General features: G+C 38.8%; 34 protein-coding genes and 2 pseudogenes (2 of these 36 cut by a window edge). 28 read left to right on the plus strand and 8 right to left on the minus strand.

From position 1 onward, the window contains the following. The 3 genes from CLV62_RS06925 to CLV62_RS06930 all read left to right on the plus strand — a co-directional run. Window positions 1-1,636 carry the 3' portion of a hypothetical protein gene (locus tag CLV62_RS06925; protein WP_110310058.1) on the plus strand. 551 nt of this gene lie to the left of the window's left edge, so 1,636 of the gene's 2,187 nt are visible here — the last part of the coding sequence; its start codon lies beyond the left edge, outside the window; it ends in the stop codon at window positions 1,634-1,636. Between the two features lie 448 nt (window positions 1,637-2,084). After that, window positions 2,085-2,339: a hypothetical protein gene (locus CLV62_RS21485; protein ID WP_146212711.1), complete on the plus strand. Its 255-nt coding sequence runs from the start codon at window positions 2,085-2,087 to the stop codon at window positions 2,337-2,339. A 98-nt stretch (window positions 2,340-2,437) separates the two neighbouring features. Continuing rightward, on the plus strand, window positions 2,438-4,939 hold the full coding sequence (locus tag CLV62_RS06930) for a glutaminase family protein (protein ID WP_110310059.1): 2,502 nt from the start codon (window positions 2,438-2,440) through the stop codon (window positions 4,937-4,939). Window positions 4,940-5,044: 105 nt separating this feature from the next. Here CLV62_RS06930 and CLV62_RS06935 read toward each other — a convergent pair whose 3' ends face one another. From CLV62_RS06935 to CLV62_RS06945, 5 genes are all read right to left on the minus strand, one after another. Further along, complete coding sequence (locus tag CLV62_RS06935; RefSeq protein WP_110310060.1) at window positions 5,045-6,244, minus strand: BamA/TamA family outer membrane protein; 1,200 nt, start codon at window positions 6,242-6,244, stop codon at window positions 5,045-5,047. A 72-nt stretch (window positions 6,245-6,316) separates the two neighbouring features. Then, the gene (locus CLV62_RS22230) at window positions 6,317-6,583 is read right to left on the minus strand and encodes a hypothetical protein (protein WP_317048077.1); all 267 of its coding nucleotides are present in this window, start codon (window positions 6,581-6,583) and stop codon (window positions 6,317-6,319) included. Beyond that, a complete protein-coding gene (locus tag CLV62_RS22235) occupies window positions 6,478-7,740 on the minus strand; it encodes a nucleoside recognition domain-containing protein (protein ID WP_317048075.1) in 1,263 nt (420 codons plus the stop codon). Before CLV62_RS22235 ends, CLV62_RS22230 begins: the two co-directional genes overlap by 106 nt. Then, complete coding sequence (locus tag CLV62_RS22240) at window positions 7,740-8,492, minus strand: FeoB small GTPase domain-containing protein (RefSeq protein ID WP_317048076.1); 753 nt, start codon at window positions 8,490-8,492, stop codon at window positions 7,740-7,742. Before CLV62_RS22240 ends, CLV62_RS22235 begins: the two co-directional genes overlap by 1 nt. Then, complete coding sequence (locus CLV62_RS06945) at window positions 8,476-8,754, minus strand: FeoA family protein (RefSeq protein WP_110310061.1); 279 nt, start codon at window positions 8,752-8,754, stop codon at window positions 8,476-8,478. The genes CLV62_RS22240 and CLV62_RS06945 overlap by 17 nt, the downstream gene beginning before the upstream one ends. 182 nt (window positions 8,755-8,936) lie before the next feature. Between CLV62_RS06945 and CLV62_RS06950 the strand changes: the two genes are divergently transcribed. The 5 genes from CLV62_RS06950 (at window position 8,937) to CLV62_RS06970 (ending at window position 17,196) form a co-directional block, all read left to right on the plus strand. Next, window positions 8,937-9,590, plus strand: a complete 654-nt coding sequence (locus CLV62_RS06950) for a metal-dependent transcriptional regulator (RefSeq protein ID WP_110310062.1) — start codon at window positions 8,937-8,939, stop codon at window positions 9,588-9,590. 355 nt (window positions 9,591-9,945) lie between these two features. Further along, window positions 9,946-12,834: an exo-beta-1,4-galactosidase gene (locus CLV62_RS06955; protein ID WP_110310063.1), complete on the plus strand. Its 2,889-nt coding sequence runs from the start codon at window positions 9,946-9,948 to the stop codon at window positions 12,832-12,834. A gap of 62 nt (window positions 12,835-12,896) precedes the next feature. Continuing rightward, window positions 12,897-14,975 (plus strand): beta-galactosidase, encoded by a 2,079-nt coding sequence (locus tag CLV62_RS06960; RefSeq protein ID WP_110310064.1) that lies wholly within the window; start codon window positions 12,897-12,899, stop codon window positions 14,973-14,975. Window positions 14,976-15,052: 77 nt separating this feature from the next. Then, window positions 15,053-15,805, plus strand: a complete 753-nt coding sequence (locus CLV62_RS06965; protein ID WP_110310065.1) for a rhamnogalacturonan acetylesterase — start codon at window positions 15,053-15,055, stop codon at window positions 15,803-15,805. Window positions 15,806-15,933: 128 nt separating this feature from the next. Beyond that, window positions 15,934-17,196 (plus strand): BACON domain-containing protein, encoded by a 1,263-nt coding sequence (locus CLV62_RS06970; protein ID WP_110310066.1) that lies wholly within the window; start codon window positions 15,934-15,936, stop codon window positions 17,194-17,196. Window positions 17,197-17,212: 16 nt separating this feature from the next. On the opposite strand, the gene CLV62_RS06975 is transcribed toward CLV62_RS06970, so the two are convergent. Beyond that, window positions 17,213-21,535, minus strand: coding sequence for a two-component regulator propeller domain-containing protein (locus CLV62_RS06975; RefSeq protein WP_110310067.1), 4,323 nt, complete (start codon window positions 21,533-21,535; stop codon window positions 17,213-17,215). Between the two features lie 161 nt (window positions 21,536-21,696). Here CLV62_RS06975 and CLV62_RS06980 point away from each other — a divergent pair, with 161 nt between their 5' ends. From CLV62_RS06980 to CLV62_RS07065, 19 genes and pseudogenes are all read left to right on the plus strand, one after another. Continuing rightward, complete coding sequence (locus CLV62_RS06980; protein WP_110310068.1) at window positions 21,697-24,693, plus strand: glycoside hydrolase family 2 protein; 2,997 nt, start codon at window positions 21,697-21,699, stop codon at window positions 24,691-24,693. Window positions 24,694-24,882: 189 nt separating this feature from the next. Next, entirely contained in the window at window positions 24,883-28,068 is a 3,186-nt protein-coding gene (locus tag CLV62_RS06985) for a SusC/RagA family TonB-linked outer membrane protein (protein ID WP_110310069.1), read from the plus strand. A gap of 101 nt (window positions 28,069-28,169) precedes the next feature. Further along, window positions 28,170-29,678 carry a RagB/SusD family nutrient uptake outer membrane protein gene (locus CLV62_RS06990; RefSeq protein ID WP_110310070.1) on the plus strand — a complete coding sequence of 503 codons (1,509 nt, stop codon included), beginning with the start codon at window positions 28,170-28,172 and terminating at the stop codon, window positions 29,676-29,678. 465 nt (window positions 29,679-30,143) lie between these two features. Then, entirely contained in the window at window positions 30,144-33,254 is a 3,111-nt protein-coding gene (locus CLV62_RS06995) for a SusC/RagA family TonB-linked outer membrane protein (RefSeq protein WP_110310071.1), read from the plus strand. 127 nt (window positions 33,255-33,381) lie between these two features. Further along, window positions 33,382-35,349, plus strand: coding sequence for a RagB/SusD family nutrient uptake outer membrane protein (locus CLV62_RS07000; protein ID WP_110310072.1), 1,968 nt, complete (start codon window positions 33,382-33,384; stop codon window positions 35,347-35,349). A gap of 87 nt (window positions 35,350-35,436) precedes the next feature. Beyond that, window positions 35,437-36,822: a sulfatase-like hydrolase/transferase gene (locus tag CLV62_RS07005; protein WP_110310073.1), complete on the plus strand. Its 1,386-nt coding sequence runs from the start codon at window positions 35,437-35,439 to the stop codon at window positions 36,820-36,822. Between the two features lie 114 nt (window positions 36,823-36,936). Continuing rightward, window positions 36,937-39,747: a glycosyl hydrolase 115 family protein gene (locus tag CLV62_RS07010; protein ID WP_110310074.1), complete on the plus strand. Its 2,811-nt coding sequence runs from the start codon at window positions 36,937-36,939 to the stop codon at window positions 39,745-39,747. Between the two features lie 101 nt (window positions 39,748-39,848). Continuing rightward, window positions 39,849-41,918, plus strand: coding sequence for a rhamnogalacturonan lyase (locus CLV62_RS07015; RefSeq protein ID WP_170120029.1), 2,070 nt, complete (start codon window positions 39,849-39,851; stop codon window positions 41,916-41,918). 76 nt (window positions 41,919-41,994) lie between these two features. Continuing rightward, a pseudogene (locus tag CLV62_RS07020) lies at window positions 41,995-43,389 on the plus strand (glycoside hydrolase family 88/105 protein); the annotation flags it as partial. After that, a complete protein-coding gene (locus CLV62_RS22015; RefSeq protein WP_245904040.1) occupies window positions 43,381-44,139 on the plus strand; it encodes a rhamnogalacturonan acetylesterase in 759 nt (252 codons plus the stop codon). The pseudogene CLV62_RS07020 and the gene CLV62_RS22015, both read left to right, overlap by 9 nt. A 21-nt stretch (window positions 44,140-44,160) precedes the next feature. After that, window positions 44,161-45,540: an alpha-d-galacturonidase gene (locus CLV62_RS07025; RefSeq protein WP_170120030.1), complete on the plus strand. Its 1,380-nt coding sequence runs from the start codon at window positions 44,161-44,163 to the stop codon at window positions 45,538-45,540. Then, the gene (locus tag CLV62_RS07030; protein WP_110310077.1) at window positions 45,537-46,514 is read left to right on the plus strand and encodes a glycoside hydrolase family protein; all 978 of its coding nucleotides are present in this window, start codon (window positions 45,537-45,539) and stop codon (window positions 46,512-46,514) included. Before CLV62_RS07025 ends, CLV62_RS07030 begins: the two co-directional genes overlap by 4 nt. Window positions 46,515-46,535: 21 nt before the next feature. Further along, entirely contained in the window at window positions 46,536-46,847 is a 312-nt protein-coding gene (rhaM, locus tag CLV62_RS07035) for an L-rhamnose mutarotase (protein ID WP_110310078.1), read from the plus strand. A gap of 119 nt (window positions 46,848-46,966) precedes the next feature. After that, window positions 46,967-48,232, plus strand: coding sequence for a rhamnogalacturonan acetylesterase (locus tag CLV62_RS07040; protein WP_110310079.1), 1,266 nt, complete (start codon window positions 46,967-46,969; stop codon window positions 48,230-48,232). Window positions 48,233-48,294: 62 nt separating this feature from the next. Further along, on the plus strand, window positions 48,295-49,542 hold the full coding sequence (locus tag CLV62_RS07045) for a glycoside hydrolase family 88/105 protein (RefSeq protein WP_110310080.1): 1,248 nt from the start codon (window positions 48,295-48,297) through the stop codon (window positions 49,540-49,542). Window positions 49,543-49,544: 2 nt separating this feature from the next. Further along, window positions 49,545-51,683, plus strand: coding sequence for a DUF4450 domain-containing protein (locus tag CLV62_RS07050; RefSeq protein ID WP_110310081.1), 2,139 nt, complete (start codon window positions 49,545-49,547; stop codon window positions 51,681-51,683). Between the two features lie 6 nt (window positions 51,684-51,689). Further along, window positions 51,690-52,541 carry a hypothetical protein gene (locus tag CLV62_RS07055; protein ID WP_110310082.1) on the plus strand — a complete coding sequence of 284 codons (852 nt, stop codon included), beginning with the start codon at window positions 51,690-51,692 and terminating at the stop codon, window positions 52,539-52,541. Window positions 52,542-53,022: 481 nt separating this feature from the next. Continuing rightward, window positions 53,023-54,507: a rhamnogalacturonidase gene (locus CLV62_RS07060; RefSeq protein ID WP_110310083.1), complete on the plus strand. Its 1,485-nt coding sequence runs from the start codon at window positions 53,023-53,025 to the stop codon at window positions 54,505-54,507. Between the two features lie 97 nt (window positions 54,508-54,604). Further along, a pseudogene (locus CLV62_RS07065) lies at window positions 54,605-55,537 on the plus strand (glycoside hydrolase family 43 protein); the annotation flags it as partial. 17 nt (window positions 55,538-55,554) lie between these two features. On the opposite strand, the gene CLV62_RS07070 reads toward CLV62_RS07065, so the two are convergent. Together CLV62_RS07070 and CLV62_RS07075 are read right to left on the minus strand one after the other, a co-directional pair. Further along, window positions 55,555-56,040, minus strand: coding sequence for a GNAT family N-acetyltransferase (locus CLV62_RS07070; RefSeq protein WP_110310085.1), 486 nt, complete (start codon window positions 56,038-56,040; stop codon window positions 55,555-55,557). Window positions 56,041-56,194: 154 nt separating this feature from the next. Continuing rightward, window positions 56,195-57,091 carry a LysR family transcriptional regulator gene (locus tag CLV62_RS07075; protein WP_110310086.1) on the minus strand — a complete coding sequence of 299 codons (897 nt, stop codon included), beginning with the start codon at window positions 57,089-57,091 and terminating at the stop codon, window positions 56,195-56,197. Window positions 57,092-57,201: 110 nt separating this feature from the next. Between CLV62_RS07075 and CLV62_RS07080 the strand changes: the two genes are divergently transcribed. After that, a protein-coding gene (locus tag CLV62_RS07080) for an NAD(P)H-dependent oxidoreductase (RefSeq protein ID WP_110310087.1) crosses the window boundary here: on the plus strand, window positions 57,202-57,671 show its 5' portion. The gene runs 124 nt beyond the window's last position; only the first 470 of its 594 coding nucleotides appear in the window; its start codon is at window positions 57,202-57,204; its stop codon lies beyond the right edge, outside the window.

A 57,671-nucleotide genomic window follows, 5' to 3' on the forward strand; every position in this document is an offset into this window, starting at 1 on the left:
ATCGCCCGAAAACACCTATTTAGCCAATAAATTAAAATATCAGTTATACTACAACGCCCTCAATGAAGTATTTACGTATGCTAAAGAATATGGAAAAAGCAAGGGGATGAATGTTCGTTGTTATGTGCCTACTCACTCGCTGGTGAATTATTCGCAATGGCAAATTATTAGTCCCGAAGCAAGTTTAGCTTCGCTTCCTTGTGTGGATGGATATATTGCACAGGTATGGACGGGGACATCCCGCGAGCCAAACTATTTTAACGGTAAAGTAAAAGAGCGTGTTTTCGAAACCGCTTTTCTGGAGTATGGTTCTATGGAGTCTATGACAGCTCCGACAGGGCGTAAAATGTTTTTCCTGACCGATCCTATTGAAGATTTACCTCGCGATTGGGTAGATTACAAGAAGAATTACGAGGCTACATTTACAGCTCAATTATTGTATCCTAAGATAGCCGATTATGAGGTGATGCCTTGGCCGGAACGTATTTACGAAGGACTGTACCGAAAAAGCGCCAACAGCGAGGAGAGGGCAACTATTCCCCGCCATTACTCAACACAAATGCAGGTGATGATAAACGCTTTGAATTCGATGCCATTGTCGGATAATAAGGTGACAGGTTCAACAGGTATCAGTGTTCTGATGGCTAATTCGTTGATGTTTCAGCGTTACCCTACCCATGCAGGATATGAAGACCCTCAATTGTCGAACTTTTATGGTCAGGCACTTCCTTTCCTGAAACGTGGAGTACCTGTTAAGACCGTTCATATCGAAAATTTATCGTATGCCGAAACTCTGAAGGATACTAAAGTTTTGTTGATGTCTTATTCGAATATGAAACCACAGACAGCCGAAGCTCATAAACTTCTTGCCGAGTGGGTGAAAAAAGGAGGTATTATTGTATATAGCGGACAGGATAACGATCCGTTCCAATCCGTTCAGGAATGGTGGAACCAAGGAGATATGAAATACAATGTGGCTTCGGATCACTTGTTCGAAATAATGAATATTGGTATCAATCCTAAGGAGGGGGAATATGCTTATGGTAAAGGTATAGTGTATGTTTTGCGTAACGATCCTAAAGAGTTTGCAATGGAAACAGGGCAAGATACTAAATTGGTGGATGTTGTAAAACGAATGTATGAGCAAAAAGCGAAAGCAGGTATATTAGAATTCAAAAACAGCTTTTATCTGGCAAGAGGTCAATACGATTTAGTGGCAGTATTAGACGAAAACAGCAATACAAACCCTTATACTGTTAAAGGTATATTGATCGATTTATTCGATCCGCAGCTGCCTGTATTAAAAGAAAAGGTGGTATTACCCGGCGAACAGGCCTTTTTATATAATGTAGGACGTGTGAAAGATAAATCGAAACCTCAGGTATTGGCTTCCGCATCTCGTGTGTATGACGAAAAGATAAGTAAATCAACCTATTCTTTCATAGCTAAAAGTCCTGTAAATACAACAAATTCGATGCGAGTTTTACTGCCTGCCAAACCGAGTAAATATGTGATAACAGCACCTGACGGATCTGAATTAAAAGATGCTCAATGGTTGTGGGATGAATATAGTAAAACCGCTTTCCTTACTTTCGAAAATAATCCGGATGGTGTAAAAGTCTCTCTTACGTGGTAATAAGTAGCTATTGAAACCACTTAAGTAGTTGGGGTATTTTATCTATAATCAGACATAAAGTAACAAGAATCAATAAGAGAAAATAAAACCCATGAGAGAAGTGTTACTTTTGTTACCTTTTGTGTTCTTTGTTTTTGAAATACAGATGTTTAGTTGATTCTCGAAAATGACACTTTTTAGTTGTTGATCGGTTACTTTTGTTACTTAATTTGTTACCTTTTTGTAACTAATGCGAAGCAGTAGTCGGATTATAATAAACGCTCTTTTAAGTTATTAATTACCTACGCGCAATCAGAGATTGCTTGTGTTCCTTTTGCCCAAAGCCGCAAAAGGAACCAAAAAGTCTTTTGCCGACCACTTACGGTGGTGATCCGTTAACAACTTGCCGTCGGAATAAAATAAGTCGTCCTGTCGGACTCTTTGTATTTTATTCTTATCGACTGCTTCGTTGAACGGATGCCTCACCTCCGAAGTAAATGTCGGCTTTGCTTGCGCCCGTCAGGCTCTCCGACCTTGGCGGTTGCACGGGGTACCCGATGTGAGAGGAAAGCGTAAAAAACAAAAAGAAATCAAAGTCGAAAGTAATTTTTTGTTTTCGCTTTCAAACACTTATCGGGTCGGGCAAGGAGACACAGTCTTGATCTTTTGTTTCGTTTTGCATCAAGGCAAAATGAAAGACAAACCCGATAGGGTGCGTCAGTAAAAAAAAGAACGTTTATTACAGACAATTCAACTACTGATTGGTATAACTAATGAATATTTAAATAATAAAAAGGTCTGTGACCTTAAAATATAATTTATATGAAAAAAAATCTTTTACTAGCCTTTTTGGTAACTGCAACTATGTTGGGTTGTTCGCAAAGCAACAGTCCTGCTTTTAATGTTATAAAGAATGATATACGCCCACCGGCTTATCCTCTTATAACTATCGATCCGTATACAAGCGGATGGTCGTTCACCGACAATCTTTATGATAGTTCCGTAAAACACTGGACAGGCAAAGACTTTCCGTTGATTGGAGCCATAAAGGTCGATAATGAAGTGTATCGCTTTATGGGAACCGAAGATTTAGAATTGAACGCAATCGCTAAAACTTCGGAATATGGTAATTGGACAGGTAAGTATACCACCGATAAGCCCGTTGATACGTGGATGAAAAATGATTTTGACGATTCGAAATGGAAAGAAGGTCCTGCCGCATTTGGCACACAGGAAAATGAGGTTACTGCCAAAACTCACTGGGGTAGTGAATACATCTGGACAAGACGGGTTGTGAATATTGAAGAAGATCTGAAAGGTAAAAACGTTTATCTTGAATATTCACACGACGATGATGCTATCATTTACGTGAATGGTATCGAAGTTGTAAATACGGGAAATGCCGCTAAGAAAAATGTATTGATCAAGCTGCCCGAAAATGTAGTAAATTCTCTGGCAAAAGGCACAAATGTAATAGCCGGATACTGTTATAACAGAGTGGGTAACGGGTTATTGGATTATGGTTTGTTTGTAGAAAAAGAAAATACAACTTTCTTTAATAAAACAGCTATTCAGAAATCGGTTGACGTACAAGCCACCCAAACTCACTATGTATTTAGTTGTGGCAATGTAGATTTGAAACTGACATTTACAGCACCTTTGTTTATGGATGATTTGAAGCTAATGTCTCGTCCGATCAATTACATTTCGTATGAAATTGTATCGGCAGATAATAAATCGCATGATGTACAATTATATCTCGAAGCATCTTCAAATTGGGCATTGGATAGGGCTTATCAGGAGTCGGAAAGTGAAGGTTTCGATAATGGAGATCTGTCATTCTTAAAAACGGGAAGTTCTACACAGAAGATTCTGGCTAAGCAGGGTGATGATGTTCGTATCGATTGGGGATATTTCTACTTGGCTACTGAAAAAGACAAAGGTACTACATCGAGCATTGGTGACGGAAAAGAGCTTAGAGCTAATTTTACCAATAACGGACAAAAAGGATCTGTCGAAAAGAGAATCGGAACGAATGAAAAACTGGCTTTCACCCGTTCTTTGGGTTCAGTAAATAAAGCATCGGGTAAATTCCTTATCGGATACGATGATTTGTATTCCGTTCAATATTTCGGTGAAAACTTAAGAGCTTATTGGAATGCAGACGGAAAGAAAAATATTCTGGATGAGTTTCATAAAGCCAAAGAAGAGTACAGCCAACTGTTGGCTAAGTGCTATAAATTTGACGAAAGCCTGATGACTGATGCAATGGCAGCAGGAGGTAAGAAGTATGCAGAACTATGTGCGATAGCTTATCGTCAGGCAATAAGTGCACATAAATTAGTTCAGGCTCCTAACGGTGATTTGTTATTTTTGTCGAAAGAAAACTTTAGTAATGGTTCTATAGGTACTGTGGATATAACATATCCTTCGTCGCCTTTATTCTTATACTATAATGTGGAATTGGCGAAAGGATTATTAAATCATATCTTCTATTACAGTGAAAGCGGAAAGTGGGCAAAACCATTTGCTGCCCACGACATAGGTACTTACCCGTTGGGTAACGGACAAACTTATGGCGGTGATATGCCGATAGAAGAATCGGGTAATATGATTATTGTGACAGGAGCGATAGCTACTGTAGAGGGTAATGCCGATTATGCGAAAAAACACTGGGATGTATTGACCGTCTGGACTGATTATCTGGTAGAAAACGGACTTGATCCCGAAAACCAATTGTGTACGGATGATTTTGCAGGACACTTTGCTCATAATACCAATCTTTCGATTAAAGCTATAGTAGCTATTGCTTCTTACGGCAGATTAGCTGATATGTTGGGTAAAAAAGATGTTGCCGAAAAGTATTCCAACATTGCAAAAGGAATGGCTGCCGAATGGGTTAAAATGGCTGATGACGGAGATCATTACCGTTTGACATTCGACCAATCGGGAACGTGGAGCCAAAAATACAATATGGTTTGGGATAAATTATTGAAACTGGGTATATTCCCACCTGAAGTAGCTAAAAAAGAATTAGCATATTATTTGACTAAACAAAATAAGTATGGTTTACCTCTTGATAACCGTGAACCTTATACAAAAACCGATTGGATTATATGGACTGCCACATTGGCTGATGATCAAGCTACTTTTGAGAAGTTTATTGCTCCTGTACATTTGTTTATGAACGAAACAACGGACCGTATACCGATGTCCGACTGGGTATTTACAGACAGACCCAATCAACGAGGCTTTCAAGCCCGATCGGTAGTGGGAGGATACTTTATCAAAATGTTGGAAACGAAATTGAATCAGAAAAAATAAATCCGGTTAAAGATTTAGTGTGGTAAGTTTTTGATATTTAGTTTGTTGCCCCTCGGATGCTAAGCGTTGTCCGAGGGGCAATTAATTTTGAGGATGGTAATCTTTTCAGAATACCTCATTTAGTGATATGAATAATCCTTGTGAGCCATTGGTTGCCCATCCGTAATCGAGATTGACATTAGAACGGCTCTTCTTGTTAATCATGACACGTAACCCCAAACCGTAAGCAAGGTTTACATTCTGGAAAAGATCTACATTCTCGGTACGGCTGCTTGCTGTGGTTGTGTTGGCAAAAATAACACCACCCAAAAGGTCGCTGTTTGCTTGTAAGGGAAAACGATATTCAACTTCGGTATATATTAAATCTTCGCCTCTGAAACGTCCCGAAGTATAAGCTCTTCCCGACCTGCTGAACATATCCCAACCAATAGCAGGCAGGTTCATATACGGTAAATTGCCGCTTGTAACAAACCATCCGTATGTCCATATACCGATGAGGTGACGGGGACGTTCTTTTGAGAGATTAAAGTAATCGCGGTATTCCAGCCAAAGTGTACTTGAGTTCTGTGTACTGCCAATCAATTTAGGATTCACCCTCCAACTGGCAAAGGCATAACGTCCCGAATAGGGATTGGCAACGTTATCTCTGCTGTCGTACATCAGATTGAGTGATACACCTGATACTGTATTGCCTTTTGCACTGAAATTTTTGAGTTTATTATATCGGTAGTGTTGAGTTACTTGTTGAGGTATTGTATCCAGATTAAGTAAATTATCGTCTATGTTGTATATTACATCCAGATGGTATCCTAAGCCATAAAAGAAACGGGTATCTTCATGTTTTCTCAGTGTGGTTATGTAAGCTCTTATGAGGTCATATTCCATCATCTGATGTTTTCTCAGATAATGTCTTTCCGAATAGCCATAATCGTTATTTACCAAAGGATGTATTGAGCCGCTTCCTGTACCTAATCCGTAGGTAGGCTGCGAAGTTATCTGATACCTGAGGTCTGCCATGATATTCCATTTATCACCTTCTAAAAAAGTATTTCCTCTGGCACTGAATAAAAATTGCTGATTAGTAGTATAGACCAGTGATGCAACAACAGACGACATACTGGTGTTTTGCAGATCGCCCATGTGCCATGTAAATCCGGGAGAGACACCGAATGCGAAACCTACGGTTGGGTTGGTCGCAAGAACGGGAAATGGAATGATATTTACTTTTTTTTCTTGAGCCTTTATCGAAAATACACCCAAGATAAATACTATTGTCAGTTGAATCGTTATAAACGCTTTTTTCATTAGGTTCATTAGATAAGATACTATCTAATGAACCGTATTATGGAGAAATAGTTCATTATTGTAAAAACTATTTTAGGAGAATAGTCGCCAGATTTGAGCTACCATAAAGCAAACAAAAATACCTAGTAGAAGAGGCAATAGCGAAGCAACAGCAGTCCATTTAATGCTGCGTGTTTCTTTGTAGATAGTGTATATGGTGGTACTGCACGGATTGTGCAGCAAGCTGAATAGCATTAAATTGATACCGGTGAGTAATGTCCACCCTCCGGCATGCAGAATATTAGCCACCTCATTTTCCGAACCATCGAAAAGTACACCTGCACCATTGCCAACTCCCATGCTGCTGAACGTAAGCGTGGTAAGCATAGTATAGTGGGTATAACAATTTCATTGGCAGGAATAGCCAGGATGTATGCCAATAGGATAACACCATTTAAACCGAGGATGATTCCAAAAGGAGACAACCCCTCTATCAACCAAAGGGCAATGCTTTGATCTTCAATGTTAATATTGCTGATTAGCCAGATGATTGCTCCTGCGGGTGCGGCAAATACAATAGCTCGCCCCAGAACTATCAATGTTCTGTCGATTAGGGATGTGTATATTGTTTGCCATATTCTTGGCGGACGATATGGCGGTAATTCTAAGATAAAGAACGAAGCTTCACCTTTTAGCATCGTCTTGGATAAGAACCAAGAGACCAGAAATGTAAAACCAATACCTAATACGGCAATGGCTATAACTGATCCCGTAGATACCAATTGAGATAAACCGGTGGGAACAACTGCTCCGATAAAGATGGTAGCTATTAGAATTTGAGTAGGCCATCGTCCGTTACACAGCGAAAAGTTATTGGTGATAATGGCAATGAGTCTTTCTCTGGGGCTGTCTATGATGCGTGTTGCAACTACTCCTGCTGCGTTACAGCCAAAGCCCATGCTCATGGTTAAGGCTTGCTTACCATGTGCCCCTGCTTTGCGAAATATATTGTCTAAGTTGAAAGCTATACGTGGTAAATATCCAAAATCTTCCATTAATGTAAATAACGGAAAGAATATTGCCATTGGTGGAAGCATTACAGCTACAACCCAAGCAGTAGAAAGATAAACCCCGTCAATAAGTAATCCACTAATCCATGAGGGAATACTTAAACTCTCTGCTCCACTTTTTAACAATGGGTAAATTGTTTCCAAAAACAGAGACGATAATAGTTGAGACGGATAATTTGCACCTATTATAGTCAGCCAAAGTACCACGCCTAATAATAGCAACATAATAGGAAAACCCCATATTTTGCTGGTAACAATATTATCGATAGCTCTATCAACCCTAAATGTACGGTGTTGATCGTCAGATTTAACCGAGTTCTTTACAATTTTAGAAGCATCGGCATAAAAACTCTCGGTTAGATTATCATGGTAGTTATCTCCCACATCTTTCCGTAAATCTTCTGCTAGTTTGAGTAACTTATCTAGTTTGTTTCTATCCTCTGTCATCAATGCAACCTCCCTTCTTTAAGAGCCTTTATTATACTCTCGTCACCTTCCAGTAAACGCATGGCAATCCATCGGCTATTTGCTAATTGAGGGTATAACTTTAGCAATTCATCATTTAATTTTTCAATTGCTTTATTGGTTGTTCTCGGTATATCTTGGAAGTGATACGGTTTTGTAACTATTTCGCCTATTGCTAAATCGTGTACCGCATGCAATAATTCAGTAATACCTTCATTCGATCTTGCGCTTGTCATTACAACGGGTATCCCCAAATCTCGCGCAAGAGTTCTGTCGTCTATTTCGATGTTGTGTCTTTTTGCTTCATCCATTAGGTTGACGCATAAAACAACTTTGTTGGTAATTTCCAGAATCTGTAATGCCAGATTCAAGTTTCGTTCCAATCTGCTGGCATCTACCACGACAATAGTAACGTCAGGTTTTCCGAAAAGAATAAAGTCGCGAGCAACCTCTTCATCCTCTGAGGTAGATAATAGAGAATAAGTTCCCGGAAGATCGACCAATTTAAACTTCTTATCTAAAAAGGAAAAACTCCCTTGAGCTGTGGTGACTGTTTTTCCCGGCCAATTTCCTGTATGCTGTCTAAGCCCCGTAAGGGTATTAAAGACAGTACTCTTTCCTGTATTAGGGTTTCCGGCAAGAGCTATCGTATAGTCAAAAGAAGCGGTTTGCTCTCCCATCTTTTTCAGATCGGAGGCAGTATTATATTTGCATGTACTACAAGCGTTTGTCATTGTCAGAAAGTTTCTTTATTAATATAAGTTCTGCTTGTTCGTTTCGTAAAGCAATCAAAGTATTGCGTAAACTATAAGCAACGGGATTACTTAATGGACTTATGTTCTGAACCGTAATTCGGGTGCCTCTCACAAATCCCAAATCGAGCAAGCGTCTTCTTATTTCGCCTTTGCAATTATCGGAAATACCGAGTATCTCTGCCTCTTCCCCGTAGGTGAGTTCCGATAATTTGGTTTCTATTTGCAGAGCTTCATTTTCCATCGTTTCTGTTTTTGAGGTCGCAGACCTTTTATTACTTTTAGTAACTATGAAACAAAAAAATATTCTTCTTGTTCTCTTATATTGTAATTAGAATTGTAAAATTATAAAGTTAGATTAATAAAACAAATTTATTTGATCCTTATTTTTATTATTCTTTTGTTTTTATATATATTTGTAGTACAATGTCTCCAACCGAAGAAAATTATCTCAAAAATCTGTTTTATCTGGAAAATAAACTGGGTGAAGCTACTGTTAATGAATTAAGCAAGTCATTAGACATAAAGATGTCTACCGTAAACAGCATGATGAAAAAGTTTGCGGAAAAAGGCTTGGTTCATTATGAAAGCTATAAGCCTTTAAAACTGACAGAAAAGGGCAGACAAGAGGCAGCTCTAATTCTTCGTAAACACCGTCTTACTGAAATGTTCCTGTATGAAAAGATGGGTTTGGGTTGGGAAGAAGTTCATTCAATAGCTGAACAGATAGAGCATATCAATTCAGTTGTATTCTTTGATCGAATGGACGAATTATTAAATCATCCGCATATAGACCCTCACGGTTCTCCTATTCCTGATAAAAAAGGAAATATTCCCCAAATAGATTATCATAGATTGAGCGATTGTAAGATTGGCGAAGTAGTTACTTTTTCGGCAGTAATCGATTCATCCGAAGATTTTCTGAATTATTTAAGTAAACGTAGTCTAATACTGGGCACTCAGTTAAATATTAATTCTGTGGAAAATTTTGATGGAAGTATGACTATCAGCTATCAAGATACCAAAGCAGATGTGTTGAGTAAGTTTGTCTGCGACAGGCTACTTGTTGTAAAAGTATAAAACACCCTCTAAATAAAATAAAAGAGTCCGAAATCACTTCGGACTCTTTTGCTATCATGATAAAAGTGCATTCCCTTTTTATCGGGAAAAGATGTGATTAATTATTTTCCTTCTTAAATAAAACTATCGAAACAAAAATAAGATGTTTAATCTGTCGGTGAAATGTAAAATAATTCAAATAGATGTAATATCATCTTTTAGATTGTATTATGATATACTAATGTGTCTAAACCTTTATTTAAAATGTCAAAATGTATAGGCTTTTGAATGAATTTACATAGTAAGCTCAACGTGTGATTGATATATTTGTATTGTAGTTTTTACCTGAATCTGTAAAATTAAACGATACAATATTATGAGGCACTCGGCTAGTCCCCTTTTTAGAATTTGTTTTACGAGTTTATTCTTTTTGCTAAGCTTATCACTCCTTTCACAGGAGAAGAAAATCGATCTGCAAGGAACTTGGCGATTCGATATAGATGCGCAAGATAATGGTCTCAAAGAACGTTGGTATTCCCGAATGTTGAAAGACGAAATAGTATTGCCCGGCTCTATGACCGAAAATCGAAAAGGAGACGAAGTTACACTTCATACCGATTGGACTGCAAGTATCTATGACAGTTCGTTTTTCTACAATCCAAGATTAGAAAAATTCAGAAAGCAGGATAATTTAAAACTGCCTTTCTGGCTGACTCCTCTCAAGTATTATGTTGGTGCGGCATGGTATCAGCGAGATGTGGTTATTCCAAGTTCGTGGAACGGTGAACGTATTACATTGTTTTTGGAACGTCCGCATACTGAAACTATGCTTTGGATTAATGACAAGGAAGTCGGTATGCAAAACTCATTATCTGTACCACATGTTTTTGATGTAACACCTTATCTTAAAACAGGAAAGAACACTATCAGTTTGCGGATTGATAACCGAACCAAGGAAATAAATGTAGGAAAAGACTCTCATAGTATTACTGATCAAACACAAGGAAACTGGAATGGGGTAGTGGGGCGCTTGGAATTACAAGCAACACCACAAACATATATCGATAATATTCAGATCTTCCCTGATCTGAAAGCTAAAAAGGCGGTTGTTACTATTTCTGTTGAAGGAAATACTTCAGGTGAAATTTTACTTGAAGCTGAAAGTTTTAACGGAGATAAACACCATATTGTAGTACCTGTCAAGCAAAGTTTCAGACCTGAGGGTAAGACTACCTCTCTATCCATTGATTTACCGATGGGTAACGATCTGCAATTGTGGGACGAATTTCATCCTAATCTATACAAACTGACTGCTACTTTACAAACAAAGTCGGGTAAAGATGTACGGCAAGTACAATTCGGAATGCGTGAGTTTACCATTCAAGATAAATATTTCTATATCAACGGTCGTAAAACCATGTTGAGAGGAACAGTCGAAAACTGTGTTTTTCCATTAACAGGTTATGCCCCTATGGATGTCGCATCGTGGGAAAGGGTGTTTCGTATCTGTCGCCAATATGGACTGAATCATATGCGGTTCCATTCATTTTGTCCTCCCGAAGCGGCTATGATTGCTGCCGATTTAGTAGGTTTTTATTTGCAACCCGAAGGACCCACATGGCCTAATCACGGCTCGTCTTTGGGAGACGGTCGCCCCGTTGATGATTACCTGTGGGAAGAAGCCAAACGCATTGTTAAACAATATGGTAACTATCCGTCTTTTGCTATGTTCGCTATTGGTAACGAACCTCGTGGACGTTGGGTAGCATGGGTAAGTAAATTTGTGGACTACTGGAAAGAAACCGATTCGCGACGCGTTTATACAGGTGCCTCTGTAGGTAATGGTTGGGCATGGCAGCCTCGCAATCAGTTTCATGTAAAAGCAGGAGCTAGAGGTTTAACATGGTCAGACGAACGACCCGAATCTAACTCTGATTATAAAGCTCGTATCGATACCGTTAGACAGCCCTATGTGTCACACGAAACAGGTCAATGGTGTGTATTCCCTGATTTTACCGAGATCGACAGATATACAGGTGTGATGCGTGCCCGTAATTTCGAATTGTTCCGTCAGGATTTGAAAGACCGTAATATGGGAGATTTATCGGCCGCATTTCTCAGAGCATCGGGAAAACTACAAGCTTTAGCATATAAATATGAAATAGAAAAAACATTGCGTACCCCTAATTATGCAGGGTTTCAATTACTCAGTCTGAATGATTACTCGGGACAAGGAACTGCTCTGGTGGGGGTTCTCAATGCTTTCTGGGAAGATAAAGGATACATCAATGGTCGAGAATTCCGTGAGTTTTGTGCCCCTACCGTTTTACTTTCCCGAATGGATAAGTTTGTATACGAGAATAACGAAACTATGCAGGCTCATATCGAGGTTTCCCATTTCGGTGAAAAAGCATTAAAACAAACCTCTGTTGATTGGAATATCAAAGATAATTACGGAAAAGTTATTCAAAAAGGACAGTTATCAGCCAAAGATATAGCAATCGGAAACTGTCAAGCTTTAGGCACTGTTTCTTTTCCCTTAAATGCTATTGATAAGGCTACTAAATTAAATCTTGAAGTTAGTATTCCATGTTCAGATATTACTAATAATTGGGATTTCTGGGTATATCCTGCTACTTTACCCGAAGTGAATACTTCGGACGTTTATGTAACTTCGGCAATAGATGGCAAAGCAAAGGATATATTGAGCAATGGTGGAAAAGTATTGCTCTTACTCGCCGGAAAAGTGGAACAGGGCAAAGATGTAATACAATATATGACACCTGCTTTTTGGAATACCTCGTGGTTTAAAATGCGTCCGCCGCATACTGTTGGAACATTGATACGTGATAATCATCCTATATTTAAGAACTTCCCGACTGATTTTTATACAGGTCTGCAATGGTGGGAGCTGATAAATAAAGCTCAGGCAATGGAAATGAATAGTTTTCCTGCCGATTTTCAACCTATCGTACAACCTATTGATACTTGGTTTATCAACCGTAAACTGGGTATGCTATTCGAAGCAAATGTAGGTAAAGGCAAAATAATTGTTTGCAGTGCCGATATTCAAACGGATTTGGATAAACGTGCCGTTGCCCGTCAACTATATTATGCGATAATTAAATACATGACTTCTGGATTTTTCTATCCTGAGTCAGATGTGAAATTATCAGTTATAGAGGACTTGACAAAATTGGAAGGGGAACGTATCAATACACATACACAAGATGCTCCGGATGAGTTGAAAAATATAATACAATAGAACGTAGGGGCGAATAATTATTCGCCTCTGTAAAAATATACCATGACCTTAAAATAAAGAACATGAGAAAAAGACTTCTTGCAGGACTACTATTAACAGCCGTAGCCTTGGGACTTAATGCCCAGAAAGCCGATCGGTTTTTCAATCCGAAAGATTTGACAATTGTCGGTACATATTATTATCCTGAGCATTGGGACGAAAGCCAATGGGAGAGGGACTTAAAACAAATAAAGGCTCTCGGATTCGATTTTGTACATTATGCAGAATTTGCATGGGCGCAACTTGAGCCACAAGAGGGTGTTTATGATTTTGCTTGGTTAGATAGAGCGGTTGATTTAGCCGATAAAAATGGATTGAAAGTAATCATGTGTACTTCAACGGCTACACCGCCTGTATGGTTGGTTCGAAAATATCCCGATGTATTGATTACACGTGAAGATGGTACGAAAATGGATCATGGAGCACGTCAGCACCCATCGCCGTCGAATACATTTTACCGTGAATATTCGTTGAAAATGATCGATAAGCTGGCTCAACATTACGGCAACGATAAGCGTATTATGGGTTGGCAGTTGGATAACGAACCCCGTCCCGTTGCTGATTATGGAGAGGACGCTCATAAAAGATTCCGCGCGTGGCTGAAAAACAGATATTCTACTATCGCTGCTTTGAATAAGGCTTGGGGAACTAACTTCTGGAGTCAGGTATATTCTGATTTTTCGGAGATAAATATTCCTCAGACTTCTCAAATGTTTATGAATACGCATCAGATTTTAGACTATAATAGATTCACAACAGAGGAAATGGCTACATTTTTGGATGATCAGACAAAAACAATCCGAAAATACAGTATTCCTACTCAATGGGTGACAACGAATTATATCCCTTTATATGAAGACGGTCATTTACGCAAAAGTAATGAGTTGGATTTTCATTCTTATACCCGTTATATGGTATTTGGAGAAAACTACGGAATCGGTCGCAAAGGCTATCGTTTAGGGCCTGTGGAGCGTATTGCCAAAGCCAATGATTTTTTCCGCCCGATTGATGGGGTTTATGGTATAATGGAACTTCAACCGGGGCAGGTCAACTGGGGTAAAATAAATTCACAGCCACTTCCGGGAGCTGTTCGTTTGTGGCTATGGCATGTGTTTGCAGGAGGTAGTAAGTTTGCTTGCACCTACCGGTATCGCCAACCCATTTATGGCACAGAGTTGTATCATTACGGTATTGTGGGTTCTGATGGCGTAACACCAACTCCGAGTGGGCTGGAATATTCTGTGTTTATCAAAGAAATAGCAAGCCTTCGGAAAGAATACAGGGCGGATGCTAAGAATCCCGAAGCTTACGAAAAAAGAAGAACAGCAATACTCTATAATCATGAGAATACATGGGAGATGGAACGCAACAAACAAACAACGGAATGGGATACCGAAAAACATATAGATAAGTATTACGATGCTTTGAAAAACTTTGGTGCACCTGTCGATTTTATTGACGAAAGAGCCGATTTGTCTAAATACAATGTGATTGTTGCCCCTGCTTACGAAATGATTGATCCCGAATTAGTACAACGATGGAAAACGTATGCGGAGCAAGGTGGAAACCTTATTCTTACCGCCCGATCGGGACATAAAACTCGCAACGGACAACTTTTTGAAGCTAAGTTTGGAGAACTTATATATCCGTTGATTGGCGGTCAGATAGAATTCTATGATCTTTTACAACCCACTACGCCCGATAATGTAATCTTTGGCGGAAAACCGTATAGCTGGACGAGTTGGGGAGAAATCTTAAAACCTGATGCCGGAACCGAAACATGGGCTACTTATCAGGGCGATTTTTACGAGGGTAGTTCTTCTATCATACACCATCGTTTGGGAAAAGGTACAGTAACCTATGTTGGTGTAGATTCTCAGAAAGGAGAATTGGAAAAGGATGTATTGAAAAAACTATATTTACAATTGAATATTCCGATTCTTGATTTGCCTGCGGGGTTGCATATCGAATATCGCGATGGTTTTGGTATAGCCGTTAACTATGCAGATAAAACATTGAGTTTGCCTCTTGCCGGGAATGTACAATATATTATAGGAGGAAAAGAAATACCAACGGCTGGCGTATCTGTTTGGAAAGAATAAAGATCTCAGACCTTTTTGTGAACCTAGCTCACTCGTAGGGCATAGACAGATAGGGCTGTATCTACAAAAATATAAATATGAAAAATAAATTAGCCTTAGTTGCTCTTTTCATTTTGCTATGCAGTTTCACATCCTCAGAACCTAAAATAAGAATTTTTATTGCAGGAGATTCTACGGCTCAAAGCTATAAAGAGGAAAAAGACGGACTGATAAAAGGATGGGGGCAGATGCTCGAAAAATACTTGACAGATGATGTGCAGGTAATCAATCATGCGATGGGAGGAAGAAGCACAAAGACTTTTATCAGCGAAGGGCGTTGGGATCGACTACTGTCGGAAGTAAAAGCTGGGGATTATGTATTTATCCAATTCGGGCATAATGACGCCTCGACTCGTCCCGAAAGACATGCTTCATATGAAGATTACGAAAATAACCTGTTGAAATTTATTCATGATGTGAGGGTTAAAGATGCCTATCCCGTATTATTAACCTCGGTTGTTATGCGCACTTTTAAAGATGGTAATTTGGTCGATGACCGTCTGAAAGGTTACCCCGCTATTACGCGAAAAGTGGCTGGAGAGCAAGCCGTTCCCCTGATTGATATCAACTTAAAGACTCGTGATTTTATAACTATGCTAGGCGATTCTGCTTCTACTCCTTATTATCGTTGGGTAGAAGCAGGTGTAGATCATGCGAAACCCGATGGGCTGAAAGATGATACCCACATGATGGAGAAAGGTGCGATGCAGGTAGCTTCTTTTGTAGCTGACGGAATCAGAGATATAAATTTATATGGATTGAGTAAATATCTTAAAGCGGATAAAAAGTAAGATTATCTTATTCTTTATAGGGTAAGCTAATAGCTTTATAGTATTTCATTACTTTTTTTATCTTTGAATAATCTATTGCAATTAATGGGTTTATTCTTAGTTGCAAACCACTATCTATCTGTGAAAATATGAAAAACAACTTCTTGATTTTTTCTTTGCTTCTCTTTTTATTGTCCTCTTGTGACGGAAAAGAAGATAGTATACAGTCCGAGTTTATACAACTATCTCAAAAGGAAATCAGTTTCGACCATAAGGAAGGAAAAGACACGATAGGGCTAAGAACAAATACTTCTTGGGAAATTGAGAATGTTCCGGAGTGGTTGACTGTCAGTAAACAAAAAGGAACACAAGAAGATACGGATGTTATTATTGTTACTCAGGCAAATAATCAAAGTGAGACCCGTGAGTTTGAATTAATCTTTCAGACAAAATATGAAAAAATAGCAATACATATCTATCAGGAAGCTAAGCCTAAGCCCGAATACACCTTGCCCTGGTTGGGATTTGCTGATGGAAAACTCGTAAGTGGAACTTATTCTGAGACTGAACCTTTTGATTTGGAATTCGAAACAGATGAACTATTTATTAATGCTTCAAATAAAGAATTGATATTTCCGGGAAGCCTATTTGCCGGCAATCTGACTAATTATCCTAAATTAGATGCAATAAAGGGATATATATATAATCCGATGACGATAACTATAGGAAGTATTACAAACTTTACGATAGAAGAAAATTATATGCCTACCTATGAAACTTATCAAAAAATAGAAAAAGAAGGTATAGATAAATTTTCTTCTAATGCTAATTTATCTATGCCAGATTCATATGGAGAATATTATTATTCTCGTCGCCATTTACATTGCATCGGTCTTTCAAGGCTTGGAATTTCGTTGGAAGAGTTATTAAACGGAAAAACCTATAAAGAAGAATCGATGAAACATGAATATGGATTAATATATCGGATATCCAATATTAAATTCAATACAATTATGGATTTTCCATACCCTTCTCTACTAAAAAACGAATTGAACAAAGACGAATTTACACCTCTAAATCCGAATTATATTTCGGAAATTAATTATACAAACAATACATTACTATTGGTGGAGTCGGATTTTGATAGAGAAACAGTGAACTCTATAAAATTGAAACTAAATAAGAATGAACAATTAAATAATGATGAGATAACAAAAGCAAAACAAATGGATGCTTATTACCTTTATTTGGTTTCAGTTGGAGAATTTAAAGTAATAAAAGGAAATTTGATAGAAGTTGCTAACCAATTAAAAAATCAAGCAGTAAAGGCTGTTATTGTTCCTACGTCTTTCACCTTCACCGATTACTATAATGGAGCAGGAGTTGTAAATTATAAGATACATGTAGAATAGATACTGACAATAGTATCTAGTCTACTGATTTAGGCTCTTCTTTTGGTTGACCGTATTTCGATGGTGAACAATTGTATTGAGCCTTGAAACATTTACTAAAATAAAACGGATCTTCGAATCCTACTTTATACGATATTTCCGACACAGTAAATTCTCCTGTTAGTAACATCTCAGCAGCTCTTTTCAGCCTTTTTATTTTTATCAGTTCATTGGGTGAGAATCCCGTAATACCTTTAACTTTCTTGTAGAAAATAGTTCTCCGAAGTTTAGATAGTTCTGCAAAACGATCCACAGAAAACTCACTATTCGAGATGTTTTGCTCTAAAATACGGTCGATAAGTTCGAAAAATTCTTTGTCCTTATCTGTTGCCGTAATCAGATTACCATCCAGTACATATTCGTTTGAGAATCTTTTCTTTAACTGTTCGCGTTGTTCTATCAGTTTAAAAACTCTGGTTGTGAGGTATTTAATGCTGAACGGTTTCATTATATAGGCATCTGCACCGCTTTCGATACCCTCCAATTGATGCTCGATAGAAGAATGAGCTGTTAATAATATAATAGGGATATGACAAGTCTGAAACTCGTGCTTTAGTAGGCGTGTAACTTCAAAGCCATCCATTTCGGGCATCATAACATCACAAATAATCAAATCGGGATTTGTTTCAATTGCTTTTTGAAGTCCTTGTTTTCCATTCTCAGCCGAATCTACCATGAAATACCTGCTAAACTCATCAATCAGAAAGTCACGTATATCATCATTATCATCAATGATCAGCATTTTGTAATTGGCAAGAGTCGATTCACTTATTTCGGGTAAAATATGGGTTATTTGCTCTATGGGCGAAATTGTGCTGATATTCTCATTAATAATATCGGGTAAGGACATATTTATAAAATTCTCTCCTTCGTATACCTCTTTAGATGCTGATAATTCAACATGAAAGATTGATCCTCCGTTCGTGTTATTCTCGTACCATATTTTTCCTTTATGTGATTCCACAAATTCTTTTACAAGAGATAATCCTATTCCTGTACCGGACGAAGAAAAATTGATTTGCATGAATCTACTGAACAAGAGATGCTGTTTTTCTTTATCAATGCCTATACCATTGTCTTTAACTGAAATAATGCAAGTTTCGTTTTTAGGATTGATGTTTATAGTTATTTCTATTTCTCCATCTTTGGGTGTAAATTTGAAAGCATTGGATAGTAGATTATATATTATTTTATCGACCTTACGGCGATCTATATACATCCTCAAAGAATCCGGTTGGCTAGTAAAAGTATAGGTAATGTTTTTCCGTTCGGCAATCTCTTGGAAGCCCGAATATATTTCCTGAATGAATTCTATCATGTCTATCTCTTCCAGATCGAGAGTTAAAACATTGTTTTGAAGTTTTCTAAACTCAAGTAACTGATCTATAAGTCTACTTAATGTATTTGAGTTTCTACCCAGAATATTAAGTTGTTTCTTTATATTATCGGGAATATTTGATTGTTCGTTCATGTTTTCCATAGCTCCTTGAATAAGAGTGAGCGGAGTTCTGAACTCATGCGATATATTAGTAAAGAAACGCAATTTGTGATTGGTAAGTTGCTTTTCTACTTGAACTGCATTATTCAGTTTCCCGAATTTATAGATTAAGCGGAAAGCAAAATACAAGGCACAGATCAGCAATAAACTGTATAGGATGTATGCGTATGTCGATTTCCAGAAAGGAGGGGTAACCTCTATTTCTATCTGAGTAATTTTATCACTCCATACCCCGTCGCTATTTGCTCCTCTTACCTTGAATATATATTTTCCCGCAGGTAGGTTTTTATAAGTTGCACTATTGTCGTGTTTGGGTGTACTCCATTTTTTGTCGTAGTTTTCGAGCATATAAGAATATAAATTCTTCTCGGGAGAACCTAGCGTGAGTGACGCAAATTGTATTGTAAATGTATTTTGCTTGTAGCTCAAATCTATTTTATCTGAGAATGAAATTGACTTTTGAAGAGGCGAACCAGAGCTTCCGATTTCTGCTTTCTGATCATATAAAAAGAAGTTTGTGAAAGTAACGGGTGGAGTGTTCTGCTCTGCCACAAAGCTTCTCGGATTAAATATAAGTAGCCCGTCGAGGCTTCCCCAAAGCATATTTCCGTCTAAACATTTAAGATTGGCATTTTCGTTGAAATGATTTCCGTATGTGTTTTCTGAAAAATGATAATTGGTAAATGAATTATATTGCTTGTCGAATTTTGAGATTCCGTTTTCGCTGCTGATCCATAATTGATTATTGTTATCCTCCAGAATACCTGAAACTATATCACCCGACAAACCGTTGATGGTTGTAAATGCCTCAAAGCTTCCCCCCTGATCCGTATCTCCCAGATATTTATTGAGTCCACCACCGGCAGTACCTATCCATATCTGTCCGTTTTCATCTTCATATATTGTTTTTACGTCATTACTGCTTAATGTATTTGCCTTTTGCAGATTCAATTTATAGGCTGTAAATTCAAGAGGATTATTTATAATCTTCTCCGGCTCGAATTTAATGATACCATCGCTGGTTCCAACCCATATCAATCCTTTACTATCCTGATATATACAACGTATATAACGTCTGTTTCCTTCCTGATTAAATAATTGGATAAAAGGCGATGCATCTGTGTTTTCTTGAAGCAGATTGATTCCTCCGCCGAATGATCCTACCCAAAGACGATCATCGTTATCGAGTAATAAACTGAATATCGAATTGTTACTCAGACTATTCGGGTTAGCTGCATCGTTCTTGTAATGCGCTATTTGCTTGAATGTTTTAGTATCAAATAGATATAAGCCATTGCCCTTTGTTCCTACCCACATTCTACCCTTTTTGTCTTCCGTCATTGTATACGGATTCAAATCTTCGTAAATCTGCTTGATCGATTTTATGCTGTGATCGTAAACATAAAGACTCCCGTTCTTAGTTCCTACCCAGATATTGTTATTTGAGTCTTCAAAGATCGTTTTTACACTGTTGTTCTTGCCAATGGATATTTTATTCTCGGGTCTTATGTATTGTATATCGTAATTGGGTTTTACGGCTTTTATAATACCTGCATATTCGCTACCTAACCATAGGTTGCCAAATTTGTCTTCGGTGATAGATAGAAGGTAATCGGAGCTTAAACTATTTTCTCCTGATGTATATTTATAATTCTGAAGGTATTTGCTTTTAGGGTCATAAGAGAATAATCCATTGCCGTAGGTGGTGATCCATACTATATCTTTCGAATCAATAAAGATGTTGTATCTCTCTTCGTCTATAATATTTATAATATTCTTAGGGATGAGTTGAAGCTTATTCACCTCACTGTTCTGTATATTATAATGCCACATATATCCCGTGTGGTTAAATATCCATACGTTTTGTTTTTTATCTGTGATAAGTTGTATATTCCCTCTCAAATCGGGATCTTTAGCCCACTCGGGAGTAGTATATTCGCTGTTTCTGATATTAAAGAGCTTAACTCCCGATGCTTTTGTTACTACAAGCAATTGGTCTATTCTGGTTTTTGCCATATCCGTAAGAACAGACGGTATTTGAATGGTTGTAACAGGCTCGAATGCTTTTCTTTTTATATCATAGATCAATATACCTGCTTGCTCTGTCGAAAAATATATTTTACTGTTCAGCTCCACAGCTTGCGATATATGATAGGTAGTATCTCTATTAAAAAAGCTTTCGGTTTTGTCTCCCTCTATTCTGTGTAGACCCGATTCGCCTCCATACCATATTATACCTTTAGAGTCTTCAAAAAGAAATCGTCCATTCCTTTTATTATTAGAAGGAATATCCGCTAAAAAAGCTTTTGATGTGAGACCTTGTTTACCTTTCTTTATACGCAGACATCCGTTGGTGTTCCCCCAAAGCCATATTTCGCCGTTTTTGGTTTCATGATAGTTTGTATAATATCTTGGAGTCTTGTCGGATATGTTTTCTTGGTAATCAATAAACGATTCTGTTTCGGGATTGTAACAACAGAATACATTCTTATAAGTTTTTATCCACAAATATCCGTTTTGGTCTTCAAATAGGTTTTTTATCCGATGATCTATTAACGATTTAGGGTTTCCTATCTGAGGTTTATAGGTCACAATCTGATAACCGTCGTATCTGTTGAGCCCGTCTACCGTTCCAGCCCAGATAAAACCTCTTCTGTCCTGTAAAATATCTCTTACCGTATTTTGAGATAGTCCGTCCTTGGTGGTTATCTGGGAAAAATGGAGTTCTCTGTTCTTGGCATTTGCAAAGTTGCAAATGAAGAAAATAAGCAAAGTTATAGATAGGGTGATTTTGGTATTCATTATGCACGCATTTAGATCAGGGTTTCTTATTCAAAATTAAAATAAAAAATGACATAGATATTAATAGTGTCAAATTATATAGTTGAATGGACAAAATTCCATGTTTTATTCGGCTTTATGGAAATACTTTTGATGGTAACTAAATCTAATTAAAACCGGCTATGAAACAACGCATAAATTTTTTTCGCTGTAAAGCCTGTATTGTGCTGCTCATTTTGTCACTAACGAGTAGCTTTGCTATCCCTTTAACTAAAGGGAATCAGCGGGTAAGGTATAATTTTAATTCTCAGTGGGTTCTTAAAGCGGGAGATGTGGCAGGTGCTGCTAAAGCAGACTTCGACGATGCTTCCTGGACAAAAATAACACTACCCCGAGCTTTTAATGAAGATGATGCCTTTAAAGTGCCGATCGAAGATCATACAACCAATATTGTATGGTATCGGAAGCATTTTAAACTATCGCCCAATGATAAAGGAAAGAAGGTTTTTCTGGAGTTCGAAGGTATTCGCTTTGGAGGTGACTTTTATCTGAATGGAAAGCAGATAGCTATTCACGAAAACGGTGTAATGGCTTTTGGAATAGACATTAGCGATGATGTTGTTTTCGGAAATAAAGAAAATGTTCTGGCTGTACGAATTGATAATTCGTGGAAGTATGCCGAGCGTGCTTCGGGTACTACCTATCAGTGGAATAATATAAATTTCAATGCCAATTACGGAGGTATACCCAAAAATGTATTTCTGCATATTACAGACAAAGTATATCAGACTTTGCCGCTTTACAGTAACCTCAAAACTACAGGTACATACATTTATGCACGTGAAATAAATATCACGAAAAAGAATGCGCTCATATTTGCAGAATCGGAAGTTAAGAATGAACATTCAGTAGCCAAAACGGTTAGTCTGGAGATGCAAATAGAAAACATGGGTGGTGATGTGATAAAAAAGATTAAATCTTTGCCCGTTGATCTAAAAGCAGGAGAAACAAAGACTTTGGCTGTGAATAGTTTTGTTGATGATCTTCAGTTCTGGAGTTGGGGTTATGGCTATCTGTACGATGTATATACCATTCTCTATGTAGATAATATTCCCGTAGATGTGGTAAAAACAAGAACAGGTTTTCGGAAAACAGCCTTTCGTAATGGAATGGTTGAGCTGAACGATCGTATTCTGCAAATGAAAGGTTATGCACAACGTACCAGTAACGAATGGCCTTCGGTAGGTATGTCTGTTCCCGCGTGGCTAAGCGATTTCAGTAATCGGATGATTGTTGAAGGAAACGGTAATCTCGTTCGGTGGATGCATGTAACGCCTTGGAAACAAGATGTAGAATCGTTTGACAGAGTGGGACTTATACAAGCCATGCCTGCTGGAGATGCCGAAAAAGACGTTAATGGCAGACAGTGGGAACAGCGAGTAGAGTTGATGCGTGATGCTATTATTTACAATCGGAATAACCCGAGTATTCTTTTCTATGAATCAGGAAATGAGTCTATCAGCGAAGATCATATGGCAGAAATGAAGGCTGTAAGAGATCTTTACGATCCTTATGGTGGTCGTGCTATCGGTTCGCGTGAGATGTTGGATAGTAAAATTGCCGAGTATGGAGGCGAGATGCTATATATAAATAAAAGCGGACGGATACCGATGTGGGCAACCGAATATTCGAGAGACGAGGCATTGCGTAAATATTGGGACGAATTTTCTCCTCCTTATCATAAAGACGGAGACGGACCTTTGCATAAAGGCAAGGATGCAAGCGATTATAATCGCAATCAGGATTCGTTTGCAAAAGAAGCAGTTATCCGTTGGTTCGATTATTTTAGAGTACGCCCCGGAACGGGTAGGCGAGTAAGCTCGGGTGGAACTAATATTATATTTTCGGACTCTAATACACATTATCGCGGAGCTGAAAATTATAGACGCAGTGGCGAAGTAGATGCTATGCGTATACCCAAAGATGCTTTTTATGCCCATCGGGTTATGTGGGACGGATGGGTTGATATTGAGAATCATCGTACGCATATTGTAGGGCATTGGAATTATACCCCTCAAACCGTAAAAGATGTTTTCGTTGTCTCCTCAGGAGATCAAGTCGAACTATTTATCAACGGACAATCTAAGGGAATGGGAGAAAGAAGTTCTCAGTTTCTGTTTACCTTCAAAGATATAAAATGGCAGGAAGGAAAGATCGAAGCAATCAGTTACAGCAATAACAAAACAGAGCTAAGCCGAAGTGAGATACAAACAGCAGGAGAGCCTTTTGCCTTGAAGATGAAAGTAATGAATGCCCCTGATGGTTTTAAAGCAGATGGCGCAGATCTGGCATTGATTGAGGTTGAAACTGTTGATAAAGAAGGGAATCGCTGCCCTGCATCCGAAGTATTGGCATCGTTTACTCTTTCGGGACCTGCCGAATGGAGAGGTGGTATTGCTCAGGGAAAAGACAACTATATTTTATCAAAGGAACTGCCTCTTGAATCGGGCGTGAATCGCGTATTAATCCGATCTACTAATAACACGGGAAGGGTTACATTGACTGCATCGGCAAAAGGTCTGAAGCCGACTACTGTTTCTTTCGAATCTGTTCCTTTTAAACAAAAAGATGGGCTTGCAGAATATATCAGTGGCGAACACCAGCCATCTTATACGGAAAGAGGACAAACTCCTGTTGGGTCATCATTTATCCCAACCCGCCAGAGTATTGAGATTGTAGCTGCCACCGCAGGAAGCAACGAAGACAAAGCCAACTTAAGCTACGATGATAACGAGCTTTCGGAATGGACTAACGACGGAAACGTACGTACCGGCTGGATAAAATACGAGTTGGAACGTGATGCAACCATCTCGGAAATAGAGCTGAAACTCACCGGTTGGAGAATGCGCAGTTATCCTGTAATTATAACCGTAGATGATGTTGAAGTATATAAAGGTGATACCGAGAAAAGCTTAGGATATATTTCAATTCCAATAAAACCGACAAAAGGACGTTTCGTGAAAATCCAGCTTATAGGACAAAGCACCGATGAAGATGCTTTTGGCGGAATTGTTGAAGTAACAGGTACAAAAGAACTCGATTTGTACAAAGACCCCAATGCTTTAGATGCTAAAGGACAGCTGCGTATTGTAGAAGCAGAGGTTTATGAAGCCCTATAAATAATCATAAAGTCTTATTTTCTATGCTTCTGTATAAAAAAACATTTGCACAGATACCCTTGTAGCCTACTTTCGCTGAAGATTTAATGAATGTAAACATAAGAGCCATGAAAACTTAAAGAAAACTTAATTCCCGATACCTAAATCGGATGAAAAACCTGATCTAAGAATTACTTAAATTAAAAATCCATGAAAAATAAACTGAAAACGAATCAGAAGTTCGTATCGTTAACCCGATACCTGTTTCTGACAATGGCCTTCCTACTTTTGCCCGTGGCATATACTTATGCACAGCAAAAAACAATCAAAGGGACTGTCTTAGATGAACAAAATGCAGCTGTAATAGGTGCTTCGGTAAATGTTAAAGGAACTTCTGTCGGTACAATAACTGATTTAGACGGAGTATTTTCTATTCAAGCAAAGCCCACAGATATTTTAGAGGTTGCTTATGTCGGTTATGTAAGGCAATCTATTCCCATTAGTGGTAAATCGGATATTAAAGTTATACTAAAAGAAGATAATAAACTACTCGATGAAGTTGTAGTTGTGGGATATGGAACAGTAAAAAAAGCGAATGTTGTCGGATCGATCGCCCGAATTGATGAAAGTGCAATTGCCGATCGTCCGATCACAAGGGTTGAGCAAGCCTTACAAGGTCAAATGGCTGGTGTAAGTGTACGAAGTACATCAGGTTCACCGGGCGGTGACATCACCATAAATGTGCGTGGAGCTGCTTCTATTAATGGTGAAAGTTCTCCTTTGTATGTGGTGGACGGTGTTCCTATTGATAATCTTTCGGGAATAAATCCGAATGATATACAATCTATCGAAGTACTAAAAGATGCTGCCTCGGCGGCTATTTACGGTTCGCGGGGTTCGAACGGGGTTGTACTTGTTACTACCAAAAGGGGCAAAAAGGGTAAAGCCATTATCTCCCTTTCTGCTTATACAGGTATTGCGAATGTAGAAAAGACAGTAGATGTTATGAACTCGGGCGAGTGGATTGCTTTTAATAAAAAATGGCTGGACAGGCAATGGACTAATAAGACAGGGCAAAGTGTTTCCGTATCGCAAGCCGAGCGTATTGCATTTGCATCAAAGCAATCGGGTAAAACATATGATAACCGAACAGCTCTCAATGACATCAGAGCTTCTTATGGAATATATGACCCTTATTGGGGAACCGATAATTTGGAAACAATCGATTGGCAGGATGCAATATTCAAGTCAGCTCCTATAAGCGATATTCAATTGAATGCTGCGGGTGCTACAGAGAATGTTGTTTATTCAATATCAACAGGTGTTTTGCAACAAGAAGGAATTGTGGCAGGGTCGGCTTTCGATCGTTATTCGTTGCGTGCCAACTTTGATGTTAAAATGAACGACCGCATGAAATTAACTGTAAATATTGCTCCGTCATATGCTCTGAAGAAAGGTGCTAATGTAGATGGCAAGGATGCGGCAGTTGCACGTGCATTATCCTTTCCGGGTATAGTTCCTGCAGGAGCAGGCAGAATGGCGGGAGCCGATCCTTATAAGTTTTATGACTTGTGGGGTCCCGGTCCTAATAATGTAAGCCCTTATGTACAGGCTGTTTATAATGATAGACGAACCGAAGATGTACGTGTAAATTCTGCGGCGAATATGACTGTCAACATTATAGACGGGCTATCAGTAAACGGGCTTGTTTCATGGAACTTCAGATCAAATATGTGGAGAACATACAGCCCGACATGGATTCAAGGGACATGGGATACAGCCAAGCCCGGTGAAAAATCGAGCTCTCGTAAGGCTAGTTCGTTAACACACAGTCTTATGGGGCAGGCGATGATTAATTATGTTAAAGAATTTGGAAATCATTCTTTAGCAGCCATGTTGGCTCTGTCAGAGGAGAAAAATACAACAGAAAGTTCGGATCAGGGTCTAAGTGGCTTTGCTAATGATAAAACATGGGTATTCGATAAAAATTCGGGGACTACCGTAAACTACAATACGATTGATTATGGTCAGGATGCACTTATTTCTTATTTTGGGCGTATTCAATACGGATACAAAGACAGGTATTTAGTTACGACATCGCTCCGTAAAGATGGTTCTTCTAAATTTGGAAGTAATAGCCGTTGGGGATGGTTTCCATCTGTATCGGGTGCTTGGAAAGTAAACGAAGAAGATTTTATGAAGAAGTTCGAATGGCTTGGTACTGCCAAATTGAGAGCCAGTTGGGGGCTTGCAGGTAACGATCGTATAGGGTCTGCTGCGTTCCTGTCGAATATGGTTAGTGCTAATTATGTTTTTGGTGATGACCAAGCTATCCAGAATGGGTTTGTAGTCGGAAATATCTCTAATTCATTCTTAGGATGGGAGAAAACAGACAGTTATAATTTCGGTTTAGACTTAGGATTCTTTAAAAACAGAATATATATGCAGGCTGATGTGTATTATAAGAAAACGACCGATCTTTTATTGAAGGCTCCCACTTCATTAACCACAGGCTATTCATCGATGATGGATAATGTTGGAAATGTTGAAAACAGAGGATTTGAATTTGAATTAAATACCGTCAATTTAACGGGACAGTTCCAATGGAATTCATCTTTTAATATGTCAATAAATAGAAATAAAATAACAAGTTTAGGTTCTAATGACGGCGATATCAAATTAGGTCAGGGAAATACAATTATCCAAAGAGTTGGGCAAGCTATAAATTCGTACTATCTGCTAAAGGCAACAGGTGTGCTTCGTGCCGCAGATTTCGAATCGGATGGGGTTACACCCAAAAAAGGCATCGCTATATATTCGGGTCAAAAACCCGGTGATACTAAGTATTTTGATGCTACTGATGATGGTAAAATCACATCCGATGACTATATCGTAGCAGGTAAATACGAACCCGATTTTGAATGGGGTTTGATGAACACGTTCAAGTATAAGAATTTCGATATGTCTGTTCTTTTGCAAGGTAGGGTTGGAGGAGATTTATTGTCAATAGGTTCAAGAGGTTGGAATAGAGCAACGAATGATCCTAAATATAATTATATGGATCAGTGGTTGTATGATGCCTATTGGTCGGAAGAAGAACCGGGAAATGGAAAAGTTCCTGCCTTTTTCTCCGCAGTAACCAGTCAGTATGATACTAACTGGATGTACGATGCCGGTTATATAAGAATTAAGAATATAACACTCGGTTATGACATTCCGGTTAAAAAGGTTTTGAATAAAGCCCGTGTCTATTTCTCTTGTGATAATGTATATATGTGGGATAATTATTATCCCGGATTTTCACCCGAAGCCGCAACACAGGATAATGCTTCATCCGATTGGGGATCGTATCCGCTGGCAAGAACGTTTACAGTAGGAGTGAACATAACTTTTTAAGGTCTCAGACCTTTTTATTGCTTTAGCAAGCAAAACAACTATAGCTAGTTATAACTTTAAAGTATTGCATTAAATATTTTGTATTACTTAATACTGACATTATGAAAATAAATAAATTAATAATATTGTTTTTGTCCTTTGCCATGTTTTCGTGTACGAGCGATCTGGATATTATTCCGGTCGAAAATAATGTGTCGAATACTTTCTATTCAAGTGAATTAGAGGTAAATCAAGCCGCAATCGGTATTTATTCGAGATTGGGGAGAAGTGGCAGTAATCAGGACTTTCCAACGTTGTATTACTTATTAGTTTCGGAAGACCGTTCCGATATTCGTTATTTGGTTGGTGAAACCTCAGCACAGAATGACCAACTTGATATTCGCAAGTATTTGTTGACATCTTCAACGACTACAGTATCTACTATCTTTGCCCGGCTTTATTCCATGATTGCCGATGCAAATAATTTGCTGAGCAAAACGCCGGAGAACGAATATGTGCGTTATCGGGCAGAAGCCTGTTTCCTCAGGGCTTATGCTTATAGCGAGCTAGTAAGAGCTTTTGGACCGGTGTCGTTGGTTACAAAACCCATTGAAAATGGGGCCGCAGTACTTCTACCGCGTGAGCCTATTGAAACTATTTATGCACAAATTATAGAGGATTTAAATTATGCGGGAGCAAATCTGGATGAAGTATATACAGGGAAAAGTTCTGGGCGTGTCGGTAGTTTAGCAGCAAAAGCATTACTGGGGCAAGTATACATGACTATGGCGGGTAGCCCTTTAAAAGATGCTTCGGCAATGGTAAAAGCCGAGAGTGTATATGCTCAGATTATAGATAAAGTTTCGGCTCGTTTTGCGACCAATTATGCAGATATATTTACTTTACGCAATGAGAATAAATACGACTTATTCTCTGTGCAATTTGCTTCCGGAGGATTTGGAACCGGTTCAAGTTTACCCGGATATATTACAAGTTCGGGTTCAGGGGCTTCCCCTTTCCCCGAATGGGTGTATTCGTCATACGGACAACAAGGGCAAGATTTGAGGGTAGATACTTTACTTGTAAATGAGATGAAGTTGAATAACGATAAGCGATTGCCTGCAAGTGTTGATATGGGCTTTTGGAACAGTTTGGATGCTCAGAAAAGAGTGTGGGTGGTCAGAAATGTATTGACCAAGTTTTTAGAAAAAGATAATACCAATACAACTATAAAGTCATGGAATGATTTTCCTCGCAATTTCCCTATTATTCGTCCGGCAGAAGTACTTCTCTATTATGCAGAAGCTTTGATTGCTAACTCGAAACCCGGTGATGCAGCAAAATATATTAATAAAATAAGATCTCGTGCCGGTTTAGCAGACCTGACAACTATACCCACTTTGGACGATATTAAGAAAGAACGTAAATATGAGTTTATAGGTGAAGGAAAACGCTATTTTGATTTGGTTCGTTGGGGCGAATCCGAAGCAGTAGCTACTCTTGCGGCATTTGCTAAGTATTATCATTCGGAAACAAATGGCATAATTCCTACCAAAAGGGATTTACTGTTACCTATTCCTGATGATGAGATGAAAACGAGAACTAATTGGGTACAAAATTTCGGTTATTAGTATCATGTGTGATCTGTTTCTTAGATATTTGTAATGTTCTTCGGGTATTTATTGTAAGCAATCTTCCTTTTTTGCTTCAATAAATACCCGAAGTTGTAAATGATGATGCGCTAGATATCGTAAGAACAGATGCTTATAAAGACTTAGAACTAAGCCTTCAAATTTTACAGTCTCTTTTTGTATTTAATGCTAAATACCTGTTGCTCTATTTTGTAATTGTAACATTTATTGGTTGTTATGTTTTCTTAAGCAATAAAACGGTCTGTCTCCTTAATTAATTCAAATAAGTCTTATTTTCTATGTTTCTGTACAAAAATACATTTGTACAGATACCCTTGTAGCCTACTTTCGCTGAAGATTTAATAAATGTAAACATAAGAGCCATGAAAACTTAAAGAAAACTTAATTTCCGATACCTAAATCGGATGAAAAACCTGATCTAAGAATTACTTAAATTAAAAATCCATGAGAAATAAACTGAAAACGAATCTAAGTCTTGTGCCAGGAACAAGATACATGTTTTTGACGATGATCTTTCTTCTTTTGTCGGTAGCATACTCGTATGCACAACAAAGAACGGTTAAAGGATCTGTTTATGATGAAAATAACGAGCCTATTATTGGAGCCTCGGTCAGTGTGAAAGGTACTTCTGTTGGAACAATAACCGATTTGGATGGAGTATTTTCCATTGAAGCAAAAACTTCGGATGTTTTAGAAGTCGGATATATAGGCTATGTAAAGCAATCGGTACCCGTAGCCGGACAATCTCAGATTAAAATAGTATTAAAAGAAGATGCTCAATTGCTTGACGAAGTAGTTGTGGTTGGATATGGTATTATGAAAAAGAGCGACGTTACTGGTGCAATGGTAAACGTAAGCTCCGAAGAAATAAGAAAACTACCTGTAACAAATGCACTGCAAGCTATGCAGGGTAGAGCGGCAGGGGTTGATATAACATCGAATGAACGTCCCGGAGAGATCGGTAAAGTTCTTATTCGTGGTAGCCGTTCTTTAAATGCAAGTAACTCTCCACTGTATGTAGTGGATGGAATTCCCCTTTCGTCGGGAGGTATAGAGGCGCTTAACCCATTGGATATAGAATCTATTGATGTTTTGAAAGATGCTTCGGCAACAGCAGTATTCGGTTCGAAAGGAGCTAATGGTGTTGTGCTGGTTACTACTAAAAGAGGAAAAAGCGGAAAGATGTCTTTAGATTATTCTGGAATAGTAACGATCGAGAATATGTATGATCGTACCGAGATGATGAACTCTCCACAATACATAGAGTTCCGTCGTGATGCATTTCGCCGTGCATCTAAAAATACATATCCGGAAGTTCCTACTCTTGAAGCAGATAAAGCAATCTTCGGTCAAGACCCTATTGCTTGGGCTAATATCGAAAAAGGATGGGCCGGTGGAACCTTTAATGGAAACTTAGTACCTACAACCGATTGGACAGACTTAGTTCTGAGAACGGGTTTAACTCACGAGCATACACTGAGTGTAAGCGGAGGTACGGATAAAATGAGAACACATACTTCTTTTGGTTATCTTAATCAGGAAGGAACTCAAAAAGGTCAGGATTTTGAACGATACAATGTAAAAATAAGTACCGACATCAATCCCACAAAATGGTTCTCGATGGGTGCTTCTATAACCGGTACGTGGAGTGTTCAGAACTACGGGTATGCAACATCTAATGCAACAGGACCGGGCAATCTTTATTTTGCTGCTCGTGCCATGTTACCCTATGCAGTGCCTTTTGATGAAAATGGCAATCGTATAAACATGCCCGGCGGTGATGTTAATATCTTAAACCCCATAGGTGACGATCAGTATGTAATAAACGAACGTACAACCTTACGTACTCTGGGTAGTTTTTATGCAGAGATTAAGTTTATGGAAGGGTTACGCTATCGTGTAAACTTTGGTCCTGATTTCTATAACTACAGAAACGGACGTTTCATGGATGAGAGATCTTCGAACAGAGGAGCAGGTGAACCGGGTTCTACCAATTATGCTCAGTTGAATAAGACTCAACGTCTTTCGTGGACGTTAGATAACTTAATCTACTATGATAAAACATTCAATAAAGAACACAATCTGGGAGTAACCTTACTGCAAAGTTCGTCGAAGTTTCACGAAGAGACTTCTTCTATGACAGCCAGTAACTTGCCTTGGAGTAGTCAACTTTGGAATCAATTAAATTCGGTTAGTGCACTTGATGCTTTTGGATCGGGCTTAGTAGAAACTCAATTGCTGTCGTATATGGCTCGTGCCAATTATAGTTTTAATAGTAAGTATATGTTGACAGCATCGGCTCGTTGGGATGGAGCATCTCAGTTGGCAGAAGGCAATAAATGGGATTTCTTCCCATCGGCAGCTGTCGGCTGGCGTATAGATCAGGAAGACTTTCTTAAGAATCAGATATGGATCAATCAAATGAAAGTACGTTTGGGTGTAGGTTCAACCGGGAACGCAGCCATCGATCCATATCAAACAAAAGGAGGTGTAGAAACTCTGTATTACACATGGGGACCTTTAGTTGCTCCGGGTTATGTTCAATCTGACCCTTCGATGAAAGATCCGATAGTTATGCCCGATAGAAATCTGGGATGGGAGCGTACTACTCAGTGGAATCTTGGACTCGATTTCAGCTTCTTCAATAACAGGCTTAGCGGTAATCTGGATCTCTATACATCAACAACAAGCGATCTTCTGATGCAAAGAGATATTCCTTCCGTAACAGGATATACACGCGTTTGGACTAATATTGGAAAAACATCCAATAAAGGTATAGACTTGACATTGAATACTGTAAATATAGAGACTAGAGATTTTACATGGTCAACCAACCTTAACTTCTCGGCAAGTAAAGATAAGATACTCGAATTGGCAAATGGCAAAGAAGACATTCTGGCAAATAATTGGTTTATAGGTCAACGTCTGGGTGTTTTCTATGACTATCAGAAAGATAGAATCTGGCAAAATACTACTGAAGATTTAGCAGAGATGGCAAAATTCAATGCTAACGGGCATGCTTTTAAACCCGGTGATATTAAGATTGTAGACCAGAACGAAGATTACAAGATTGATGCTAATAATGACCGTAAAATTGTAGGTCAGAAAAATCCGAGTTGGACAGCAGGTTTTGTAAATACTTTTACATATAAAAACTGGGAGTTGTCGGTATTCATCTTCTCGCGATGGAATTTCCTGATGGAAACAGGTGCTGAGGCTTTACAAGGACGATTTGCTCAACGCGTTGTTGATTATTGGACACCTACCAATCCTACTAATGCTTATCCTGCTCCCAATTACGACCGAGCATCGGGCGACGACTTTAAGAGCTCTATGAACTATCAGGATGGATCATTTATCAAACTGCGTAACATTTCTCTAGGATATGTCTTTCCTCAAAAATATTTAGGGAATTTGGGTGTAACTAATCTGAAACTGTTTACTCAATTTAGAAACCCCGGACTATTGTATTCTAAAATTGATTGGATCGATCCCGATTTGGGAGGCTCTACATTCAATAGAGGTTTTATCGTAGGTATAAATATTGGTTTCTAAATATCATAGGATTGTGGTCTTTTAAGTAAGAGAAAGTACTTAATGATACATTTCTCAAAGATAACCAGCTTTAGTTATTGTACTTATCAAAGCAATAAATAGCTCTATGAGCTTAAATAGAAAAAATATGAAAAATATAAAGAAAATAATATACTGTTGTGTAATTTCAACATCCACGGTTTTGCTGATGCCTTCTTGCTCTGATTTTTTGAATGAGGAGTTGACAACATCGCTAAGTCTTGAGTCTTTTAAAACACCCGATGGGTTAGACGGGCTTTCGGTTGGTATGTATCAAGGTCTGCGATTCCATTTTAATTACAATTGGGCATACGCTACAACAAACTATGGTACAGATGAGTTTGCTGTTGGCGGCGACCGTAGCGAGCAGATGTGGAATTCGTATGATGCAAGTTTAAATTCTCAGAATGCCTTTGTTTCCAATGTTTGGGATAATATGTACAGCAACATTGCGAGTGCTAATATTCTTATTCAGAATGTTCCTCTTTATTATGGTGATTTACCAAATAGAGATACACGTTTGGGTGAAGGGCATTTTATGAGAGGTTTCAATTATTTCAAATTAGTAAGACAATTTGGAGGAGTGCCTATCAAGCTCGAACCTTCGGTTACGGTAGAGTTTGAATTTGGTCGAAATACAACTCAGGAAGTATTCGAACAGGTAATTAAAGACCTTACGGAAGCATATAACTTATTGCCGTCGACGCCTGCCGAACAAGGGCGTATCACCAAATGGGCTGCTGCACACTTTTTGGCAAAAGTGTATCTTACTCGTGCGAGCGAATTGTATAGTGACTGGAATTCTGCTACAAAAGCAGAGGATTTAGATAATGCGATTAAATATGCAGATATTGTAATAAACAGTGGGAAACACTCTCTGGCAAAAGATTTTAGAGAATTGTGGAACTATACGACTGTAAATGGTGCGAACGAAAAATTGCCTGAGATTATCTTAGCCGCAGAGTTTTCTAACAATACAGCCACACAGGGTCGTTACGGAAATCAAGTCCATTTATATTACCCTTCTATCTACCAAAACCTGGCAGGTATGCAGCGTGATATTCCCGGAGGTCGTGAGTTTCAACGGATGAGAACTACCGATTATTCTATGGATGTCTTTGATAGAGTAAACGATTCTAGATTCTGGAAATCCTTTAAAACCAGTTATTCATGTAATAAACCGGCTAGTGCTCCTGTTTGGACAGCCAAATATGCACCAAGTACAGCATTAGTAGGTAAGGCTCGCTTTGCAGGAGGCGAACAGTCTATTCTTTACATTGTGAATAATGCAGGAGACAGCAGATACACAGAGGATAATATAAACTACCGTGCTCCCCATTTATTTGTCCGCTATTTCAACGAAGAACCATATAATCTTGAGAGTGATCATGGAAATTATTCTACAAGTCGCTATGTAACAATGAGTAAGTTTTTAGACGGATCGCGTATTTCGGTTGCTTCTCAGTTTGGTTGTAGAGATGGCATTCTGGCTCGTCTTGCCGAAACCTACCTTGTTGCTGCTGAAGCTTATGGACGCAAAGGGCAGTATGCTGCGGCATTGCCTTATATTAATGCAGTTAGAGATAGAGCTGCTTATAAAGCAGGAGAAGACAGAGCTATTTATTCAGACGGTGGAGTTGCCTACAAAAACAATGCTGTGGCCAATACTGCTCAATACACGTCGTATTCAGAAAAGAATTCATACTATGAGTCGAATAATATTGCGATAGCTACTACCGCTTCATCCTCATTGCATCTCAATAGTGTAAATGATATTTTGAATTCAACCAAAGAATTTTATGATGTAGTAGGAGCTTCTTCTGAGGCGCAAAAATTCCTACATTTTATATTGAATGAGAGATCTCGCGAACTGATGGGAGAATTGATCCGTTGGGAAGATTTAGCCAGAACCAAAACTCTTGTAAACAGAGCTAAGGTTTTCAATGACGAGGCTCTACCTAAAGAAGGAGTGCATTACCTTCGTCCTGTTCCTCAATCGTTTTTGGATGCTATTCATAAAAATGGCAGACCATTGTCGGGCGAAGAAAAACAAGCAATGCAAAACCCTGGATATTAATTTTAGGTATTTATTAAATAGAATCAAGACTGAGCCCTTATCTAAACTGAGGGCTTAGTTTTGTATTCACTTATAAAAACTAAAACTATGAAGAAGCATTTTTATAAGGTTACAAAAATTTTATCTCCATTGTTTGGGTGTCTGTTACCTGCATCGGTTTTGGCATTAGATACTTATAAACCCAATATCATATTTATACTTGCCGACGATTTAGGTTATGGAGACTTGGGGTGTTATGGGAACAAAATTATTAAAACTCCACATATCGATAACTTGGCAAATGAAGGTCTGAAATTTACCGATTGTTATGCCGGAGCTAGTGTTTCATCGCCATCACGTTGCAGTTTGATGACGGGTCTGCATACAGGGCATTCACGCATTCGGGGTAATATGTGCCGTGAGGGAGGTATTGAAGGCACACGAGAAGGTATGGCAGGTACAGTACGAAGAACCAATCTTCAACCTCAGGACTCTACAATAGCTAACGTTCTAAGTAATAATGGATATGTAACCTGCTTAGTCAATAAATGGCATTTAGATGGGTTCGATCCCAATGCAGGACCTTTGGATAGAGGCTTTCAGGAGTTTTACGGATGGCTGATCAGAGAACCCCAAAGCCATAATTTTTATCCAACTATTCGTTATAGGAATCGTCAGGAATATGTTATTGAAGATAATCTGAATGATAAAAAGATAGATCATAATACCGATAGGGCTACAATCGAAGCAATTGATTTTATACAAAGGAATCAACAAAAGCCATTTTTTCTTTATCTGGCTTATAATGCACCCCATGTGCCATTGGACGCCAAATCGTGGGGAGATTATAAAAATATGGATTTATCGGATAATGATAAATCGTATGCTGCACTCGTCACGCACATGGACGAATGTATTGGTAAGGTACTAAGTGAATTGAAGAAACTGGATTTAGACAAAAATACAATAGTTGTTTTTGCCTCCGACAATGGAGGAGCAAAAGCAGCAAATACCGAGAAGCTTATTCTGAATGGAGGGCTAAGAGGCTGGAAAGGCGATTTATATGAAGGAGGCATAAGAGTGCCGCTGATTATAAAGATGCCCGATGGCATCAATGTCGGTAAAAGCTCAGAATTTCCGTGTTACTTTCCCGATTTTTTGGCAACTTTTTCGGATATGACAGACTCTTATACCACTCTTAAAACAGATGGAATGAGTCTTCTACCCGAGATAAAGAAGCCAAATAGTTTATCGGATGAGGAACGATTTTTATATTGGGAACAATTTCCCTCAAAAGGTATTTCGCAAGCTGTCAGATGGGGTGATTGGAAACTGATTCGCCAAAATATAGGGAAGGAGTACGAACTTTATAATATAAAAACAGATAGAGCAGAGACGAGAGATGTGGCAACACAATTTCCAGATATCACTAATCGTTTAGCTGAATATATGCGTAGTGCACATGTTGAATCCGAAAACTGGCCGGTAAATTAGGTCACAGACCTTTTTTATCGTTTTGGTTGGTAATAGAACGATAATCAGTTGCAGTTATAAAATATAGCAATAACCAGCTATTCGATAATGAACTGTATCACAAACGTATTTATTATGAAAAACCTATATCTAACTATTCTTTTGTTAATTAGTTGTGTGGCATTTTCTATGTCGGCAACTTTTCCTTTGCTCAATAATAAGAAAGTAACAAACATATATGTATCCGAAAACGAAAACAAAGTAGTTCACACAGCCATCGGAATGTTTTGTTCCGATATGGAAGACGTATCGGGTCTGAGTCCTGCTCTGTCAAACGCGATTGTAGATAATTCCATTGTAATCGGAACAATAGGAAAGAATGAATATATAGATAATCTGATTGGTACAAAACAATTGTCTGCTGATAAAATAAAGAATCAATGGGAAGCCTTTCAGATTCAGATTATAAAAAACGGGGATAAGAAACAGCTAATAGTTTTAGGCAGTGATAGTAGGGGTACAGCTTACGGAGTACTCGAATTATCCCGACTGATTGGTGTTTCCCCTTGGAAGTGGTGGGCGGATGCCATACCCGATAAGAAAGAAGCGATTAACATCCCCGATGAGTATTTCCTATGTCGGCAACCATCTGTTCAATATCGTGGAATATTCTTAAATGATGAGGATTGGGGATTGATGCCTTGGTGCAGTCGGAATTTTGAGCAGTCTTCGGTAAAAGGTCGGATAGGCAGTAAAACTTACGGAAAGATATTCGAACTCCTATTGAGGCTTCGTGCTAATACTCTATGGCCAGCCATGCACGAATCGACAGTGCCTTTCTACTTTGTTGAAGGCAATAAAGAGATGGCAGACAAATATGGTATTGTAATAGGAACATCGCATTGCGAACCGTTGATGAGAAACAGTGCAGGCGAATGGGACGCTAAGAAATACGGGGATTATAATTACCTCACTAATAAAACTACCGTTTGTAACTATTGGTCTGAACGGCTCGAAGAAGCTGGAACATACGAGAACTTCTATACGATAGGTATGCGAGGTGTACACGACGGAAAGATGGAAGGTGTAAAAACGTTGGACGAGCAAACATCTGTTCTTTCACAAGTGATAGAGGATCAGCGGGAGTTGCTGAAAAAGTATGTAAATAAAGATATAACTAAAATACCTCAGTCGTTTGTACCTTACAAAGAAGTATTGAGTATCTACGAAAACGGATTGAAAGTTCCCGAAGATATAACCCTCACTTGGTGCGATGATAACTATGGGTATATAACACGACTAAGCAACGAAGCCGAACAGAAGCGGAGCGGAGGCAGCGGAGTTTATTATCATATCTCTTATTGGGGACGACCTCACGATTATCTCTGGTTATCAAGTACTCAACCTGCCCGTATCTATTGGCAAATGAAAAAAGCATGGGACACGGGAGCCCGTAAATTGTGGATATTAAATGTGGGAGACATAAAACCTGCTGAATATACTACCGAATTTTTCTTGGATATGGCTTGGGATATCAATAAGATAAATCCGCAGAATATTTATAGTAATCAACAAGATTGGCTTGCCCGAGAATTTGGAGAAGATTTAGCAAAAGAAATCAGCCCTTTATTAAATGAATATTACCGTTTGGCAAATATTCGTAAACCCGAATTTATGGGGTGGAGCAGGGTTGAAGAGTATTCTGCTGGGGTGAAAAACGGGCGAACACCCGTTATTGATACCGAATTTAATCCCTATGCTTTTGGAGATGAGATTTACAATCGCTTATCGGAATACTCCACTATATCCGAAGAAGCCCTGCGTTTAGAAAAGAGAGTTCCTCAAAATAAAAAAGCAGCTTATTTTCAATTGGTACAATATCCCGTTTGTGCTTCGGCAGAGATGAACAGGAAATTATTGTATGCTCAGAAAGCCAGATTATATGCCTCCTATAACTTACCCGTAGCCAATGAATATGCGGAGAAAAGTAATAATGCTTACAATGCCCTTACGGGATTAACCTATACATACAATCACGATTTGATGAACGGGAAATGGAACGGTATCATGGATATGAAACCTCGTGATCTTAATGTTTTTCAGAAATTGGAATTGCCTGATAGAATAGGATTTAAAAATACGGAGCAAGCTTTAATCTGGGTTGAAAATGCGGATAAGCCAATAAATAACGGACATGTAATTAAACTCGTTCCCTTTGTGAATCCATCAGGAAGAAAGACTTTTATTTCAGTTTTTCAACAAGGGGTTAAACCTATTGTTTGGAGCATTAAGCAAAAGCCCGAATGGTTGAATGTTTATGAAGAAAGCCTGAATCTCTTTGCTGAAAAGAGAATTGTCTTTAGTGCAGATTGGTCAGAAGTAAAATCGGAGAAAGCAATCGGAGAGTGTGTTTTAGATATAAATGGACAAGCCTATACATTCGAACTGGAAACTAATAACCTCAATAAAGATATGGCAACAGAATATAATAAGATGGTAATACTCAATGCCTCTGACTATGAAAAGGAAACACAAGGTCTATCAGAATTAATAGAGGGATTGGGAAACTCTACGCAAGCCGTAAGTTTGAGTAAAGGGGAAAGAAATGCTTTAACCTATAGGATATTAACAACCTCAAGCGGAGATGCTATTATCAGAACCTGCCTTCTACCCAATCATCCCGTAAATGGAAACGATATACGTTATGCCATATCGGTAGATAATGGAAAGCCTCAGGTAGTATCTTTTAAAACAGAGTTCAGAAGCGAAGATTGGAAAAAAAATGTGCTTAGAAACCAATCGGTAAATGTAACTTATCATAAGCTGGACAAGGCGGGCGAGCATATAATTACTATTTACGCATTAGATGATGGTGTTATTCTGGATCAGATAATGCTTGATTTTGAAGCCGACCGAAAATTTTATACAATACCATTAAGTAAGTAAAAGAAAATATTTAATGATACATTTTAAAGGCATAACAACCTATCGCTGTTTTACTTGCCAAAGCAATAAATAGTTCTGCGAACTTAATAATATTTGAGGATATGAAAAATTACAAATTCAAACAGATTACTGTGTTCTTATTCTTCTTCGTTTTTGCAATGGGTGTTTTTGCGCAACCAAATTATGATTATACAAAACTGAAAAGGGAGAAGCTCAATAGGGGCTTGGTTGTTGTGAAAAAAGACAGTAATACAAACTTTTTGAGTTGGCGTTACTTTTCTTCCGATCCTATGGATATATCCTTTAATATATACCGTAACGGGTCGAAAATAAATGATAAGCCGATACTAAAAGGCACTTTTTTCGAAGATAAAACAGCTTCGAGTAGTGAGCAAACCTATATACTAAAATCTTTAGTGAAGGGCATAGAGAAAGAAGAACAAAAATATACTCTTCCGGCAAACGCTCCTGTCGGGTATGTAAATATTCCTCTCGATAAACCCAAAGACGGTGTTACTCCCGATGGGCAGGCGTACAGCTATTCGCCCAATGATGCCAGTATCGGTGATGTAGATGGTGACGGCGAGTATGAAATCATCTTGAAGTGGGATCCTTCTAATGCCCATGATAATTCGCATAAGGGTTATACAGGCAATGTTTTTATAGATTGCTATAAACTGAACGGTACAAAACTTTGGAGGATAGACCTCGGAAAAAATATCCGTGCAGGGGCACATTATACGCAGTTCATGGTTTTTGATCTCGATGGTGATAATAAAGCCGAAATAGTAATGAAAACGGCTGACGGTTCAATTGATGGACTTGGTACTATAATAGGGGATGATAAATTAGACTTTAGAAATTCGGATGGTTTTATCCTATCAGGAAATGAATACCTGACTATTTTCAATGGAGAGACAGGCAAGGCGATGGAAACCCTTCCCTACGATCCGCCCAGAGGTGACCTTATGGGTTGGGGAGATGACAAGGGAAACCGTATGGATCGTTATCTGGCAGCTATTGCTTACCTCGATGGAGAACATCCAAGTGTAGTAATGTGTAGGGGATATTACTCCCGTACTGTATTGGCAGCTTACGATTGGCGAAATGGAAAGCTAACAAAACGCTGGGTTTTCGACTCGAATACTCCGGGCAACGAATCGTATGCAGGACAGGGAAATCATAACCTGAGAGTAGGAGATGTAGATGGTGACGGTTGCGACGAAATTATATATGGGTCGTGTGCTATAGATCACGATGGAACAGGTTTATACAATACAAAACTAGGGCACGGTGATGCTATACACCTGACGGTTTTCGACCCGAAGCGTAAAGGGCTGCAAGTATGGGATTGCCACGAAAACAGGCGCGACGGCTCTACTTACCGTGATGCACGTACAGGTGAAATACTTTTCCAGATTCCTTCACCTACCGACGTAGGGCGTTGTATGGCAGCCGATATCGACCCTAATCATCCGGGATTGGAAATGTGGTCGTGGGGCTCCAATGGAATCTTCAATGTAAAAGGTGAATGTATCGATACAGCCATGCAAAACATATCTGTAAATATGGCTTGCTGGTGGGACGGTGATTTGCTTCGCGAGTTACTCGATAAAAACAAGATTACAAAATACGATTATAAAAATGGAGGTGGAGTTCAAACGCTGCTTACTGCCGAAGGATGTGTTTCGAATAACGGAACAAAGGCGACTCCCGCCATTCAAGGTGATATTGTGGGAGATTGGCGTGAAGAATTTTTGTTAAGAACAGAGGATAACAGTAATTTGCGATTGTATGTATCTACCCATCCTACCGAATATCGTTTTCATACTTTTTTGGAAGATCCTATTTACAGGATAAGCATGGCGACTCAAAACGTAGCGTATAATCAACCCACTCAACCGGGCTTTTATATAGGGGCTGATTTGGGTAAGATATTCCCCGAAAAAGAGATTGTAACCGGTGCTTCCGAATTGTTGCTGGATGCAGGCATCGATTATGACAGTTATTCGTGGTCGATAGTCGGAGATACCCGCTCCAGATTAGTCACATCCGAAGATATTCCCCTGAGAAAGCGTACACTTATAAAATTAATTGTTACATTTCGAGGCTATGAGTTTTCAGATTCTGTGTATGTGACCTTAGGTGAAAAAGCAGTATCGAAGCCTTAAATTCTATGCTATTGAATAATTTTCCATGTTTCGGAAAGTCTCGAAATCCTTATTTTGCAATAAATATACGAAGACCATGAAATACACTTTAAATATACTCTCGCTTTTAATTTTTCTTTTGATAGGCGAAGTTCTTTTCGCTCAAAAAAAGGAGGAGAAAATAAACGATTCTACTACACCTTTACATCTTTTGGCTCCCGATTATAAAGTGCCTTACGGTATGATCTCAAAAGATGAAGTGAAGAAATCATTGGATAGGGTTTTAACTTATCTCGAAAAATCTACTCCAACGAATGTAATCGATAAGAAAACGAAAAAGGTAATTACCGATTATTCGCAAATGGACAGTAACTCCGAATTAGAAAAGGGGGCTTTTCGATTGGCTAGTTATGAGTGGGGAGTTACCTATTCGGGTATGCTCGAAATGGCAGCTGCAACAGGCGACAAACGTTACTTCGATTATGTGAATGATCGGTTCAAATTTTTATCCGATGTAGCACCCCATTTCAAAAAACTGATGGATGATTATGGTGTGATCGATCCGCAAATGAAACAAATGCTGACACCTCATGCTTTGGACGATGCAGGGGCTATGTGCGCATCTATGATAAAATTGGAGCAAACAGGGTCGGAATATAATCTTCGCCCGCTTATCGACAATTATATAAACTATATAATGTATAGCGAATACCGTCTTTATGACGGAACATTTGCCCGTAAGCGTCCACAGATGAATACGCTGTGGCTGGACGATTTGTATATGAGTGTACCCGCTCTGGCTCAGATGGGAAAATTGACGGGTGAAAGCAAGTATTACAATGAAGCGGTAAGACAAATATTACAATTTTCGAAACGAATGTTTGTCAAAGAAAAAGGTCTTTATATGCATGGTTGGGTAGAATCGTCCGAAGAACATCCTGCATTTCATTGGGGGCGGGCAAACGGATGGGCAATACTCACCATGGTTGAGGTGTTGGATGTATTACCGGTTAATCATCCCGAACGACCAAAGGTATTGGCTCAACTCAAAGAACATGTAAAAGGACTGGCTTCATATCAATCGGGAGATGGTTTCTGGCATCAATTGTTGGATCGGAACGATTCATACCCCGAAACATCGGCAACAGCCATTTATGCCTATTGCTTTGCCAGAGCCGTAAATAAAGGGTGGATCGATGCCATTGCTTATGCTCCTGTAGCTCATTTGGCTTGGCACGCAGTTTCTACTCAAATAAATAAAGAAGGACAGGTGGAAGGTACTTGTGTGGGCACGGGTATGGCTTTCGATCCTGCGTTTTACTACTATCGTCCCGTAAATGTATACGCTGCACACGGTTACGGACCTGTATTGTTGGCAGGGGCTGAAATTATAAATATGCTGAATAAGTTTTATCCGAAGATGAACGACAGTGCCGTACAATATTATTCGGACAAACAAAATACAACCGCTCCGATTTTTAGTGTGAGCGACCCATCCCGTTCACAGGATATAGTATCAGGAAGTTCACGTAAAAATGGCACAGCGCCTGTTCTGTTTCTGATTGGAGATTCTACCGTTAAGAATGGCAAAGGAAACGGAGATAACGATCAATGGGGGTGGGGAAGCTTCTTCGAACAGTTTTTTGATACAACAAAAATATCTGTCGAAAATCATGCATTGGGAGGCCGAAGCAGTCGTTCTTATTTTACCGAAGGATTATGGGATAAGGTATTATCCGGTATTCAATCGGGAGATTATCTGCTGATACAATTCGGACATAACGATGGAGGGCCTTTGAATACAGGTCGAGCCAGAGCGTCACTTAAAGGTATTGGTAATGAATCGGAAACAGTAATAATGGAACGTAACGGAGGACCCGAAACAGTCTATACCTTTGGTCATTATCTGCGTATCTATATCCGTCAGACAAAAGCAAGAGGAGCTTATCCTATTGTATTGTCGCCTACACCCGGTAATCATTGGACAAATGGCAAGATGAATCGTATGGCAGATACATACTCCAAATGGGCAAAAGACGTTGCTGCACAAGAAAATGTTCCTTTCGTTGATCTGAATGACCTGACAGCACAAAAATGTGATGCCTTAGGTCAGGCTAAAGTAAAGGAGTTATATAAAGACAATGTGCATACAACTCGTGAAGGAGCTTTGATGAATGGGCAATCGGTAATTGACGGACTGAAAGCTTTGCCCGATTTCGGGCTTCAAAAGTATATAAAATAAGATATAAAGATATCAATAGAAATGATGAATTTAACAAAATACGTAATCGGACTATTCGTGTTCTTGTCTGCCGCTTCTTTTACTTGTGCTTCGGATAAGTACGAATTAGTAAAGGTCGATGCACCTTTTCCGATGGAGCCGATTAAGGTTTTTATATATCCTCAACAAGATTTCCTTATCACTGCATACGGAGCGAAAGAGGGAGGTGAGGTTGATAATTCTCAGGCAATAGCAAAAGCAATCGATGCTTGCCACAAAGCAGGGGGAGGCAGGGTAGTAGTGCCTGCCGGTGTGTGGCTTACAAGTGCTGTTCATTTTAAAAGCAATGTGAATCTTTATCTGGATGAAAATGCTGTATTGAGTTTTACAGACAATCCCTCCGATTATCTGCCTGCTGTGATGACATCGTGGGAGGGTATGGAATGTTATAACTATTCGCCTCTACTTTATGCTTTTGAGTGCGAGAATGTAGCCATTACAGGAACGGGGACATTGAGTCCTAAAATGGATACGTGGAAAATTTGGTTCAAACGTCCTCAACCCCATCTGGAAGCATTGAAGCAACTGTATACAATGGCATCTACCGATGTTCCTGTAGATCAGCGTCAAATGGCGGTGGGTGAGAATCATTTGCGTCCCCATCTGATACATTTCAATCGATGTAAGAATTTCATGCTTGATGGTTTTAAAATAAGGGAAAGCCCGTTCTGGACAATCCATTTATATATGTGTGATGGAGGTATTGTGCGTAACCTCGATGTAAAAGCACACGGACACAATAACGACGGTGTAGACTTGGAAATGAGCCGTAATTTCCTGATAGAAGATTGTTCTTTCGATCAGGGAGACGATGCGGTAGTTATCAAAGCCGGACGCAACAGGGATGCATGGAGGTTGAATACTCCTTGCGAGAATATTGTGATCCGTAATTGTACTATTCTGAAAGGGCATACATTGTTGGGAATCGGTAGCGAAATGTCGGGTGGAATCCGTAATGTGTATATGCACGATTGTTATGCTCCTAATTCGGTATTCCGTCTCTTTTTCGTAAAGACAAATCATCGGAGGGGCGGCTTTATCGAGAATATTCACATGGAGAATGTAAAAGGTGGTACTATGCAACGTGTTCTTGAAATCGACACGGATGTACTCTATCAGTGGAAAAACCTTGTTCCTACTTATGAGGAACGCATTACCCGCATCGATGGTATTTATATGAATAATGTTACATGCCAGTCGGCTGATGCTATTTATGAGTTGAAAGGGGATGCAAGGCTTCCGATTCAGAATGTAAAGATTACTAATGTTCATGTGGGAGAAGTAACCAAATTTGTGAAGAAGGTCTCTAATGCCGAGAATGTTGTGGATGAGAATGTAACTTATACCGAGAATATAAAATGAGAAGAAACATCATAACCCTGGTTCTGCTTGTCATTTCGAGTATTATGTATGCTCAGATTGCAGACAAACCCTTGTTTCGTGATCCTGTTTATGACGGAGCAGCCGATCCTGTTGTGATTTGGAATAAAGGAGAGCAAAAGTGGTTTATGTTTTATACCAACAGGCGTGCCAATCTCGAAGACGTGAACGGTGTGGATTGGGTACATAAAACCCCTATCGGTATTGCCGAATCTACGGATGGTGGCGCTACATGGAAATATAGAGGTACTGCAAATATAACTTATGGAGGTGACGATTATACATACTGGGCCCCCGATATTATTGAAAATAATGGAACATACCATATGTATCTGACAGTTGTTCCCGGTACGTTTACGGATTGGAAGCATCCGAGAGAAATTGTTCACCTCACAAGTTACAATCTGATAGATTGGGATTATCAATCGAGTCTCTCATTAGCTTCTGATAAGGTGATTGATGCGGGAATTTTTAAAGTGAACGACAATCTGTGGTACTTGTATTATAATAATGAGAAAGACCGAAAATCTATTTATTATGCTCAAAGTTCCGATCTGAGAAACTGGACGGATATGGGAAGGGTAGTAGCCGATCAGTCGGGCGAAGGGCCTAAGGTTTTCTATTGGCACAATAAGTATTTTATGATTGTCGATAACTGGAAAGGGTTGGGTGTTTACTCTTCCGACGATCTCCGTACATGGATAAGGCAGGACGAAAATATATTAGCAAGGGGAGGATCGGGTGTTGATGATGGTACAAACGGACTTCATGCCGATGTGGTAATCAATAATGACAGAGCATATATTTTTTACTTTACACATCCGGGTCGTGCAAATGGCAATTCGGGCGATAGTTACGAAACCAGACGAAGCTCAATCCAAGTTGCCGAACTCGAATACAAAGACGGAATTATTACCTGCGACAGAGACAAACCTGTTCAAATATGCTTAAAATAAACAACTTTATAAATTGACGATATGAAAAGAGAAGCATTCAAAATGTACTTGAAGCCCGGAAAAGAGGCTGAATACGAGAAACGTCATAATGAAATATGGGACGAATTGAAATCTCTTCTAAAAGAGGCAGGCGTTAGCGATTATAGTATTTATTGGGACGAAGAAACCAATGTTTTATATGCCTCTCAAAAAGTAGAGGGTGGCTCTTCTCAATCGTTAGGAGATAATCCGGTCGTCCAAAAATGGTGGGCATATATGGCTGATATAATGGAAACGAATCCAGATAATTCGCCGGTGTCAAAGTCTTTGAAAGAAGTTTTTTATTTAAAATAGGGTGTGAAACGATTTGTGTTTTTGATTGTAGGGGCAAATAATCATTTTTCCGATTAGATACAGGGCGAATATTTATTCGCCTCTACAAAGCAAAATACTGTCAATATAGAATAGGAATAATGAAATCAGCTGTTATAATAGCTCTGTGTTTGTTTGGAATCTTAAGTCATACAATGGCTGTAGATTATAAATTTTATTTGGCAAGCGGGAAAACTCCGAAAGGTTTTCTTTCTGTACCTGCAAACCAGATATATTCCGAAGGGGGCTATGGTTACGATTTGGGAACACTTCCAAAAGATGGAAAACCATTCTTTTTCTCGGTAGATGTTCCCGAAGGAAATTATCAGGTAAAAGTGGTATTAGGGAGTAAAGATGCGGAAAGTAATACAACCGTAAAAGCGGAGTCTCGCAGATTGATGCTCAAAAATATCCGGACAAAAAAGGGACAGTTTCTTACCCATGAGTTCGCTGTCAATATACGTAACACTAGAATATCAGAAACTGAATCAGTCAAAATAAAACCCCGTGAAATGGGTAAACTTATTTGGGATAATAAACTGACTCTTGAATTTAATGGCGATAATCCATCGGTGCAAAGTATCGAAATAAAAGCGGCTGATAATCTGGTAACACTGTTTTTGGCAGGAAATTCAACCGTTGTAGATGAAGCCAACGAACCGTGGTGTGGATGGGGACAGGCATTTCCGCTTTTCTTTACATCGAAGGTTGCTATTGCAAATTATGCCGAATCGGGAGAGGCGGCAAATACATTTGTTTCGTCCAATCGTTTTGCAAAACTATTAACCAAAATAAAAAAAGGAGACTATCTGTTTATAGAATTCGGTCATAACGATCAAAAGCAAAAAGGAGAGGGGAAAGGTCCGTATACAAGCTATAAAAGCGACTTGAAATACTTGGTAGACGAAGCTCGTGCAAAAGGAGCAAACCCCGTACTGGTAACATCTATGCACCGTCGCAACTTCGACGAAAACGGCAAAGTTATTAATACACACGGTGAATATCCCAATGCGGTTCGCTTATTGGCAAAGGAGGAAAATGTGCCTCTTATCGATCTCAATAATATGAGTAAGGAGCTTTATGAGGCTTGGGGAGTAGAAGGTTCCAAGAAAGCATTTGTTCATTATCCGGCCGGAACATTCCCCGATCAGGATAAAGCTTTGGAAGATAATACACACTTCAATCCGTATGGTGGGTATCAGATTGCGCGTTGCATAATAAAGGGGATAATTGAGGCAAATCTGCCTATTCAAGAATATATCAAAAAAGAGTATCGAAATTACGATCCCTCTCATCCGGATGCTTTCGAAACATTTCATATTCCATTGACTCCTTTTTCATCAACAGTTAAACCCGATGGAAATTGAGGTCATAGAGTTTTATGCTGAATTAATAAACAGGTCTGTGACCTTAAACTTATAATATTTATATGAAGAAACGACTATTAACTGTATGTGGGATTCTTTTGTTGACGATTGGAACGGTATTTTCTCAACAACGTACCGATGAAGAATGCATAAGAGCAGTAGCCGATAATATATTGAAAGAGCCTGTTACCCAGTTTGTCGGAGTGAAATCAGGTAAGACATACAACAATACCAGAGAAATACCCAAAGGTGAAGATGTGAGGTTTAAAAGTCCGCTTTCCGAATGGCATTATTCCAATGGCGTACTTGATATGAGTATGATAAATCTGGGAGAGTATCTGAACGATACCAAATATATAAATTATGCGAAGAATCATGTAGCATTCGGATTTGCAAATTACGAGTACTTTAAAAATACATTTCGTAACGATCGTAACCATTGGCACTGGCCTTTCGGTCAACTTTGGAATATAAAAGAGTTGGACGATTGCGGAGCGATGGGGGCAGCCGTTATCGAAGTATATAAGTACGACTCTCAAAAGCAATACAAAGCATATTTTGAAGCGGCAGCGAAACACATTATGCTAGATCAAACACGCTTGGATGATGGTACATTGTGCCGTACATTCCCTCGGGAGATGACTGTTTGGGCTGATGATGTTTATATGAGTGTTTCGTTTTTGGCTCAAATGGGAAAACAAACGGGCGAGAAGAAATACTTTGACGAGGCATCTCGTCAGATTCAGAATATTGCAGGGTATTTGTGGTGTCCCGAAAAACAATTGTTTTATCACTGTTATTATACCGATCTTAAACGCAATGGGGTCGCATTCTGGGGACGTGCAAATGGTTGGATTACTGTTTCTTTGGTTCGGTTATTGGATGTGTTACCAAAGAATTACGAAGGCAGAAAACGGTTAATCGATTTACTCGAAAAGCAAATAGTAGGAGTATCTCGCTATCAGAACGAAAATGGTATGTGGAATCAACTCTTGGATAAGCCCGAATCATACGACGAATCGTCAGTTACAGCCATGTATGTATATGGCATTGCTAAAGCGATTAACGAAGGTTGGTTTCCCGATAATACTTACCAGAGGATAGCTCAATTGGGCTGGAATGCATTGAAGAAAGATCAGATAACCGAAAACGGGCATTTCAAAAACGTATGTGTAGGAACGGGTATCACTGATGATCTGCCTTTTTATTATACTCGTCCCGTAGGCGAAAACGAAAAGCACGGACTTGGTTTGATAATAGATGCAGGTGTCGAAATCTTGAAACTGAATAAGAGAAATAATAAACAATAAATATGAAGAAGATTATTTGCCTCTTATGTATTGTTTATCTGATGATACCTTCTCTAGGGGCATTTACTCCCGAGCCTGATATGTCGTGGACAAAAAAGGTAGGAGCCAGACAATATCCAAAAGGTACGAAGGTTTTCAATGTATCGGACTATGGGGCAATTGCAGATGGTACAACCTTAAATACAAAAGCTATACAAAAAGCGATAGATGCTTGTGCTCTGTCGGGTGGGGGAACTGTGACTTTCGAAAAAGGTAAATACCTCTCCGGTTCCTTGTATCTGAAAGAAGGAGTCAATTTTGAAATACCAAAAGGAACGATTCTTTTAGGAAGTACCAATATTGAAGATTATCCCGAAATTGATACTCGTGTAGCAGGTATAGAAATGCATTGGCCTTCGGCATTGATAAACGTTCTCGATCAGAAGAATGTAATGCTGAGCGGTTCGGGTATTGTACATGCGCAGGGTAAAGTCTTTTGGGATACTTATTGGGAAATGCGAAAGGAGTATGAAGCGAAAGGTTTACGGTGGATAATTGATTATGATTGCAAACGCCCCCGTACTTTATTAATTTCGAATTCGGAAGATATTACAGTTAAAGACCTCACTTTTCAACAAGCAGGTTTTTGGACTATTCAATTGCTCTACTCTTCTTATTGCACTGTCGATGGGGTAGTGGTGCAAAATAATATAGGAGGACACGGACCCAGTACCGATGGGGTGGATGTAGACTCTTCGTCTTATATCCTGATCGAAAATTGTGATATCGATTGCAACGATGATAATTTTTGCCTCAAATCGGGCAGGGATGCAGACGGGTTACGGGTAAATCGTCCGACGGAATATGTGGTAATTCGCAATTGCTTGTCTCGTGCAGGTGGCGGTTTAATTACTTGTGGCAGCGAAACATCGGGAGGAATCCGATATGTTTTAGCCGAAGGTCTGAAAGCAAAAGGAACAAATGTGGCTATCCGTTTGAAATCGGCAATGAACAGAGGCGGAACTACTGAGCATATCTACATAAAAGATGTTGAGTTGGAAGATGTAAATGTGGTTTTCGAAGCCAATGTAAACTGGAATCCTGCTTATAGTTATTCTACTCTGCCTAAAGAATACGAAAACAAACCATTGCCCGATCATTGGGTGAAAATGTTGGAAAAGGTAGATGCAAAGAAAGGTACGCCCTCGTTTAGAGATGTATATGTTTCGGACATTAAAATAAAGAGTTCCCGTAAATTCTTAGAGATCTCGGGTAATAAAGATGCTTATATGCAGAACTTTTATTTTGACAATGTTCAGGGTGATGTAGAAATGTTAGGTAATATTTCTTTTGCGAAGAATATTCATTTTCAGAATATAGATGTTAGAGCCGGAGATAATAAACCTGTTTCTATTGAAAACAGTAATAATATCAATTACCCGAAAGATATAGTCGGTAATGCCCCTTTTGCATATCAACTGAACGGAAAAAACAGCAATACTAAAATAGTACTGGACAAACATCCCGAATTAGCTTTCTACTTTCCCGAAATGGGAGGTAATTTAAAATTCGGAATTACAGGTACACAAGCTAATAAATGGCTGAGTGAATTTAAAGACGTAAGTGTGCAGCAATCGGATAAGAAGTCACTGGTTTATACTCTCTCCGATCCGTTATTGGGAAAAGGTAAGCTTGTAGTAACAGTTATTTCGCTGTCCCAATCGGACGGTGTAATCATAGAAGTGAATCCTGTGGATATTCCTCAAAACTTAAATCTATTTTGGTCTTATGGTGGTGCTTATGCCAAAGTATTGGGTGAAAACGAGCATGGTCGGTTAAAACCGATTTATTGCCGCAACAATATTTTCAGTGTAGAACAGACAGCTTTTACGCTGTATCACGGCGAAAGTATGCGATTGAAAACCGTCAATGCTGTTATGCCTGTAACGTCTGAAATCCGTTTGTCGGATGCTCATATACAAAAATCACCGCAAGCGTTTTTCGAATCGGGTAAGAAAACCGATTCGCCGGCTTTGGCGGCTACCCTGCCTTTGATTAGTAGTCAGAAAGAATATTTCTGTATCTATAAACAAAACGACAAAGCAGATTATAACCATTTTATGTTGCCCGATCTGTTTAAGGAAGAATCTCTAAAGAAATAATGGCTTATGAGGTGGTTGGTTTTAGTATATGCGTTTGTTTGTATGTTTTGTAGGGTTCAAGGCCAGACGGAGCAGACAGTATTTAAGGTATTCTGTTTTCCTTCCGATAAAAGACCTCTGATAGATGGCAATACTCGTGATTGGGATATTGTTCCCGCCAGTTATTTTATCGGAATCGATCAGATGACCGAAGACGAAGGTAAGTATTCAGAACCGAATAAATCGACATTGGATATTCAGGTGAAAGTAGGCTGGTCGGAAGGACAAAACCGCCTCTATTTTCTGTACGAAGCATATGATAATTACTGGTCTTTTTCGAGAGACGATCTGATGGTCGATATTTTTGAAGTCGTGGTTGACGGCGATCGTTCGGGAGGAGCTTTTATTGATAAATTCTATCCCTTCAAAGATATTACAAAAGAAGAGGCATGGAATTTATTTCACGGGCGGCAGGCTCAGAACTACCATATTTATACACCTCCCAAGAAAGGCGATTGGTGTATGTATTGGGGACCTCAACAGTGGCTGAAAGAAAAACCGTACTTCGATTATGCATATAAATACGATTTCAAAGAGGGCGAAAGTGGAAAGCTGGCCCTCGAATTTTATATAACACCATTCGACTATGCTTCACCAAAGGGCAGTAAGTTTTCGATAGAGTCCGACTTGTATGTCAATAAATTAATAGGTCTTTGTTGGGCGGTAATCGATTATGATAATAACGAAGGTAAGGCGAAAGACGGATTCTGGAATCTGTCACGCCACCATACTATGTACGGAAATGCTGATGAATTGAGGACTTTCAGATTGATGCCTTTAGAGACCTCACCCCGACCCTCTCCTAATGAGAGGGAGTAAAGAGAAATATTGCTTTCTCGCGTTGTAGGGGCGTACCCTTGGGGCGCCCGAAAGTATATTAGACACGGGTAGGGCAGAGCCCTACCCCTACAAATAAATCCTTAACTTAATGGTATTAGGAGAGGGCTGGGGTGAGGTCGAGTTGTTTTATTTATCTATAAGATAGTTGATTACCTTGAAAAAAGAAGATAAAGATATATATATTGAAACGGGTGTTACTTTTGTCACTTTTGTTACTTTTTATGTTTTTATTCGTTGATATACAGTTGTTTATAAAAGTGACAAAAAGTGACAAAGAATATACACAGAGTGTAACCTTTTTGTGTAGATTGTGTAGAAAACGTTACCATTGAGAGTATGTGTTACTTTTTTTAAAGAACAGACTTAAGGTCTCAGACCTTTTTATTGCTATGGCAAGCATAAAAACCAGAGATAGTTATGCTGATAAATCATCGCATTAAATATTTATAATTACTTAGATATGAAAAAAAATATATTCATACTTACCGTTCTCTTCTATTTTGTTGGCAGTCTATTTGCATCAACATATAATGTAAAAGAATATGGAGCAAAAGGGGATGGAAGGCAAATAGATTCTCCTGCCATAAACAAAGCTATTGAGGCAGCCGCAGCCAATGGAGGCGGAACGGTGTTCTTTCCTGCCGGAACGTATGCCGGTTATTCCATCCGTCTGCAAAGTAATATTCATCTGTATTTAGATGCAGGTGCGGTTATATTGGCAGCCTATCCCGAAAAAGATAGCGGTTATGATTTGGCAGAGGAGAACGAGCATAATAAATTTCAGGATTTCGGGCATAGTCATTGGAAGAATAGTTTGATATGGGGAATAGGTCTCGAAAACATATCTATTAGCGGACAAGGTTTAATAAACGGACAAGGTTTGACACGTGAAGAGAGCCGCCTTTCGGGAGTCGGAAATAAAGCCGTAAGCCTGAAATTATGTAAGAATATAACTATTAAAGATGTCTCGATGTTGAATTGCGGACACTTTGCATTGCTTGCTACGGGCGTTGATAACCTCACGATAAGTAATGTAAAAGTAGATACCAATCGCGATGGTTTCGATATAGATTGTTGTCGGAATGTACGTATATCGGATTGTTCGGTAAATTCGCCCTGGGACGATGCTATCGTTCTAAAGAGTAGCTATGCATTAGGCTTTTTTCGAGATACCGAGAATGTAACTATAACCAATTGCTTTGTTAGTGGATTCGATAAAGGTTCGATGTTGGATGCCTCTTTTCAGCGGGATGAACCACAAGCCCCCGATCAGGGGTATGTGACGGGACGAATAAAATTCGGAACAGAATCAAGCGGTGGATTTAAGAATATTACCATTTCGAACTGTATATTTGAGAGATGCAGGGGCTTGGCTCTCGAATCGGTAGACGGAGGGAGTCTCGAAGATATTACAATCACCAATATTACTATGCGTGATATAGTGAATGCACCTTTCTTTCTGCGTTTGGGTTCTCGTTTAAGAAGTCCGAAGGGTACACTTGTCGGAAATATATCGCGTGTAATCATCAGTAATGTAAATGTTTATAATGCCGATTCTCGTTATGCAAGCATAATAAGCGGAGTGCCTGATCATCAGATTAATGATGTCTTGTTGAGCAATATCCGAATACTTTATAAAGGTGGAGGAACTAAGGAAGATGCACAATTGCTGCCTCCCGAAAATGAGGCTCTGTATCCTGAACCTTGGATGTTCGGAACGATTCCTGCTTCGGGATTCTTTATCCGCCATGCTAAAAATATCGAGTTGAATAATGTGCAGGTTGATTTTATGAAAGAAGATTATCGCCCGTCATTATGGGTAAAAGATGCTGAAAATATCCGCTTAATTAATTATCGGGCAAAAGTAGCTAAAGGTGTGGAGCCTTATGTTTTACACAAAGTAGAGGGCTTTAAAGCTGAATTGAGCGAAGTGTCAGAGTTTTAAGGTTTCAGACCTTTTTACTACTTTGGTAAGTAAAATAACCAGAGCCTATTATAAATCCAACGTATATCATTAAATATATCCTTTTACTTATACAGAAATGAAAAGAGAAAATATTCCTTTTATTGTTTTTATATTGGCTGTGTTGCTGATTACAAGTACCATAAGCAGTACTGCAAAAGATGTTTATCTGTTTTCTTATTTTACGGGCAAGTCCGAGACTGGTCTGCATTTGGCTTACAGTTACGATGGCTTATCATGGACTCCTCTCCATGAGGGTAAAAGCTATTTATTGCCTGTGGTGGGTAAAGATAAATTGATGCGTGACCCCAGTATTGTACAAGCTCCCGATAAATCCTTTCATATGGTTTGGACTACGGGCTGGCACGATAATATTATAGGGTATGCTTCATCTAAAGACTTGATTAATTGGTCGGAGCAAAAAGCAATACCTGTAATGACTCACGAACCGACTGTTAGAAACTCTTGGGCTCCGGAACTGTTTTATGATGAAGCAAGCAAGCTGTATTATATATTCTGGGCATCTACTATTGATGGTCGTTTCAGCGAAGTAGGACCCTCGGAAGACGGTTTGGATCATCGGCAGTATTATGTAACGACTCCCGATTTTAAAACGTTCTCGGAAACAAAGCTTTTCTTTAACCCCCATTTTAGTGTGATTGATGGTGCTATCTTAAAGAAAGGAAAAGAGTATTTCCTCTTTGTGAAAAATGAGAACAAAACACCGCTCGAAAAGAATATAAGAGTGACTGTATCAAAGGATATAAATAATTTTCCGACAGAAGTATCCGCTCCTATTACGGGCAGTTGGGTAGAAGGACCTGCACCCTTGCAGGTTGGTGAATATATCTATGTTTACTTCGATAAATACCGCGAGGGGAAATACGGAGCAGTACGTTCTAAAGATGGTAAAACGTGGGAAGATGTTTCAGACTTGGTTACTTTTCCAAAAGGAACACGGCATGGAACAGCATTCAAGGTATCGGAAAGTGTATTAAATAACTTGTTGAAAAACAGTAAATAGCTGTTTTATAAAATCAGTTGCCAAAATTCAACATCAATGAGTTTATTGAATTTCAAACCTGATTCTTTAAAGTTACCGACCAATTCGAATTTAAACTTTTCGTGTAGTTTCTGACTAATAGGGTTGGGTAAAGAAATAACTCCAATCAACGAATGGATGTTTATAGTTCTGGCTCTGTTGATCAGTTCGGCATATAAGATGCTGCCTAGTCCTTTTGCCTGAGCCTTTTCGTCAATATATACGCTTGTTTCTAAGGTAATATCGTATGCCGATCGAGATCGCCAGTTGCTTAAATAAGCATAGCCGACTACATCGCCGTTTTCTTCGTAAACGATATAAGGAAAGTCTTTTGCAGTGATATACTTAATTCTATCAGCAATGTCTTCTTCTGTCACCAACTCTTCTTCGAAAGTGATTATGGTATCTTTTATATAAGGATTGTAAATCTCGGCTATCCTCTTAGCATCTGATAATTGCACATTACGTATCATATACGAATATTTAAAATAGGTGAGAAAATTAAGGTCTCAGACCTTTTTATTGCTTTGGCTGGGCATAACAACCAGAGGTGGCTATGCCGATAAATCATCGCATTAAATATTTAGAATTACTCATTTGCTAAAAGTAATAAAAAGAGCTGTTTTTTTATTCGAATTCTTTGATAAATATTTTTTGAAGTATCTCTAGTTCCTTTGCATATATTGTCTTCTTCCGTTGAGCAAAATATAAAGTGTTTTCCAATGGAACTTTCCCTTCCCATACTATTTTCACACTGCTGTTTGCAAACTGTTCTTTAGCTAAGAAATCGGGTACAACCGCAAATCCTTCTCGGTTAGATATAGAGCGTAGAATAGAACTCTTATTGGGTACAATAAAATTCGGCTTAAAATCGGGTCTTTTCTTAAAGTTCTGAATCCAGAAGTTTCTCAGATGTTCCATATCACCCGTCGTTCCAAACCAGACTTGATCGTTGAGCCATTTCTCAGCAGCTTTCAGATCACCTTTCCCTATGATCTTATTAAATTCTGAAATATCACTTTTAGCTCCTGCAACTATTACAATCTTTTCTTTCGAAAAAGAAGTGTATTGTATATTCAACGAATCGTCTTTCTGTGGAGAGATCACAAAGTCTAGCAACCCTTTATCCAGATCACCCAGCATCTGAGTATATCCGCCGAATTTAGATATCAGATCGAAAGGTAATTCGCTGATATATGGTTCCAGTACATGTTGAAATGTTTCGAAGCACATGCCGATACTTATACTTGTCTTGTCCGAATTGGCGTTCCTGTAAAAATGTCTTTCGGCAGCTTCCAATTTATCGACCCCCTCTACAATAGAGTTGTATAGAATATTTCCATGTTCGGTTGCCACCATCTTTCGTGTTCCCCTGTCGAATAATTTATATCCGATGTGGGCTTCCAATGAGGTAAGGTGTAAACTTACTCCCGGTTGAGAAATATATAGTTTATTGGCAGCTGCTGTAAGTGACCCAGTTTCGTATATTGCTTTGAATGTTCTGAACCATTCAAGATTTACCATATTTATATTTATTATAATTATGATGCAAATATATGAATTATATTATTTTGATAATTAATAAAAGGTGCGTATTTTTGTACCTGAATAATAAAAAGAATAAAAATTAGGTTATGAAAAAAATATTTGTGATAAATGCAGGGCAAGAATTTGGTCATTCAGGAGGTTTATTGAATAAAACACTATCAGAATGGACTGCCGGTTATTTTAAGAATAGTGGGGAATATGAAATCAAATTTACGGATATAAACTATGAATATGATTTGAGCGAAGAGGTTGAAAAATTTGTTTGGGCAGACGTAATTATTTATCATACACCTATCTGGTGGTTTCAGATACCTTTTGGTTTTAAAGAATATATTGACCGTGTATTTACAGAAGGTCATCAAAAAATCTATGTGAGTGATGGCAGACGCTCAGCAAATCCTACACGTAACTATGGAACAGGAGGGGCGTTGCATGGTAGAAAATATATGTTGACTACAACATGGAATGCTCCGGTGGAAGCATTTACACTTGAAGGTGAATTTTTTAGACAACACAGTGTAGATGACGGTGTAATGTTTGGCTTTCACCAAATGAA

The organism is Indolivaga alginatilytica (assembly GCF_003201355.1).
GTDB lineage: Bacteria > Bacteroidota > Bacteroidia > Bacteroidales > Dysgonomonadaceae > Dysgonomonas_A > Dysgonomonas_A alginatilytica.

Excerpts from the sequence above, each read along its gene's own strand:
- CLV62_RS06930 (WP_110310059.1), top strand. The coding sequence starts at position 2,438 with ATGAAAAAAAATCTTTTACTAGCCTTTTTGGTAACTGCAACTATGTTG.
- CLV62_RS06935 (WP_110310060.1), bottom strand. The coding sequence starts at position 6,244 with ATGAAAAAAGCGTTTATAACGATTCAACTGACAATAGTATTTATCTTG.
- CLV62_RS22230 (WP_317048077.1), bottom strand. The coding sequence starts at position 6,583 with ATGGGAGTTGGCAATGGTGCAGGTGTACTTTTCGATGGTTCGGAAAAT.
- CLV62_RS22235 (WP_317048075.1), bottom strand. The coding sequence starts at position 7,740 with ATGACAGAGGATAGAAACAAACTAGATAAGTTACTCAAACTAGCAGAA.
- CLV62_RS22240 (WP_317048076.1), bottom strand. The coding sequence starts at position 8,492 with ATGACAAACGCTTGTAGTACATGCAAATATAATACTGCCTCCGATCTG.
- CLV62_RS06945 (WP_110310061.1), bottom strand. The coding sequence starts at position 8,754 with ATGGAAAATGAAGCTCTGCAAATAGAAACCAAATTATCGGAACTCACC.
- CLV62_RS06950 (WP_110310062.1), top strand. The coding sequence starts at position 8,937 with ATGTCTCCAACCGAAGAAAATTATCTCAAAAATCTGTTTTATCTGGAA.
- CLV62_RS06955 (WP_110310063.1), top strand. The coding sequence starts at position 9,946 with ATGAGGCACTCGGCTAGTCCCCTTTTTAGAATTTGTTTTACGAGTTTA.
- CLV62_RS06960 (WP_110310064.1), top strand. The coding sequence starts at position 12,897 with ATGAGAAAAAGACTTCTTGCAGGACTACTATTAACAGCCGTAGCCTTG.
- CLV62_RS06965 (WP_110310065.1), top strand. The coding sequence starts at position 15,053 with ATGAAAAATAAATTAGCCTTAGTTGCTCTTTTCATTTTGCTATGCAGT.
- CLV62_RS06970 (WP_110310066.1), top strand. The coding sequence starts at position 15,934 with ATGAAAAACAACTTCTTGATTTTTTCTTTGCTTCTCTTTTTATTGTCC.
- CLV62_RS06975 (WP_110310067.1), bottom strand. The coding sequence starts at position 21,535 with ATGAATACCAAAATCACCCTATCTATAACTTTGCTTATTTTCTTCATT.
- CLV62_RS06980 (WP_110310068.1), top strand. The coding sequence starts at position 21,697 with ATGAAACAACGCATAAATTTTTTTCGCTGTAAAGCCTGTATTGTGCTG.
- CLV62_RS06985 (WP_110310069.1), top strand. The coding sequence starts at position 24,883 with ATGAAAAATAAACTGAAAACGAATCAGAAGTTCGTATCGTTAACCCGA.
- CLV62_RS06990 (WP_110310070.1), top strand. The coding sequence starts at position 28,170 with ATGAAAATAAATAAATTAATAATATTGTTTTTGTCCTTTGCCATGTTT.
- CLV62_RS06995 (WP_110310071.1), top strand. The coding sequence starts at position 30,144 with ATGAGAAATAAACTGAAAACGAATCTAAGTCTTGTGCCAGGAACAAGA.
- CLV62_RS07000 (WP_110310072.1), top strand. The coding sequence starts at position 33,382 with ATGAAAAATATAAAGAAAATAATATACTGTTGTGTAATTTCAACATCC.
- CLV62_RS07005 (WP_110310073.1), top strand. The coding sequence starts at position 35,437 with ATGAAGAAGCATTTTTATAAGGTTACAAAAATTTTATCTCCATTGTTT.
- CLV62_RS07010 (WP_110310074.1), top strand. The coding sequence starts at position 36,937 with ATGAAAAACCTATATCTAACTATTCTTTTGTTAATTAGTTGTGTGGCA.
- CLV62_RS07015 (WP_170120029.1), top strand. The coding sequence starts at position 39,849 with ATGAAAAATTACAAATTCAAACAGATTACTGTGTTCTTATTCTTCTTC.
- CLV62_RS07025 (WP_170120030.1), top strand. The coding sequence starts at position 44,161 with ATGATGAATTTAACAAAATACGTAATCGGACTATTCGTGTTCTTGTCT.
- CLV62_RS07030 (WP_110310077.1), top strand. The coding sequence starts at position 45,537 with ATGAGAAGAAACATCATAACCCTGGTTCTGCTTGTCATTTCGAGTATT.
- rhaM (WP_110310078.1), top strand. The coding sequence starts at position 46,536 with ATGAAAAGAGAAGCATTCAAAATGTACTTGAAGCCCGGAAAAGAGGCT.
- CLV62_RS07040 (WP_110310079.1), top strand. The coding sequence starts at position 46,967 with ATGAAATCAGCTGTTATAATAGCTCTGTGTTTGTTTGGAATCTTAAGT.
- CLV62_RS07045 (WP_110310080.1), top strand. The coding sequence starts at position 48,295 with ATGAAGAAACGACTATTAACTGTATGTGGGATTCTTTTGTTGACGATT.
- CLV62_RS07050 (WP_110310081.1), top strand. The coding sequence starts at position 49,545 with ATGAAGAAGATTATTTGCCTCTTATGTATTGTTTATCTGATGATACCT.
- CLV62_RS07055 (WP_110310082.1), top strand. The coding sequence starts at position 51,690 with ATGAGGTGGTTGGTTTTAGTATATGCGTTTGTTTGTATGTTTTGTAGG.
- CLV62_RS07060 (WP_110310083.1), top strand. The coding sequence starts at position 53,023 with ATGAAAAAAAATATATTCATACTTACCGTTCTCTTCTATTTTGTTGGC.
- CLV62_RS07070 (WP_110310085.1), bottom strand. The coding sequence starts at position 56,040 with ATGATACGTAATGTGCAATTATCAGATGCTAAGAGGATAGCCGAGATT.
- CLV62_RS07075 (WP_110310086.1), bottom strand. The coding sequence starts at position 57,091 with ATGGTAAATCTTGAATGGTTCAGAACATTCAAAGCAATATACGAAACT.